Raw genomic sequence first — 55987 nt, 5'->3', positions numbered from 1 at the left:
TACGGAACAGCGCCCCGCCCCCCGGGGGCGGGCGCTTTCCGTTTCCGCTACTTGCGATGGGCCGGGGCGCCCGGGAGCAGTCGCAGCGTGTACAGCTTGACGAAGCCCTGCACGTCGCGCTGGTCGTACACCGAAATCTCCCTGAAGGCGTGGGTAAGCCTGTTCGGGCCCTTGCGGCCGGCCACGATGACGTTGCCCTTCCAAACCTTCAGCCGGACGGTGTTGTTGACCCGCTCTATCAAACGCCGGGACCAAACATATTTGGCGGGAGCACTGATCCTGACTCAGCGAGCGGATGCAGTCGATCGCCGTTCGGGAAGCAATATAGGGAGCTGGGTGCCAGATCCTCACGGAGACCTACGTGAGTAACCATTCCTTGAAGGATTCAGCTTTGAGACCTTTCCCTCTGACTTCCGCTATTTGGGGAATTCTGTTGATCAGCGGCGTGGTGAACGTGCTTGCGCTGATCTCGCCGCTGTTCATGCTTCAGGTCTACGACCGCGTTCTGGCAAGTGGCAGCGTATCGACGCTAGTGGGGCTCGTCGTGCTTGCTACAGGGCTTTATGCGTTCCAGTGCCTGCTCGACATTTTGCGCGCGCGCGTGCTGCTGCGGATTGGCGAGCGTTTCGATGAACAGTTTTCCGGACGCGTTCACGATGCGATCGTTCGCCTTCCGCTTTCAACGCGCATGCCGGGCGACGGCTTGCAGCCGCTACGCGATCTCGACAATGTTCGCGGATTCTTAGGTGGAAACGGCCCGACAGCGTTCTTCGATCTGCCATGGATGCTGCTTTATCTTGGCATTTGCTTCCTCTTTCATTTCTGGATCGGCATGACGGCACTTGTCGGGGCGATCGGTCTCACATCTCTGACACTTCTTGCCAACACTCTCTCGCAACGACCGATACGCGATGCCATTGCCCACAACATGGCACGCAATGGTCTACTGCAAGCAGCGCGTTGCAATGCCGAGGTCGTGCAAGCTCTCGGTCTCGGAAAGCGGATCGCTGCCCGATGGCACAAGGCCAATGCCAAGTATCTGGCCGCCAGCCGGAAAGCCGGGGACGTGGCAGGTGGGCTGGGTGCCATTTCAAAGTCGGTGCGCGTGCTGCTGCAATCGGCCATTCTTGCCGTCGGCGCGTACCTTGTCATCAGGCAGGAGACTACGGCCGGGGTCATGATTGCCAGTTCGATCACGATGGGGCGTGCGCTGGCTCCGGTCGATCTGGCCATTTCAAGCTGGAAACCCTTCCTCATGGCGCGCCAGGGTTGGGCGCGGCTGGAGGACCTCCTGCGAAAGGTTCCTGAAACCGCTCCTGTTATGCCAATGCCTGCACCTGAACGCGAACTCCGCCTCGAAGGCGTGACAATCGTTCCGCCCGGCGAAAGGAAGCCGACCGTGACCGGCCTTGCGTTTGCCGTTCAGGCGGGAAGCGCACTCGGGATCATCGGTGCATCGGGTTCGGGCAAGTCGACACTCTCGCGCGCCATCGTCGGCGCATGGGCGCCGGTCGCCGGAAAGGTTCGCATCGACAGCGCAAGCCTCGATCAATGGGACCGGGAAGCGCTAGGCCGTCATATCGGCTATTTGCCGCAAGGTGTTGAACTGTTTGACGGCACCATTGCCGAAAACATCGCTCGTTTTGAAGACGATCCTGACCCTGAGGCTATTGTCGCCGCGGCGAAGGCAGCGGGCACGCACGAACTGATCCTCCGATTTGAGCACGGCTACGAAACTCCGATTGGTGAGGCCGGATCGGCACTTTCCGCCGGGCAGCGCCAGCGTATCGGTCTTGCCCGTGCTCTTTATCGAGACCCTTTCCTTGTTGTGCTGGATGAACCCAATGCCAATCTCGATGCGGAAGGCGAGGCTGCGGTCGTTAAGGCGATCGCCTCCGTGCGCGAGCGCAAGGGGATTGCGGTTGTCGTTGCCCATCGGCCGAGCGCCATCCGCGCCGTGGATTTGGTGTTGGTGATGGAAGGTGGACGGCAGCGAGCATTCGGTGCGCGTGATGAAGCGCTTTCCAAAGTCCTTAAGGGGGCAGCGATGGCATCAGGCGCTGGGGTCAAGGCCATCGAGTCTACACAGGATAACGAGCGCGCTGACATGGAGGATCCCGGTGTCCGGCATTCATCAGAACAATGACGTTTCCAGGTCCATTCGCCGGCACCTGGTGGCGGGCCTGCTGGCGAGCGTGATCTTTGTGGGAGGAGCCGGAGCCTGGGCGGCCTTCACGAATCTCTCCGGCGCGGTTGTTGCGTCCGGACACTTTGTCGTCGATTCCTATGTGAAGACGGTGCAGCACCCGACCGGCGGGGTGGTGGGAGAAATCCTGGTGAGCGAAGGTGATAAAGTAAAAGCCGGCGACATCCTCATGCGGCTCGACGCCACCCAGACGCGCGCCACTCTCGCTGTAGTCACCAAGCGGCTCGATGAGCTGGCCGCCAACCTGGCACGACTCGAAGCTGAGCGTGACGATCTGGCGGAGATCGCCTTCCCGGACTGGCTGCTCGCCCGCAGAGATGTTCCGGACGTAGCTTCGGCAGTACATGGCGAGACGCGGCTGTTCGAATTCCGCAGACAATCCCGCGACGGAAGGCAGGCGCAGCTAGCGGAACGCATCACTCAATATGAGCACGAGATCGAGGGGCTCAAGGCGCAGGAAATCGCTTGTGAGAAAAGCACCGAGATTCTCCAAAAGGAAATTGCTGCCCTGAGTGGGCTGCGCGACCAAGGCATTGTCTCGGACCAACGCTTGAACAGCCTGAAGACGCAGGTTGCCACTTTCGGCGGCGAACGCGGTGAGAAGATTGCACATCAGGCACAGACGGCAGCCCGCATAGCCGAAACGCGCCTGCAGATCCTGCAGATCGATCCGGATTTCAAGACGGAAGTCGGCCAGGAGCTCAGAGAGGTTCAGGCGCAGGTTGGGGAGTATGTTGAGCGCAAGGTGGCGGCTGAACAGGAACTGCGACGGATCGATATTGTCGCGCCGCAGTCAGGCGCCATTCAACAACTCGCAGTTCATACGGTCGGAGGAGTGATCACGCCCGCCGATCCGATTATGCTAATCGTGCCGGAAGGCGACGATCTTGCGCTTGAAGCACGAATCACCCCGAAGGACATCGACCAAATCCAGCTTGGTCACAAGGCCGTGCTGCGGATGTCAGCCTTCAATCTGAGGACCACGCCGGTATTGAACGGATATGTCAGCCGGATCGCAGCCGATCTGGCGACGGACGAAAAAAACGGCGTTTCGTATTACCTGGTGCGTCTGTCGGTTCCGCATGCGGAACTGACGAAGCTCAAGGACCTGACGCTCGTGCCCGGCATGCCGGCCGAAGCGATGATCCAGACGGGCGAGCGTACGGCGCTTTCTTATTTTGTGAAGCCGCTGTCGGACCAAATCAGTCGCGCATTCCATGAGGAATGAAAGTAATCCACAGAAATATTTTGTTTGTATTCTTGTTGGTTGTTACGCATGCATGAGAGTCATAACCGTCTGAAAACACAGCCATACTTTCCTCAGTTGGATTCCGCCTCTGACTCAGATTCGTGGTTCCACGGTCATTTTGCCCTTCCAAGTCGCCGACCATTCAGTTCTTGGCCTCGAGCGCATTAAGATACCCATCATCGTACACAAAGGCTGGAAAAGAGTCCGGTGTCTTGAGCGATCCTGAGGTTTGGAGACCTAGGGTGAGCCTGCAAGCACAGGGCTAGGACATGATTGAGCGTCTGCAATATTCGGACAGGTACATAGGAAGACAGGCAGGCGTCAAAAACGCGCTTTCAACGCGCTAAACCGATGCTACGCACCCCGAGCGTCTTGCCGCCCTCGCTCCCGCCGGTAGGAATCAATCGCGAGCAGGCTGCGACGTTCATCGGCGTAAGCTCAACGACCTTTGATGAAATGGTCCAGGACGGCCGGATGCCGCAGCCACGAATGCCGAGCAAGGGGCGCATTGTTTGGGACGTCGAGGAACTTGTATTGGCGTTTCGAAAGCTCCCTCACCGCCAAATCGGAGGAGCACCAAAGCTTGACGAAGATTCGCCGCCACTAGACAATCCTTGGGATCGAAAACCACGAACATGACGGATGAGCCCGTGAAGGTCGATCTTAAGGGCGTAGTGAAGGACACTGATCGCCACGGCAATGATCGGTACTATTTTCGCGCACCGGGTCGGAAGAAGGTCCGGCTCCGTGAACCGACCGGCAGCGACGAGTTCCTCGAGGAACTGCGGTGCGCGCGCGCCGAGGTCACTTATGTTCGGCCCGGCACTCTTCCCGAGATTTGCCGGCGCCTCCCCAAGCCTTCCGAGCCAGCGAAGAAAGGCACGTTGCTGTGGCTTTGCCAGGAGTATTACCGTCGGGGCGGCACGGAAATCACCCAAGACACTATGGCGCGCCGACGAGCAATTCTGGAGCGCGTATGCGAATTACCTCATCCCCTCGAAGGTGACCCGGATCCTCAGTATCCCACCAAGGGATCTCTGCCATTCGCCGGTATGAAACGGTCTCATGTTAAGGAGATCAGGGACACCAGGCTCGACGCCCTTGGCGCGGCAAACAATATCGTAAAAGCCATCAGCGCGATGTTTGAGTGGGCAAAGGACACAGAGATTCCGGGCGTCGACTCCAATCCCGCCCGCGGCGTCAGACGGCTAAAGAGCGGCGACGGCTGGCACCCATGGGACGTGTCGGAGATCGTTCAATATGAGAAGCGGCATCCGCTGGGTACCGCAGCCAGACGTGCGCTCTCGATCTTCATGTTTACTGGCCTGCGGTTGTCCGACGTCGCGATCTTCGGTCGACAGCACATCACGCTCGTCTACAACGAGGAGACCGAGCAGTGGGAGAAGTGGATCAGAATTAAGCCTGGGAAGACCAGTCGTAACAAGGATGCGGTGTTGGTGGAGCTCCCGCTTCTGCCCGAACTAGAGGCGGAACTTGAGCACACGCCCTCCGACCAGATGACCTTCCTGGTCAATGAGTATGGTCGCCCGTTCTCGGAGAACGGTCTGGGCAACAAGATGCGCCAGTGGTGTGATCAAGCTGAGCTGCCGCACTGCAGTGCTCATCGAATTCGCAAGGCCGGCGCGACGATCGCCGCTGAGAACGGCGCGACGCACGAGCAGCTGAAGGCGATATATGGGTGGACTACGTACCAGCAGCCCGACCACTACATCAAGAAAGCGCGTCGCCGGAAGGTAGCGAGAGCGGCGAAATACCTGCTGGTTATCGATCGAAAAGAGAACAAAATTGTCCCACTTTCTGAGGGGGTTGAAAGAGGTGGGACAAAAATCGCCAAAAAATCCAATTAAGTCAACGGCCACAAAAGCCAATGGTGGGCCCGGAGGGACTCGAACCCCCAACCAAGCGGTTATGAGCCGCCGGCTCTAACCATTGAGCTACAGGCCCCACGGCGCTGGATTAGTGTTTTTCCCTGAACCGCACAAGGCTTTCCGAGGGCTTTCCGAGCAGGCGTTCCAAGGAGCTGGCAGAGATCGCCCAAATCAGCCCATATTGATAACCTATTGCACGTCGCCCATTGGACACCGCCTACTCGGCTGTCTTGGGATCGCAGATCGAGGAGATTTTATGACCAGACGTATTTTGCCCCTGGCGATTGCCGCCGCAGTCGCATTTCCGGCGATCGCGGCCGCCGCCGATTCACCACCGCCGCCGCGTATCGTCGTCACCGGTGAAGGCGAGGCGGCGATAGCACCCGATCTGGCTCTGCTGACGCTCAGCGTCATGCGCGAAGCCAAGACGGCACGTGCAGCGCTCGATGCCAATAACGACGCCATGGCCGCGGTGATCGCTGCAATGAAATCATCCGGCATCAAGGAGCGCGACCTGCAGACCGCGGGCATCCAGATCAACCCGCGCTATAACTACACCAACAAGCCCGACGGCAGCCAGGAGGCCGAGCTTGTCGCCTATCAGGTGACCAACACGCTGTCGGTGCGCATCCGCGACATCGACAAGACCGGCGACATTCTCGACAAGGCGGTGTCGCTCGGCGTCAACCAGGGCGGCGGCATCTCCTTCTCCAATGACGATCCGGCGGCAGCCGTCACCGAGGCGCGCAAGAAGGCCGTCGCCAATGCCATGGCCAAGGCCAAGACGCTGGCCGAAGCGGCCGGCGTCGGCATCGGCCGGGTCCTGGAAATCACCGACCAGAATTTCGCACCACCGCCGATGCCGATCAACGCCAAGGCATTCGATGCCGCTGGCGCGTCGGTCCCGGTGCAAGCCGGCGAGAATTCCTATACCGCACAGGTGACGGTGACTTTCGAATTGAAATGATCATCGCTTGCACATGCAAAACCCCGGAGGATCGATCCTCCGGGGTTTTTGAGCCGCGCTTTCCGTCCTGGCGGAAAGGGCTCCGCTACTCTACCGGCTGCAAGTCAACCGGCCGCAGGCCCGAAGACCTTAGCGATAGATGATCGGACAGCCGCGCTCGTTGGCAAATACGATCACGACACGGTCGCCATACTGGCGGCCGGCGACCTTGACCGTGCGGCGGTTGATGTCGATGATGCGGGCGCGGTGCAGGCCCATGCGTTCGGCCTTGTCGATGGCACGCTCCGGCGAACAGGACCGGCGCCAGCCGCCATGACGGCGATGTTCGCGATAGTAACCATCATCTTCGTCGCCGGTATAGACGCCGACGCGCGGATCTTGGTTGTTGCCGAAGCCGAGATAGATGCTGTCAGCATGAGCGGGGATGGCAGCAAGCGTGCCAAGGCCGACAAGAGCCGAAAGAGCCGCCGTCTTGATGGTGTTGAACATTGTCTTCTCTCCTTGTTGAGGGTTTCCACCCGTTTCGTCGAACCGATGGGAGGAGAATGCACCCGCCTGTCTGAATTTTTTGCGAACCGGCCATTCATCTCCAGTTCATGAGGCAGAACCGGGATAGTCTCTCGCTTCTGAAGGCGGTGCTATGGACGGCGGTGCTACATAGGGTGGATAGCATGGTGGATGGACAACGTCCGTTTTGCCGTCGATTCCGGATTCTCGATTTTGCGATAAAATCCTAAGGCTCGTCCGCGAGAATATGGTCGAAATAGTCGTCCGGCTCGGCAAGGTCGGTCTCGCTGGCGCTGACTCGGCCGCGCATCGAGATGCCTGCCTCGTGCACGGTCTCGTCGCTTCCAGACACCAGCCTGTGCCACCAATAGAGATCGCGGCCCTCGGCGACCAGCCGGTAAGCGCAAGTCTTGGGCAGCCAGCTGATGGTGCGCACATTCTGCGGCGTCAGCCCGACACAATCCGGAACACGCGCCAGCCGGTTGGCATAGTCGGAACAGCGGCAGCTTCCAGCGTCGAACAGCCGGCAGCCGACGCTGGTCCAGTAGATTTCTCCGGTGTCCTCGTCTTCGAGTTTGGACAGGCAGCATTTGCCGCAGCCGTCGCAGAGTGATTCCCACTCGGCCGGGGTCATCGCCTCGAGCGTCTTGGTCTTCCAGAACGGCTTGTCCATTGTCGGCATGTGGCCCTCGGACGCCTCAAGGTCAAGCACGGCAACACTTGCGCCTCGTCCGAACGATACGCCAGGAACATACGAATGACACGAAGTCGCCTTCAAAACGCCGGTCAATCGCCCTGTACCACCGCTAAGACCTACAAACAGGAACCAAACATGGTTGCTGAAAGTTTGGGCACGGATGGGACGCCACAAGGAGTGTTTATGATGAAACGCCAACCACGGATTCTGGCAGGCACGGCGCTTGGCCTGTTGATGGCGTCCGCGCCGTTAGGCGCGTTCCCGCTGCAAGGCAATGCTGCATTCGGCCCCGCCCGGAACAGCGCAATGTTTATCCCGGCGCAGTCGAATTGTGCCGAGGGCGAATCGGCCGAAGCTTGCGCTCAAGGCGGAAAGTCGGAGCCGGAACAGAAGCCCGGCAAGAGGCGCGACCGGCAAAAACAATCCGAAGCGGCGCCCGCCGAACAATCGGGCGAGCCCGAGCAGAAGCCGCGCAGGAACAAGCGCGAGCAGCAAAAACAGAGTGAATCCGCGCCTGCTGAACAGCTCGCGCCTTCCGGCGAAGAGCAGCAAGGAAATCAACGAAGGAAGAAGAGGCAGCAGCAGATCGAAGCCGCTCCGGCTGACCAGCAGACCGCGCCTGCTAACGACGATCAGCAGCAACTCAAACCGCGCAGGAAGAAGCGCGACCAGCAGCAGATCGAAGCCGCTCCGGCTGACCAGCAGGCCGCGCCTGCTAACGACGATCAGCAGCAACTCAAACCGCGCAGGAAGAAGCGCGACCAGCAGCAGCAGGAGGCCGCGCCTGCCGAACAGCCGGCCGAGCAAGCTGCACCCGCGAACGACGATCAGCAGCAGCTCAAGCCGAGGAGAAAGAAGCGCGACCAGCAACAGCAGGAGGCCGCGCCTGCCGAACAGCCGGCCGAGCAGGCTGCACCCGCGAACGACAACAACGAGCAAGTCAATCCGCGCAAGAGGAAGAACAAGCAAGACCAGCAGATCGAGGCGGCACCGGCCGAACAGGCGCCGCGCAAGAAGGAACGCCCCGCCGGTGAGCCTCTCCCACAGGCCGAGCCACTTCCAACCGAGAAGCAAGCGGCTCCTGCTCAAGGCGAACAGCCCGAGAACCAGGCGAAAAAGCGTGGCAAGAAGCCCGTTGTGGAAGAGCCGGTGACCGGCGAACAGCAGCCCGCAACCGGTGAGCAGCCCACGACGACGGGCGAACAGGCAGCACCCGCCGAGGGTGGGCTCCCTGCTCAGGGCGAAGCCGCCGCCAACCCGAACGAGGCGCCCATACTGGACAGCCAGAAGGATGTCTTGCGCAAGCGCAAGGGCGGCAAGGAGCGCGGCCAAAATGCCGGTAAGCAGCAGGGCAACCAGCCAGCCCAGCAGGGCGAGAACCAGGTGGAAGCCCCGAAGCCTGCTCCGATCGAGGAGGGACCGCCACCTACCGACGACAAGGCAGCCCAGCAGGAGATCAAGCCTGAAAAGATCGTTCCGGTGACCGAGGAAAAAGGCAAGCGCGTCGAGCGTGCGCCCGACATCGAGGATGTTCGCCGCCGTCCGCGCCCGCAGGGCGCCAACGTCGTCAGGGAATTCGGCGACCGCGTCATCCTGCAGTTCAACAACCAGACCTTCGTGGAAAGCAGCGATGCCCCGCGCATGCACCGCGGCGCCAGGAATGTCTATTATGAGGACCTGTCGGGCGATCGCACCCGGGAAATCGTCGAGCGTGACAATGGTGTCCGGATCGTCACTATCCGCAACCGCTACGGCGACGTCATCCAGCGTTCACGCATCGCGCCTGACGGGCGCGAATATGTGCTGAGCTATGTCGACGAGCGCTACTATGACGATGATGCAGACTGGCGCGACCCGGGCGACGACCTGCCGCCGATGCGCCTTACCATTCCGCAAGAGGAGTACATTTTGGATTCCGAAGAGGTCGAGGATCCGGACGACTATTACACCTTCCTCGAACGGCCGCCGGTGGAGAGGGTCCAGCGCCTCTATTCGGTCGACGAGGTCAAGCGCTCGGCCCGAGTGCGTGACATCGCCCGCCGGATCGACCTCGATACGCTCAACTTCGAGTTCGGTTCGGCTTCGATTTCCGACACCGAGGTCCAGAAGCTGGAGGGTGTTGCCAACGCCATGGAGAAGCTGCTGAAGAAAAACCCGGCCGAGACCTTCCTGATCGAAGGCCATACCGATGCAGTCGGCACGCCGGAGGCGAACCTCGCTCTGTCCGACCGCCGCGCCGAGGCGGTCGCCGAAGCTCTGACCAATGCCTTTGGCATCCCGCCGGAGAACCTGACGACGCAGGGTTATGGCGAGGAGTATCTCAAGGTCAACACGTCGGGACCCAATCGCGAGAACCGGCGCGTCGCCATCCGCCGGATTACCCCCCTGGTGGCGCCGGTGGCCAGCGCCCAATAAACCGCAATATGAACCGCGCGATTCGATCAACCATTGAGTCGCGCGGTCATCAATCTTGAAACGCGCGGCTACCAATCCCAAATTCTGGACATGGCTTCCCTGCCCTGTCCCGACTCCAGCGGGACACGCGAGCCCCGCCGGTCCCCTCCCGGCGGGGTTTCGTTTTTTTAGGACCTTGCAAACCGCCGCAGCCTGCCCGAAATACGGCGCTCCGCAAAGAAGCCCGGAACCGTCACATGAAGCGCATCGAACTTGCCATCGAATCGATCATTCTCGCCTCGCGCTGGCTGCTGGTCGCCTTCTATCTCGGACTGGGCGCGGCACTTGCCATCTATGCCGTGTCCTTCGGCAAGAAGCTGTTCGAGTTCGTTCCTGTCGCCTTCACGCTCGATGACACCGACACCATCCTGAAAATGCTCGGCCTCATCGATGCCGCGCTGGTCGCCTCACTGGTGGTGATGGTGATCATCTCGGGCTACGAAAACTTCGTCAGCCGCTTCGATGAAAATGACGGCAAGGTGCATTGGCTGGGCACGATCGATGTCGGCTCGCTGAAGGTCAAGGTCGCCTCGACAATCGTAGCGATCTCCTCGATCCACCTCTTGCAGGTGTTCCTGAACTCGGTCTCCTACACGACCGACCAGCTGATGTGGCTGACCATCATTCATCTGGCCTTCGTCGCCTCGGCATTCATGCTTGCTTATATCGACCGGCTGATGGGCCTGGGCAAAGCCAAGAAAGCCGGGGAGTGAGCATGCGTCTGTGCCGGTCTTTTGAGGATACTTCTGTAGGTAGATACTTCCGTCAGTAGATAGCTTTGATTTTGGTATCAGTCCGCCCGAACACCTCGTCCGGCACAAAAAAGTCGCCGGCGAGCGGGCCTGTCGCGCCCGGCGCATAGGTCGAGAAATCGCTGACGCCCTCGGCACGCAGCACTTCTTCGTCGATGTAGAAATTGCCGGTCGCCTCGCGCGACGGCCTGACCAGGATGGCGTATGCCGCATCGGCCATGATGTCGGGCGAACGGCTCATCGCTGCCACCGTCGCTCCGCCCAAGAGGTTGCGCACCGCCGCCGTGTCGATGGTAGAGATCGGCCATAGCGAATTGACCGCGATGCCATCCCTGGCGAACTCGGCGCTCATGCCCAGCGTGCACATCGACATGCCGAACTTCGCCATCGTGTAGGCGACATGGTTCTTGAACCATTTGGCCTTCATGTCGAGCGGCGGTGCCAGATTCAAAATGTGAGGATTTTCCGCCAACCTTAAGTATGGAATGCACATTTTGGAGACGAGAAAAGTGCCGCGCGTATTGATCTGGTGCATCAGGTCGTAGCGTTTCATGTCGGTCTCCAGCGTGCCGGTGAGTTGGATGGCGCTGGCATTGTTGATACAAATATCGATGCCGCCGAACCTCTCCACGGTCTTGGCGACGGCTTCGGCGACCTGCGCTTCATCACGGATGTCGCACGGCGCTGGCAGCCCCTTGCCGCCGGCCTGCTCGATCTCTTGCGCCGCCGTGTAGATCGTCCCCGGCAGCTTCGGATGCGGCTCGGCGGTCTTGGCCGCGATCGTCACGTTGGCGCCGTCGCGCGCCGCGCGCAACGCAATCGCCAGTCCGATGCCGCGCGACCCGCCGGAGATGAATAGCGTCTTTCCCTTGAGCGACATCGTTGCGTCTCCTTGTGCTACGCTCTTTTCCGCTATCTTTTCTCTTTGCGATCCTTGCCCGCACCAACGACGGATACAAGGGCCTGCGGCCGTAACGGTGTGACGCCACGGAGGGTTGTGGATTTCGTGAGACGCGTTGAATCGCCGAGCAAAATTGTTATATTCTACCTAAACAGGAAGAATATATAAGTGGCTTTGTCTATCAAGAATACCAAGGTCGAGCAATTGGCGCGTGAGCTCGCCCGCCGCCGCCGGGTATCGGTGACGGAGGCCATCCGTCAAAGCCTTGAGCGGGAAGTTGCGCGCGAACGGCTTGTGCCCCGCGAGGAGACCGGTGATCTCTTTCAACGTCTGATGGCCATTGCCGAACGGGCCGCACGAATACCGGAGCGCGAAGACGCGATGAGCGAAGATGAAATTCTCGGTTACGATGAGCTGGGCATCCCGACGCGATGATCATCGATTCCTCGGCGCTGGTCGCCATCTTGCGCGCGGAACCGGGCTACGATCGATTCGTTTTGGCAATCGCCCAGGCTGAAAGACGTTTGCTTGCGGCACCGACATTGCTCGAAACGACAATGGTGCTTGTCGGTCGCTGGCAGGATCAGATTATCGATCGTTTCGAAGCCTTTTTGCGCACTGCCTCGATCGAAACGATACCCTTCACGGCCGACCACGCCGCTGTCGCCCGTCAGGCTTTCCTGCGCTACGGCAAAGGCCGGCATCCTGCCGCTCTGAACTTCGGCGACTGCATTGCTTATGCTACGGCCCGTCTCGAAGCCATGCCATTGCTGTTCAAGGGTGACGACTTCCGGCTGACCGACATCGAACCGGCCCTTTGATCCACGTTAGACCAGCACCAAGCCTTGCCGCATGGCGATGGCGATCGCATCGGTGCGGTTGACGGCACCGAGCTTGGTCAAGATAGCCGCGACGTGGAACTTCGCCGTGTGCACGGAGATGTCCAGTCGTCGCGCGATAACCTTGTTGGGCGCGCCTTCGGCCAGCAGCGCCAGCACCTCGCTTTCGCGCGGCGAAAGCGTCGGCCGGACGATATGCTCGTCAGTTGGTTCTTCCTCGAACCGGCCGCTGTCGTGGAAGGTCAAATCGTGATGCAGATCGGATAGAGCATGGCTGTCGCGCGAAATCCGGTAGCCCGCCGCCGCCAGCCGCGCGGCGGCGGCGATCAGCAACTCGTCCGCTTGCACCGGCAGCACGGCAAACACTGTATCGGCCGGCCGTTCACGGGCCGCTCGCGATAATAGCAGCACGCGAGGCATAGCCGCGTCGAAGAGACCGCCTTGTACTCCATGGTCATCGACGATGGCGACATCCGCCGCCCCGTGCCCGTCGACATCGCCCGCCAGAACCGGCCGCAGATCATCGGTCGCGGCGAGAGCCGCGGACAGACTTCGTGCGCGCTCGGCGTCAGCGAGCGCGATCAGCACCGTCAGCCGTCTGCCAGCGACCTCACCGCTTACCATCTATCCCTCAGCTCAGTGGTTTTTCACCGATGGTCAGGGAAACCTCACGATTCTCGCCGCCGCGCACCACGCCGAGTGTCACCAGGGCACCGGCACTGTCTGGCCCGAGCTTGCGGATCAGCTCGCGCGGGCCATGCACCGCCTCTGCGTTCCACGACACGATGATGTCGCCGAGGCTGAGACCGGCTGCTTTCGCCGGGCCGTTATCGTCCAGGCTCATCACCATGGCGCCCTGTGTATCACCATTGCGGACCGGATGCAGGCCGGCGCCAAGATAGCCGCGCGCCACATGACCCTTCTCGCGCAGTGTCGTGACTGCCCGTTCGATCGTTTCGTAAGGCATGACCAGTGCCCGCCGGCGTGGCCCGAACAGCAGCATGCCGATCAGTCCGCCCTTGGCGTCGAGCACAGGGCCGCCCTCGAAACGGCCGCCGGCATTGACGGCAAGGTTGATGCGCCGGTCGATCGTGCCGCCCCGCATCGAGCGCCAGGCCGGACCGACCTCGCCGACCGTGCCGCAGGTGGCGAGTGACGTACCGTCACTATTGCCCGCGATGATTGCCAGATTGCCCGGCCGCACCGCCTCCGCCTTTACCAATGACGGGGCGCTCGGCGCGCCGGCCGGTTTCAAAACGGCCGTGCCGGTGGACGGGTCGCGGCCGACCAGTTCGGCCTTGACGGCTTGGCCCGAAGAAAACGTCAGCTCGATCTCCTCGCCGGCCTCGACCGCCTCCTCGGCAGTGACGAAATAGCCGTCCCGCCAGTGGAAAGCAGTTGACGTCCGCTGGTGCGTCGCGAAGCTGGCCGTCGCTGGTGCCGCAGCTGCCGCGATGTCGGCAATGGCGTCGGATAACATGCTCAGATTGAAATCGCTCATGATTTGTCTCCTGGGTTCTTCGTGACCCAGATATCGCCCGGCGGGGGTTGGCGGATACTCGCCTGACGGCTAGTTGAGCATTTGACTGGCCATCTGGTCAGGTCGCGGCCGGTCCGGCTGCTCCGCACATATAGGCATTGTTCATCTTGTTCCAAACGGAGTCCTCAGGTGGCCCTGCCCGCTCAGCAATTGCAATATGACGATGCCCTTCTCGATGCCTATTCGGCGACGGTCGCCGATGCCGTCGACCGCATCGGGCCCGCCGTCTGCCGCATCGAGCGCATCGGTGGCCCGGGCGGCCATGGTTCCGGCTTCGTCATCGCGCCGGACGGGCTGGTCGTCACCAACTTCCACGTCGTCGGCGATGCGCGCAGCGTGCGCGTATCAATGCCGGACGGCGCTTCCAGGGAAGGCCGCGTGCTCGGCCGCGACCCCGACACCGACATTGCGCTGGTGCGCGCCGACGGTGACTTTGCCGACGTTGCGCCGCTCGGCGATTCCAAGCGTTTGAGGCGCGGCCAGATTGCAATTGCCATCGGCAACCCGCTCGGCTTCGAATGGACCGTCACCACTGGCGTCGTCTCGGCACTCGGCCGCTCGATGCGTGCCTCCACCGGCCGGCTGATCGACGACGTCATCCAGACCGACGCCGCGCTCAACCCCGGCAATTCCGGCGGACCACTGGTGTCCTCGGCCGGCGAGGTGATAGGCGTTAACACCGCGATGATCCATGGTGCGCAAGGCATCGCCTTCGCGGTTGCCTCCAACACGGCCAATTTCGTCATCTCGGAAATCATCCGCTTCGGCCGCGTGCGCCGTGCCTTCATCGGCGTTTCAGCCGACACCACCAACCTGCCGCGCCGCGCAGCCCTTTTGTCGCAAGTATCGAGCCGCACGGCGGTGCGCCTGCGCACCGTCGAAAAGAACAGCCCGTCGGACAAGGCCGGCCTCAGGGAAGGCGACATCATTGCCGCCATCGACGGCCGCCCGGTCACCGGTGTCGACGATCTGGTGCGCATGCTCGACGCCGAGCGCATCGGCCACGAGACGCTGTGCACGGTGGTGCGCCGCTCCGGCATTACTCAGGTCACGGTGATGCCAGTGGCGCGAAGCTGAGTGCTCGACCTTGATCCCGAACCGAAGGTCAGCGCAGCAAAAAGTGGGAACCGGTTTTTCGGACAACATCATGGTCAAACAAGATAGAGCCCATCCCGAACCTATCGGAATGGGCAGGCTCTATCGCGGCGCATAGATCCGGCCAAACAGCGAAACCAGCAGCGCGGCCAGTTCGCCGGTCGGATCGAGATCCGGATCGAAAATGGTCATATCCATTCCGGTGCAGCGCGTATCCGCCACCAGCGCCGTGAGAATGTCGACGAGATCGTCAGGATCGATGCCGGGGCTGCCCGGTGAATCCACTGCCGGCATGACTGTCTGATCGAGCGCATCGACGTCAAAATGCACCCAGTGGGGCCAGCCGGTTCGCGCCAACGTGCTCCAGGTCTTGTCCAGGACCTTCGCCGCGCCAAGCTCGCGCACGGCAAAGACGTCGATCAACGTCATCGCGGTCGAATGGATGTCCGGCCAGCCGAAGTTGGCGTTGCGGTTCTCGCGTTCGCCGATCTGTATCACCTGTTCGTCCGCGACAAGCGGTCTTTCGATGCCGGGCCAGTCGGTCAGCAACGGCTCACCACGTCCGGTTGCGAGCGCAAGGTCCATGCCGGCGGCCGAGCCGAGTGAGGCGTTGACGTCGTAATTGCCCGGATGGCGGAAATCGCTGTGGCCATCGACATGGACCAGCGCAACCGGACCAGATCGCCGTGCTGCGGCCAGCGCGCCAAGCAGGACAGCGCAGTCGCCGCCCACGGCCAGCGGAAACTCGCCTCGTCCCAGCGCGCCGGCAACGATTTCGGCGAGTGCGAGATTGAAGCTGCGTATGGCGTTGCCGTTGCGCAGCCGGGTGCCCGGCTGTGGCTCGGTGCTATAGGCGGGCCGATCAAGATCAACCACTTTGGCGGGCGAAAGCATCTCGACCAAGCCGGCTTCGGTAAGCGCCTGCGGCGCGCGCCAGGTCCCCGGAATATGCCCCGGCCGGAGCGGGCGGAGGCCAAGGTTGGAGGGTGCGCGGACAAGGCAGATTTCACGCATGGAGAAGGCCCAGGGTTGATTAACCCCTAAGCATAAACCGCAAAGGCGTGACCGGCCACGCGGCTAAAGCCCTCACGTCGCGTCTGCCGACAGTTCCTGCCAGCGGCCGCTGTCTCGCTCAGCCCGCCGCGCCATCGGCGTATTGCGCTAGGAATTCCGGGCTCGGCGGGATCGGCCTGATGACGTCGATCAGCACGCCGTTGGGATCTTTGGTGATAAAGTGGCGCTGGCCGAAGGGTTCGTCGCACAGCGTTCGCAGGATCGGTAGCCCGGCGGCGGTGATCCGCTCATAGACGGCATCCGCATCCCTGACCTCGAAATTGATCAGCAGGCCGGAGGTGCGGCCCCGCCCCTCCTTCGGGATCGTCTCATGATCGCCCTGGACGATGCCGAGGTTGACGCGACGATCTTCGGCTGAGCGCAGATGGACGTACCAGTCGGCCTCGAACAGCGGCTTGAAGCCGAAATGCGCGATATAAAAGGCTGCAGTGCCGGCAACATCGCCCGTCATCAGCACCGGATAATAGCTCGTCGTCCTCATCTTTCCTTCTCCCGGCGAATAACATACAGTCTGCATCTAAATTGAACTAACATACAGGCTGCATGTATGCAAAAACGATCCGCTCGCCGCTCCAACCGCGATCGCACGGAGGCGACACGCGCCGAGCTCATCGCCGCGGCGCGAAAACTGTTCACCGAAAAATCCTATGCCGAGACCAGCACACCCGAGATCGTCGCCGCTGCTGGCGTAACGCGCGGCGCGCTCTATCATCACTTTGCCGACAAGCAGGCGCTGTTTGCCGCTGTGGTCGAAAAAGAGGCGCAAGCCATCGCGGAAGAGATCGAACGCGCGTCGCCGCCTTCGCTATTTGCCCACGATGCGCTGATTGCCGGCTCGGATGCCTATCTGGCTGCCATGCGTGCCCCCGGCCGAACTCGACTCTTGCTGCTTGATGGCCCGGCCGTGCTCGGCCGCGCCGCCATGGATGCGATCGACAATCGCCATGGCAACCGTTCGCTGCGCGACAGCCTTGTTGCCACGATGCGGTCGCACTCCATGAAGAGATTGCCTGTGGAAGCACTGACCGCTTTGCTCGCCGCTGCCTTCGACCGCGCAGCGCTCGCCATTGAAGCTGGAGCCTCGATCGAGGATTACCGCGCCGTTCTCATGGCGCTGATCGACGGCCTGTCTCCGGCTCCTTCGCACGCATCTCACCCGGCTCGAACTCGTTGAAACAGCCGAGCTGGCGCTTGAACTGGTCGATCAGCCAGGCGGCCGCCGGTTTCGGGCTGCGATCGGCGCGATGCATGGCATAGAGCGGCGAACGGACTTCGCTGTAAGGCTCGAGATCGAGTTCGACGAGCCGGCCGTTCGCCAGATCATCGGCAATCAGCCATCGCGGCAGCCCGCCCCAGCCCAGCCCCTCGCGCATCAGCACGTGCTTGGTGCGCACATCCGTCAGCCGCCAGGTGCGGTAGGCGAAGACACCATAGTCACGCCCGCGCGTACGCTCGGATTGGTCCGAGACGACCAGCTGGATGTGTTCGCGGACATCCTCTAGCGCCACTGGTCTCGGCAGCAGCGCCAGCGGGTGTTCAGGCGCTGCAGCTGGCACCAGGGAGATGAAGCCGATGCGAAGCAGATTCACGTCCGTCTCACCCAGAAGCCCCCCGATGCCGAGATCGGCCTGTCCGCCGACAACATGATCGAGGATCAGGCCAAGCGAGCCGATATGCAGACGCAGCGTCACTGCCGGGAACTGCGCCTCGAATGCCTTTAGCACCCGAACCAGCACCGGCGACGGCAGTGTCACGTCGACCGACAGCGTAACTTCCGCCTCCAATCCCTGCCGGTATCCGTCGACACGCGAGCGGATGCGTTGCAGCACGCCGACCATGCGTCGCGCATCTTCCAGCGTCGCCTTGCCGACATCGGTCAGTTGCGGTTCACGCGCGCCCTCGCGCTCGAACAGTTTCAGCCCGAGCTGCGCTTCGAGGTTGGCGATAGCGTAGCTGATCACCGATTGCGCGCGATTCAATTTGCGCCCGGCGGCCGAGAAGCTGCCGGTCTCGGCCACCGCAACTAGGATCTGCAGTTGGTCAAGCGTCGGGTTCGGTTGCATCGTTCAATCCACAATTTAGATGGATCATATACAAAATATACCAGTTTTTCAAATGGGTCTGCGCACACATATTTGCCGGGAGATTTTAAGTCACCCTGGAGACCCATCATGTCGATCCTTCTTGTCACATCCAGCCCACGCGGCGCCGCCTCGCACTCGACCCGCATCGCCACCGAACTCGCCGAGAAGCTGCTTGCCGCCAATCCCTCGGCCAGGCTTGTCGCCCGCGACCTCGTAGCCAACCCGCTGCCGCATATCGACCCCGACTATTCGACCGGCATATATATGCCGGTCGAAGCGCGCAGCCAGCGCCAGGCTGAGGCCGTCGGCGTTTCCGACACGGTACTGGACGAGCTGTTTGCGGCCGACACCGTCATTCTCGCCACCGGCTTCATCAACTTCAACATCTCCTCGACGCTGAAGTCCTGGGTCGATCACATTGCCCGTTCCGGCAAGAGCTTTGCCTATGGCGAGAACGGCCCCAAGGGCCTCGTCACCGGCAAGAAGGTCTATATCGTGCTGGCTTCGGGCGGCATCTATTCCGAAGGTGCGGCCGTGCAGTTCGATCACGCCATTCCCTACCTGCGCAGCGTACTCGGCTTTCTCGGCATGAACGATGTCGAGGTCATCCGCATCGAAGGAGTCGGGATGGGCGCCGATGCGGTGGCAGCAGCGCTGGCCAAGGCCTCGACGAAGGTCGACGCCATTGTGGCTGCGACCGGAAATGCCGAGCGCGTCGCCACCGCGGCGTAAAGCGTCAGCATAGTCTGAATTGTACAAGGGCAGGCGCCCGGCGCCTGCCCTTGTTGTCGTTGGCGACAACCTATTGTGGTGGGCCACACAACTGCCATTGGTTATTCGTCAGCCGTGGCAAGAAGGGGCTCATCCAGCCGGCGCTGAAGGTCCGCGGCCCGGAATATTTTGCGCATCATCTATGGTCCCGAATATGACGCGCCCAACAATCTCGTGCGCCTCCGAGAACGCGGCCTGGCCGGCAAGCGCAGCCTTGGCGCTCAGAGAGTTCGCGCTTGGCCACGAAGCGCTAACGCGATTTGTCGCCAAGCAGCCGCTACGCCGGGTTCACGAGTGTGTCTTCGCCGTGCTGGCGTTGGAAAGCGGGCCAATCGACCCAAGGCTGTCGTAGCCGATCTACCCGAAGATCTTTTCGCCTTGCTCGTCGACCAGTTGGATGCCCTTTTTGATCGAGATGTCGACAGCGTCGTCAAGCCCGGCAAAGCGGTCGGCGCGGATGAATTTGTGCTCCTTCATCACGCCGTCGATCTCCTTCGAAACCACGCCGCAGGTCTGGTACTGGCCCTCCGCCTTGTAGGGCGTGGCGCTGATTAAAAATCCCTTGTGCTCGATCTGCTTTGCCGGCGCCGCTGTCTTTGGCTCGGCGGCTTCGTTGCCTCCGCCGAAAAGACGCTTCAGAAAAGACATGGGGGTATCCTCCAACGGCAATCATCCTGCACCACATAGCGCGGTGCAGGATGATTTTCAGTACCGGTCCTTGGCCGAGCGGGCAAGGGCCGCAACTGGCTTGGCACTCAGAGGTCAGTCGCGCGACAACGCTTCCAAGGCCTCTGCGGCAGCTTCCAATATGCTGATTGCCTCGGCCTGCTTTGCTTCAGGCGCATCGACGATTTCGCCGAGCGCGGCGCGCAGCCGGTGGCGCACGGCGCGAAACTCGTCGCGCTTTTCCGAGCGGCCGCGGCCGCGCCGGCCACCGTCGCCGTCATCGTTCCAGCCGAACCAGTCGCGCGCCTTTGCCATCTTGCGGCCGAAGCGCTCGAGATGTTCGAGCACGTGGTCGATCATCTCGCGATTTTCGTTGAGGTGCGCCTGCCCAGCCTCGGTGATTGAAAACACCTTCTTGTTGCCGTCCGCCGCAGAAACGGCGTAGCCGGCCTCTTCCAGGAAGGTCAGCGTCGGGTAGACCACGCCGGGGCTCGGGCTGTAGAAGCCGCTGGTGCGCTCCTCCAGCGCCTTGATGATGTCGTAGCCGTGCCGCGGCGCCTCGGCCAGAAGCGACAGCGTGATCAGCTTGAGGTCGCCGTCGGCCAGCATGCGCCCGGCGCGGAACATGTCGCCCGGCCCGCCGCGTCCGCCTCTCATGCCATGCCCAAACGGGCCGAAGCCGCCGCCGCGTCCGCCGAACTTGCCGGCCATATGCATGAAAACGCGCTCGGCGTGTTCGCCAAAACGATGACGCCCGAAATGATTGTCTTTGTGCATTGTTTGCTCCTTAAGTTATGTCTTAAGATATATCTCAACTACGTATTCACAGCGGCGGAGTCAAGATATATCTTACGATGTATCTGAAGATAGCGCCAGCAGGATTGGTTTTCGCCGGCAAGGGCGGTCAGGAAGCGCGCGAGGGGCCGAAGGCCACTCCCCAGGCGTCTAACGTGAAGCAACGCATCCACCCCCGTTCCAGTTACGCCGAAGACCGGCGAATGGATGCAAGGCGACGAACCGGATGCTTCGGCGAAATCCCAGACGAATGTGAAAACCTCGCGCAGAAAGCTGCCTCCGACGCTGCTGCTGGTGCTGCCTGCGGTGCGCCGCATCGTTGGCTGGCTTCGCGACCCCGCGGCTTGATAGCGGGGCATGCGAAACGCTCGGTGCGGGAGGAATGGATACCTGTTACCAGCGGCCTTTGCGCCGGTTCCAGGCATAGAGCAGATCGGCGAAACGATCATAGGCATAGCGCGTCAACGGCAGTGCGGCGGGATTGCCGAACAGCGTCGCCAACCAGCCCTCGCCCGGCGTTATCAGCCACACCGCAACTGCAACATCGGCGCCGACCAGCAATTTGCCACCGGCGTCGGTCGCATGCAGCCGACGCCGGATATCCTCCAGCCTGATGCCGTAGCGGGCCAACGCCGTCGGTTCGGCATTGATGTCGCGAAATTCGATCCGCCCGGCCTTGACCGCCTCGACCAGCCGCCGCTTCTGCCGGCTGATGCCGGCATCACAGACCGGACAGCGCGTATTATACCAGACGGTCAGCAGAGGCTTGCTCATGTTTCGAGACGGCACCAGAGGGACGCGCACCGACTATCCGGCAAACGCCATTGCGCCGCAACGCAACACGACAGCCGCGGAATGGCCGGCTAGGCCTGGAGCGCAACTTACCCGAGCGAGGTGATGATCTCGCGATAGGCATCCTCCGGGAAAGCCTTGAGTATCCGCGTCCTGACGTTTCCGGCCGTCGCCAGCATCAGCGAGAAACGAGCCAGGACGGCATCGTCGGGCGCTTCGAGCACGGCCACCATGTCGCAATCCCCCATGGTAAGATAAAATGCCTTGAAGGACCCGCCCATGTCTCCCAGCAGCTTCTTGGCGGCATCGAGCCGCTTCGGCGATTCGCGCACGTTTTTGGCGCCTTGCTCCGTCCAGTTGATCAGCACGATGTAAGTTGTCATGGCACACCTCCCTCCGGTGCCACGGAGCACGGCGTCCAACCGCCGGGGCGGGCATCCGGGTTTGTCGCCCAGAGAATGCGTCCGTCGCGGAATTATCCTCTCGTAGGGCACGACCCGCAAGAGCGGCGCGTTCAAACGTGATCGCATGTGCCCAAACGGAAAAGGGCGCCACCGGCGCCCTTGAAACTGCTTATCCGTCACCCGGCCTCAGCTGTCGAGGAAGCTCCGCAGCTTGCGCGACCGGCTCGGGTGTTTGAGCTTGCGCAGCGCCTTGGCTTCGATCTGGCGGATGCGCTCGCGGGTGACCGAGAATTGCTGGCCGACCTCTTCAAGCGTGTGGTCGGTGTTCATGCCGATGCCGAAGCGCATTCTGAGCACGCGCTCTTCGCGCGGCGTCAGCGAGGCCAATACACGCGTCGTCGTCTCGCGCAAATTGGCCTGGATCGCCGCGTCAATCGGCAGGATCGCCATCTTGTCCTCGATGAAGTCGCCCAGATGCGAATCCTCCTCGTCGCCGACCGGCGTTTCGAGCGAGATCGGCTCCTTGGCGATCTTCAGCACCTTGCGCACTTTTTCCAGCGGCATGGCGAGCTTTTCCGCCAGCTCTTCCGGCGTCGGCTCACGGCCGATCTCATGCAGCATCTGGCGCGAGGTGCGCACGATTTTGTTGATCGTTTCGATCATGTGCACCGGAATGCGGATGGTGCGCGCCTGGTCGGCGATAGAACGGGTGATCGCCTGCCGGATCCACCACGTCGCGTAGGTCGAGAACTTGTAGCCGCGGCGGTATTCGAATTTGTCGACCGCCTTCATCAGGCCGATATTGCCCTCCTGGATCAGATCGAGGAACTGCAGGCCGCGATTGGTGTATTTCTTGGCGATGGAAATGACGAGGCGCAGATTGGCCTCGACCATTTCCTTCTTGGCGATCGCGGCTTCGCGCTCGCCCTTCTGCACCTGGTTGACGATCTTGCGGAATTCCTGGATCGAAATCGCCGTCTCGGTGGCGAGGTTCTGGATCTCGGCGCGCAGGTCGCGGATGGCGTCCTTCTCGTTCTTGGTGAATTCCTTCCAGCCGCGTGAAGTCAAATTGCCGATCGAGCGAGTCCAGTTGGGATCGAGCTCCGAGCCCTGATATTCTTTGAGGAATTCCTCGCGGCGCACACCATAGCTTTCGGCCAGCCTGAGCAGCTTGCCTTCGTTCTGCACTAGGCGCTTGTTGATGTCGTAGAGCTGCTCGACCAGCGCCTCGATGCGCGCCGTGTTCAAGGACAGCGACTTCACCGCCTTGATCAGTTGGTCCTTCAATTCCTTCAGCCGGCGGTCCTGACTGGGCGACAGCGTGCCGGCGGCAGCCAGCCGGTTCTCGACCTGCTGGTCCTGCAGCTTGCGCAGTTTCTTGTAGGTGTCGGCAATGACGTCGAGCGTCTCCATCACCTGCGGGCGCAGTTCGGCTTCCATCGCCGCAAGCGACAGGCTCGCCTCGTCATCGTCTTCCTCGTCATCGTCCACCAGGCCACGGGTGTCGCCGCCGACGTTGGTGATGTCGTCCTCGTCCTCGCGCGAACGGCGCGACTTTTCCTCGGTCTTGGCTTCCTCGATACGCTCGACAACCGGCGCCTGCTTGGCCTCCGGCCCGGCATAGGTCGCCTCGAGGTCGATGATCTCGCGCAGCAGGATCTTCGATTCGTTGAGCTCGTCACGCCAGATGATGATGGCCTGGAAGGTCAGCGGGCTTTCGCACAGGCCCGCGATCATCGTCTCGCGGCCGGCCTCGATGCGCTTGGCGATCGCGATTTCGCCCTCGCGCGACAGAAGCTCGACTGAGCCCATCTCGCGCAGATACATGCGGACCGGATCGTCGGTGCGGTCGGTCGGCTCTTTCTTGGTCGTGGTGGCGGCGACGGCGGTGCCGGTCTGCTCGGCGAGTTCGTTCGCGTCTTCCTCGGCGTCAGCGGCAGTATCGGCGGCTTCGGGCTCCTCGCCCTGCTCGTCGTCCTCGACCACGTTGATGCCCATGTCGGAAAGCATGGCCATCGTGTCCTCGATCTGCTCGGAGGTCACTTCCTCCGAGGGCAGCACCGAATTCAGCTCGTCCATGGTGACATAGCCGCGCTTCTTGGCGGCCTTGATCATCTTCTTGACAGCATCGTCGGAAAGGTCGAGCAGAGGGCCATCGGTCGCGGCCTCGCGTTCGGTCTCGACTTCTTCCTTTTCCTTTGTCGCCATAGTCTTTATTTTCTCCAAGCGGCTGAGTATCAAAGCCGCGTAAGCTGCCGGTCCGGTCAAATTGGATGCGCTCCTTCCAGAACGCGCTTTACCGGGCCAGTAACTGCATCTCTCGTTAAGTCCAGATTAACCCTGATATCTGTGGCAAGCAGACTGCCTGTCCAGTGATCAGTACCTTACATCGCTGCATTCCCGTCGATGCCGGGGCGGGTTAACGTTTCGAATCGACCTGATTCCGCCATTCTGCCGGAAGGTCAAGCGCCTCTCGCATGATTCGCATGAAAAAAGCGAATCAATTACCCGACTTAGAGCACCGCACGCTTGATTCAACGCGCAAGCACGTCCTTACATTTCAGTCTTCTGGAGGCTTCGATCTAAACGCGCCCAGCTCTGCCCGACGATACGCCAAACCCTTCGATCAGCGCTTCCGTTGCCTGCACATCACGAAATTGCGCCTGGATTTCGACCAGGTGCCGGTAATTTTCGTCCGTGGGATCGCTGGCGAGCGCTGCTTCCGCCTGCTTCAGCTCCTTATGTAAGGTGCGCGCGCTGCGCTGCAAGTGGAGAGCTTGGCTGAACGCATCACGAGCATCGTCGAGTGCTGCCGTTTCCAGCGCCGGCCATTGCCGCGCACGTTTGATCAGCGCCACCGCGCGCCGCCAGATCTCACCGCAGCCGGCCCGCTCGATCGTCGCGATTACAGCCTCGCGGTTGTTGGCCATATCGTGCGCCATGGCGTCGAGGATGGCCGCATGCAGCCGCTTCAGATCGGAATTGGCGAGATCGAGGAACTCGACATGGGCGAAATTCTCGTCGATCAGCACGGGATGGTTGACGAGGGCCGCAATGATCGTCGCCTCGCGCACCGACATGCCCTCGCCGCCGCGTTTGACCAGCGCCGAGCGGCCGAGGCTTTCGGTGATCGCGGTGCGCCCACCGGCACCGCCGCCACGTGCAAACTGTCCGCCGGGTGCTGAGACCCTGCCCGGGAAGCGCTCACCGGGCCGTCCGTCCTGACGTCCCTGGCGTCCGCGCTGGGCACCGAAGAAGCTCTGCACGCGCTCGCGCATTTCCTGTTGGTAGTGATAGCGAAGGCTCTCGTCGCGGATGCGGCTGGTCAGTTCGCGGAGCGTCTTTTCGAGCTCCGCCCGCCGTTCCGGCGTATCGAAGATGCCGCCGGCGGTCTCGCGCATCCACAAGAGGTCGGCCAGCGGCCGCGCCTCGGAAAGCACGGCGCGGAACGCATCCGGTCCGTCACCCTTGACCAGATCGTCGGGATCCTTGCCCTCCGGCAGCAGGGCGAACCGCACGGAGCGGCCCGCCTGGACCGCCGGCAGCGCCATGTCGGCGGCGCGCCATGCTGCCTTCAGCCCGGCCTGGTCGCCGTCGAAGCACAGCACCGGCTCGCCGGCCATGCGCCACAGAAGTTCGAGCTGGTTTTCAGTCAATGCGGTGCCGAGCGGCGCCACCACGTTCTCGAAGCCGGCCTGCGCCAGCGCGATCACATCCATGTAGCCCTCTACGGCAATGACCGTGCCGCCCTTGGCCAGCGCTCCCTTTCCGAGCGCTTGGCGCGCACGGGCGAAATTGTAGAGCACGTTGCCCTTGTGGAAGAGCTCCGTGTCGGGCGAGTTCATGTATTTGGCCAGCGCATCCGGCGCCAGTGCCCGCCCGCCGAAGGCGATGATCTTGCCCCTGGAATCCGGGATCGGGAACATGATGCGGTCGCGAAACCAATCATAGGAGACCGGCACGTCGTCGCCATGTCGCACCAGCCCGCACGCCTCTATGTCGGCCTTGGGGACGCCCTTGGCGGCAAGGTGCTCCTTCAGCGCGTTGCGGCTGTCAGGGGCATAGCCGAGGCGGAAAGACTGCTGCGTCGCCGGTGTCAGCCCCCGGTCGCGCAGGTAGGCGCGGGCCTTTGCCCCTTCCGGTCCCTGCAGCCGTTCCTGGAAGAACACCGTCGCCATCTCCATGACATCGGTCAGGCTGGCGCGTTCCTTTTCGCGCCGTTCCTCATCGGCATCGCGAACCGGCATCGGCACGCCGGCCATGTCGGCGATCTTCTCGACGGCCTCGGGAAAGCTCATCCCATCGAGTTCGGTCAAAAACTTGAAATGGTCGCCCGAAACCGAGCAGCCGAAACAGTGATAACGGCCCTTCTTGTCCTCGCAATGGAAGGACGGGCTCTTCTCGCCATGGAACGGACAGCACGCCCAATAATCGCCACGCGGCGCGTTGGTCTTCTTCCTGTCCCACGCGACGCGCTGGCCGATCACCGAAGAAATCGGTACGCGGTCGCGTATCTCGTCGAGGAAAGCAGGCGGAAAGCGCATGGGGACAGCTCGTTTGGCCTTCATATAATCACACGGGCGAAGCCCGACGACTCCTAATGGCGACCATACCCGGTTTTCACAGGTCAAAAAGAGAAGGCGGCCCGCGGACCGCCTTCGTGGTCTAAACCGGCGCAGCGCCGATCAGCCGTTCCGCGCTCACTGCGCGGCGATGGCACCGAAGATCAGGCCGGAGAGAACGCTGACAGCAGATAGTCGTTACCGACCCGGATCCACTCCTGGCCGGGACCCGGACGGCGCAGGCCATAGTGGCGATAATCGCGAATCGGCTGATGACGCTTCCAGCTCGAATATCTCTGGCCGTTGCGCCAATGGCTGCGTCTCACGACGATCTTCTTCTTCACTATGACGCGCTTGTTCACGTCGACATGCTTGTTCACATGCCTGCCGGGCTTCTGCCAGTCGACCTGGCTGTAGTTCGACTGCGGCGCGTTTGGTGTGTTCAGTGGTGCAGCCTGGCCCTGCAAGGCGGTTGCAGCCAGCATCGAGAAGGCAATGGCGGAAAGAACGATACGTTTCATGGCGGGTACTCCTTGGTTGTCGATGCCTCCGGAATAGAGCCGGAAGGATGAACCGAAACTGAATGCATAGATTACGTTTTCGTAATGATTTCCTATATTTAGCACGACTAATTCAGCGATACCTTTAAAGCGACCGTCCGAGAATGGACGCATGACCCTCCGCAACCTCGCAGGCTATGCAACCATTTTGTCAGCCATCCATTTCCGACACGCCCCGTCGCGTGCCAACAGGCGTCCGAACCGGGCAAAATTTATTATTCGGCTAAAATAAATCGGAGTAATATCGACCTCTGCAATGTCCACGATTCGCGCCCGCTTTTGCCCCTTCGACTTCACCGCGCCCGCGTCGCCGGCGCCTGTGGCGTTGCGGGGCCTGGCATGAGTGGCTCGGTCGTTTTGCTGCACCTTGCCGGTGCGGTGGCACTGATGCTGTTTGCCACCCGTCTGGTGAAGACCGGCGTCGAGCGCGCCTACGGCGATGTGCTGCGCCACAAACTGCGCGCCACCATGCGCAATCCCTTCATGGCGGTTCTGGCCGGCTGCGGCCTGGCTGTCGCACTGCAAAGCTCGACCGCCGTCACCTTGCTGGTCGGCTCATTCGCCGGCTCCGGTATTGTCAGCGGCATGTCGGGCCAGCTTGCGGTGCGCGGTGCCGAGATCGGCTCGGCGCTGGTGGTCAAGCTGCTTACCTTCGATCTGTCGCTGCTGGTGCCGGTCTGCCTGGTCGCCGGCACGGTCATGTTCATGGCCACAGAGCGGCGCGACTGGCGCCAGTTCGGCCGCATCCTGGTCGGCATCGGCCTGCTGCTTCTGTCGCTGGAGATGATCGGCCAGGCGTCGGAGCCGCTGCGCCAGAGCACGCTGATGCCGCTCATCGTCGATTACTTCTCCGGCGATCCGGTCACCGCCTATCTTCTGGCGGCGTTGGTCACCTGGCTGTTCCATTCCTCGATCGCCGCGGTGCTGCTGATGGTGACGCTCGCCGGTCGCGGTTTCATCCCGCCCGAACTCGGCATCGTGCTGGTGCTCGGCGTCAATCTCGGCTCTTCGATCATCGCGCCGCTTCTAACCCGCAACGCAGAGCCCGGCGTTCGCATCGTGCCGATCGGGAATCTCCTGATGCGCGGTATGGGTTCGCTGATCATGCTGATCCTGTTCCTGACGTTCAAGCCGCGGGTCGCCTTCTTGGGCAGCACCGTGCCCGAGCAGATCGTCAATGCCCACATCGCCTTCAACATCTTGATCCTGATCGCCGGCGTGCCGCTGGCGCGCCTGGTCTATCGCGCCTCGGAAAAGATCGTGGCGCTGGGCACCAAGCCGCAGCCCGCCGACGCGCTCGACGTCGTTGAGCTTTCCGCGCTCAACGAAAGTGCGCTCGACGTGCCGAGCCAGGCATTAGCCAACGCCACCCGCGAGGTGGTGCGGGTCTGCGAAACGGTCGAGATCATGCTGAAACGGATCATCGAGCTCTATGAGAGCGCCGATGCCGACAAGATTGGCGCGCTGGCCGCACTCGACGACCGTGTCGACAGAAAGCACGCGGCGATCAAGCTCTATCTGGCCAGGGTCACCAAGAACCCGCTGAGCGAGGACGAGGCCCTGCGTTGCCAGGAGCTGATCGGCGCCTGCGTCAAGCTGGAGCAGGTCGGCGACATCATCGTGCGCAACATGCTGGTCCACGTGAAGAAGAAATTCGAGCGCGGGCTGGAGTTCACGCCGGAAGGATGGCGTGAGCTTTGCGCCTTCCATGCCTTGGTGCTTGCCAATGCCAGGCTTGCCTTCAACGTGCTGGTGTCTCGCGATCCGGAGACCGCTCGCCAGTTGGTGCTGGAAAAGGACCGGCTGCGCGACCGCGAGAAGGAAACCAGCCAGAGCCATTTCGTGCGGCTGCGCGACGGCACCGCCAAGAGTGTCGAGACCAGTTCCATCCATCTCGACACCATTCGGGACCTCAAGCAGATCAACTCGCTGCTCGCCTCGATGGCCTATCCCGTGCTTGAGGAGCGCGGTCTGCTCACCGGTTCACGGCTGAAGGCTGGATAGATTGCGTCCACAGGCCAGGTAGCTTCAGAACATCGCCTATGAAAATTGCTGTGGGCCAATGCGCAAAAATTATCTTTGCGCGTTTTCCCGTCTGTCGGCTAAAGGATCGTCCCATATCTACCGGGAGGAAAGTCGATGGACACCCATTCTCGCAGTTTCGCCAAGGCGCTTTCCTGGCGCGTCACCGGCACCATCGACACAATGATCATCTCGCTCGTCGTGACCGGAAGCATCAAGCTCGCCGCGGCCATCGGCCTGACCGAGGTCGTCACCAAGTCGCTGCTCTATTATCTTCACGAACGGGCGTGGCTGAAAATTCCTTACGGGAGGAAGGCAGCCGCCTAGCTCTTGCCTCCGCGGCGGGCGCCAGACCGGCGATCAAGAAAAGCTAAAGCGGCGTCGCCAATTTCTGGATTGCCCGCCGCCCTCATCCGTGGTTTGAGGCCAGCTTGTCCGAGGATCTCCTTCGCGCCATGCTGCCCCTCATTGCCCTGTTCATAGCTGCCTTCGCCTTCGGCACCACCGAATTCGTCATCGCCGGCGTGCTGCCGCAGGTGGCGGATGGCCTTGGCGTCGCGATTCCGACCGCCGGCTATCTCGTTTCCGGCTATGCCGGCGGCATTGCAGTCGGCGGCCCGCTGCTGGCGCTCGCCACCAAAAGGTTCTCCCGCAAGGCCCTGCTGCTTGGACTGACTGCAGCCTTCACCATCGGCCAGGCCGCCTGCGCGCTGGCGCCCGACTTCGCCTCGATGCTGCTGTTGCGGATAGCGGTGGCCGTGGCGCATGGCGCCTATTTCGGCGTTGCCATGGTGGTGGCCGTCGGCCTCGTGCGCGAAGACCAGCGCGGCATGGCGGTGGCGCTGATCCTGTCCGGCCTCACCGTATCGAACGTCATCGGCGTTCCGGCCGGCACGGCAATCGGCAACATCTGGGGATGGCGTGCAACATTCTGGGTGATGTGCGCGCTCGGTGTGGTGGCCTTCGCGGCAATCGGCGCCCTGCTGCCGCGCAAGACGGGATCGTCGAGCCCGTCAGTGAGCCTTGGAAGCGAGGTCCGCGTGCTCGCACGTCAGCAGGTCTGGACCTCGCTCATTATCATGCTGATGCTGATGATCGGCCAGTTCGGCCTGTTCACCTATATCACGCCGACGCTGCTTGAGGTCACAGGCCTCGACGAGAAATGGATACCTTGGGTGCTCTTGCTGAACGGGGTCGGCGCAACGATCGGCGTCTTCGTCGGCGGGCGGCTCGCCGACTGGAAGCTGATGCCGTCGCTCATCGCCATGCTTTTCCTGCAGGCGGTGATGCTCGCCTTGATCTATGCCGTCAGTTCTTACCCACTGCCGATGGTGATAGCGATCTTCGTCTGGGGCGGCCTCAACTTCGCCATCGGCACGCCGATCCAGACCCGGATACTGACCTGGACCGCGGATGCCTCCAATCTTGCCTCGTCGCTCATTCCGTCGGGCTTCAATGTCGGCATCGCGCTCGCCGCATCGCTCGGCGCGGCCATGCTCAATGCCGGCTATGGCTATCGCAGCCTGCCGGTGGTTGGCGCGGTCGCCATGCTGGTCGCGGTCGCGGTTGCGCTTGCCTCGCATGTCTGGGAATGGCGAAGCCGGGCTGCGCCGCCGCTGCCGGCTGCCGCCGAATAGGGCTACAGATCGATCCGGTAGCGCAGGCTTTCCGCGCCGCCATAGGCGGCGTCCTCGAAGAAACGTCCGACGAGCCGGCCGCCATTGGCCAGAACGACCTTCTGCGAGGGCACATTGTGAGGCTTGCAGGTGATTTCGACGAAGGGCAGGCCAACAGCCCTCGCCTCCACCAGCATCAGCCGCAGGGCCTCGGTCGCATAGCCGCGTCCCCGTTTCCACGGCACCACCGCATAGCCGATGTGGCCGAGCACATGCGACGGCAGCGCCGCGGTGCCGTGTTGCCAGCGCAAACCGATTGGGCCTGCGACTTCCCCGTCCCAGATCCAGCGCCGGAATCCGGGCAGCCGCGGCACCGTCGAACCGTCGGGCAAGGTGATCGGCGGTCCCTTGCCATCGGAATCGTCGAGATCGCCAAGGAAAGTCGCTGGATCCTTTTCGATAGCCGCAAGCTGCTCGCGCGTCGCCTCGAGCAGCCGCACATTGTCCGGCGACCAGCCGCGCTCGAGAGCCGCCTTGTAGGACGGCAGGTGTTCAAGCGCCGGTTTGACGAGTTCGATCACGGGCGCGAGCTTTTGGCTGCCGGATTGCGGGCGCGACGGCAAGGGCCTTCGGCAGCTTACTGAAGCAGGCTCTTGACGATGCCGCTCGCCTTGGAGAAATCCATCTGACCGGCGTATCTCTCCTTGAGCGCCGCCATCACCTTGCCCATGTCCTTGACGCCGCTGGCGCCGGTCTCGGCAATCGCGGAACGGACGGCGCTTTCCGTCTCAACCTCGCCCAGTTGCGTCGGCAGGAAGTCGCGGATGATGGCCATCTCGTCGCGCTCCTGCGCCGCAAGCTCCGGCCGCTTGCCGTCATCGAACGCCTTGGCCGATTCCTCGCGCTGCTTCACCATCTTGGCCAGGATCTGCAGGATCTCGTCGTCGCTGGCCGGCTCCTTGCCGGCGCCGCGATTGGCGATGTCGCGGTCGTGAATGGCCGCCTGGATCAGCCGCAATGTCGGCAGCCGGCGCTTGTCCTGCGCCTTCATCGCGCTCTTCAGGGATTCGGCGATTTTGCCTCGCATAGTGCTTTCTCCTTCGAATGCGGCGGACAATAGCCGTGCCGAAAGCCCAACGCAAATGCGACACTACCGGCAAATCCCTGATATTGTTCGACGAAATAAATCCGGGCTCGCACTTCCTGGCATCATTGACCGCCTTGGCGCCTTCCCCTATGTACTGGGCCTTGCATGAACTGAATTCTAGTGCACGTCGCCCAAAAGTGCGTAGCTGTTTTGGGGCAACGACATGCACAAGTGAAAACTTAGCGCGCCGAGGCTGTGAGATCGCCGCTTCGCGCTTTTTGTTGCGCCGACTGAGGGCGCACCTTTAGGAGTGCCGCCGTGGCAACGATGACCGCCGCATCGCCCCCCCCTTGGGCCACCGACAAGCCGACTGCCCTGCTGGTGCTGGCCGACGGCACCGTCATCGAGGGCCGCGGTCTGGGCGCCGCCGGCTCCGCCGTCGCCGAGGTCTGCTTCAACACTGCGCTGACCGGCTATCAGGAGATCCTCACCGACCCATCCTATGCCGGCCAGATCGTCACTTTCACCTTTCCGCATATCGGCAATATCGGCACAAACGACGAAGATATCGAGGACCTCAACCCGCTGGCCCGCGCCGGCGCCGTCGGCGCCGTGTTCAAGGCCGACGTCACCAACCCGTCGAATTATCGCGCCGGAACCGGTCTCGACCAGTGGCTGAAGAAGCGCGGCATCGTCGCACTTTCAGGCATCGACACGCGGGCGCTGACCGCGTTGATCCGCGAAAAGGGCATGCCAAATGCCGTCATCGCGCACGCGCCCGACGGTATCTTCGACGTCGATGATCTCAAGCGCCGCGCCGCCGCATGGTCGGGGCTTATCGGGCTTGATCTGGCCAAGGAAGTCACCTCCGGTCAATCCTCGGTCTGGCGCGAGACGCCCTGGGTCTGGAACGAGGGCTTTGGCGAACAGGCTGATCCGTCGATGCACGTCGTTGCCATCGACTACGGGGTCAAGCGCAACATATTGCGCCTGCTGGCCGGCCTCGGCGCCAAGGTAACTGTGGTGCCGGCAAAAACCGGCGCCGAGGAGATCCTGGCGATGCGGCCCGACGGCATTTTTCTATCCAACGGCCCTGGCGATCCGGAAGCAACCGGCGACTACGCCGTGCCGGTCATTCAGGATCTTTTGAAGACCGATATCCCACTGTTCGGCATCTGCCTCGGCCACCAGATGCTGGCGCTGGCGCTGGGCGGCAAGACTGCAAAAATGCATCAGGGCCACCACGGCGCCAATCATCCGGTCAAGGACCACACCACCGGCAAGGTCGAGATCGTCTCGATGAACCATGGCTTTGCCGTCGACGCCGACTCGTTGCCGAGCGGCGTCGAGGAAACCCATGTCTCGCTGTTCGACGGTTCGAATTGCGGCATTGCGCTCACCGGCAGACCGGTCTTCTCGGTCCAGCATCATCCCGAAGCCTCGCCCGGGCCGCAGGATTCGCACTATCTGTTTCGCCGCTTCGTCAATCTGATCCGCGAAAAGCGCGGCGAGCCGGCACTGGCCGAGCGTGTTTAGCGCATTGCGTAAAAACGGATTTGACTGACGGCGCCGGCCGGGCTCCCGGCGCCGATCAAGCCCCGTCCGTCACCGCTTCCTGCGCGTGCATGCGTTTGACTTCCTTCGGCGTCGGCTTGGCCACCTTGGTGACGAAGACGACGAGCGCCAGCGTGAGGAAAATCGCGCCGAGCAGATACGGGGCACCGCCGAAAGCTACGGGCGCGTTCGGCCCCGTGAACCAGGAAAAGATCGCCGTATAAAGCAGCGGTGTGATGATCGAGGTGATCGAGAAGATCGAGGTCATTGCGCCCTGGAGTTCGCCCTGGGCGGAAGGTGGCACCTTGGCGGCCGCAAGGCTTCTGAGCGGCGGGTCGGCCAACGCCTCGAGACACCCGACGACGATCACTGCATAGATCATCCAGCCTTGTGACGCGAAGGCGTAGCCTAAGGCGCTGAGTGCGGTAAATGCCAGACCGATTACCGCCGTCTTCCACTCGCCAAGCTTAGGGATCACGCGCGGCAGGACAGTCGCCATGACGATCGCCCCGCACAGGCCGAAAGCGCCGAGCGAGAAGCCGATCTGTTGTTCGCTCCAGCCATAGCGATAACTGGAGACGAACGACCAGACCGCAGGATACATCATGTGCCCCAGCGTCATCAGAAAGAAGACAAGTCCGATCCAGCCGATACCTTCGTAGTTGCGCATCTGGACGAGCGTGCCGACCGGGTTGGCGCGTTTCCACTCGAAGCGGCGACGGTGCTTGTTATCAAGTGTTTCCGGCAACAGAAACAGCGCGATCAGAAAGTTTGCGAAGGCAAGCCCGGCAGCGAAATAGAACGGCACACGCGGCCCGAACGTGCCGAGCAACCCGCCCAGAACCGGCCCGATGACGAAGCCGACGCCGAAAGCAATGCCGAGCAGCCCGAAATTCTTCGCACGATTTTCGTCGGTCGAGATATCGGCGATGAATGCCGATGTCGTGGAATAACTGGCGCCGGAAATGCCGGCCAGCACGCGGCCGATGAACAGCATCGGATAGGACCAGGCGATAGCGCAGATCAGATTGTCGATAGCGAACGTCAGCACCGAGGCGAGCAGGATAGGCCGCCGTCCGAACCGGTCGCTCAACCCACCCATCACTGGTGCGAAAACGAACTGCATCGCCGCATAGACGAAGAAGAGCCAGCCGCCCTCGATAGCCGCCTCGCTGATGCCGACGCCGGTCAATTCCCTGAGATAGGCCGGCAGCACCGGCATAATGATGCCGAAGCCGATGACGTCGAGCAGCAGGGTGGTAAAAACAAGCGCAAGGCCCCGCCTGGCGGTTTTGGGGTCTATCATGATGGTATCTCCTCGGGCCGCCCGAGCGAACGGGGACACACCTTATAGGCGAGCACATCGCCGGGAACAATGAGGGAACGGGCAGAGTGTTTTCATCCTGACATCCCCTGACTGCGATGCAGTCTCTCAGATAATTACGAGAAAACTGTCGGCTCAGATCGGGTTGTTGAACGTGTCGCAGTCCGAAAGCTTGCCGTTCTGGAAACCTCGCGCCAGCCAGGTCTGCCGCTGCTGCGACGTGCCGTGGTTGAAGCTTTCCGGCACGACGTAGCCCTGCATCTTCTTCTGCAGCGTGTCGTCGCCGATCTGTTTGGCGGCGTTCAGTGCCTCCGCCATGTCGCCCTGTTCCAAGATGCCCTTCTGACCGGTGAAATGTGCCCAGATGCCGGCAAAGCAGTCGGCCTGCAACTCGACCTGCACCGACATGTGGTTGGCGTCGGCTTCGCTCATATTCTGCCGCATCTGGTTGAATTTGGGCAGGATGCCGACGAGGTTCTGCACGTGGTGGCCGACCTCATGCGCGATCACATAGGCCTGTGCGAAATCGCCGGAGGCACCGAACTGCTGATCGAGCTGCTGGAAGAAGGTGGTGTCGAGATAGACCTTGCGATCATTGGGACAGTAGAATGGTCCGGCCGCCGATGAGGCAGAACCGCAAGCAGAGCCGATCCGGCCGCTGAACAGGACCAGCTTTGGATCCTGATAGGTCAGGCCCTCGGACTGGAAAATACCGGTCCAGGTATCCTCGGTCTCGGCCAGCACGGTCGACACGAACTGCTTCATTTCGTCGGACGCGGGCGCACCGGTGCCGCCGCCCTGGCCGCCGCTATTGTCGGTGATCTGGCCGCCGCCACCGGGCTGCAAGCCGCTGTCATCGAGGATCTGGCTCGGGTCGAAGCCGAAATACCACCCTGCCAGGAAAATCAACCCTACGATAATGATGCCCGACATGCCGCCGCCGCCGGCGCGACCGCCGATCGGGATGCGAAACTGCCCCGGCCCACCGCCAAACCCGCCGCTCTGGCCGCGCTCGTCCTCGACATTGTCACTCTGACGACGGCCCTTCCAGAGCATGGCAACCCCCATGACGCAATTTCTTCCGGCCGATCGGGCCGTGTCCCGGTTCGATCGGACACGACCACAATTATCTCAACGGTTACGCCGAGTCACAGTATTTTTCGTGCGAACAAGCAATGCTTGCTGACGCTTGTTTGCTCTGGCCGAAACATCGCAAGGTCTGTGGCGTTCGCCCTGCTCGTGGGAAGCGAGTCGCGCCACGTGCTTTTCAGCGGGCGGCGATTATTGCCTTGCGAAAGGCTTCGAGCGTCTCGGCGCTGACATGATGCTCGATGCCTTCGGCGTCGATGCGCGCCGTCTCGGCACTGACGCCGAGCGAGCGCAGGAAGGCCTCGACCGTCTGGTGGCGAATGCGGCTCTCTTCCGCAACCTTGCGGCCGGCCTCGGTCAGGAACACGCCGCGATAAGGCTTCCGGGAGACCAGCCCGTCGGCGCACAGCCGCGTCAGCATTTTCGCCACCGTCGGCTGAGCGACGCCGAGCCGTGCCGCGATATCGACCTGGCGCGCCTCGTTGCCATCCTCGATCAGGTCGGCGATGAGCTCGACATAATCCTCGACCAGCGCGCTGCGGCGCGCTTCACGCGTCTGCCTGAAGCCTTCCGAGTGGATTTCTGCATCAGGCAGCGGCTTTTCGCGAGGAACCGGTCTTTTCTTCAGCGCCAATACGCGCTCCTCCCGGCAGTTTGAATCGACATTGCAGTCATAACACGGAACCCTATTTGTTCTGGCCGTTTATTTCCATTCGGTGGCCGGCGCAACCGGCGGTCACTGCGGTCCGGCCGCACGGCCAAGCGGCTACACGAAAAAGCTCCGACAATGAAATATAGCATATTGCATAATGTTCAGCCGTGGCATAGATAAGGAGAGAACATCGATCGTTCCAGTGGAAAGCCATTTCATGTCGGAAGCCGAAGCCACCTCAGCCCCCCGGTCCATGTGGCGATTTGCCCGCCCGGAGGACGACGAGCAGCTCAGCCTGCGCGAAGTCAACGCAACGATCGCGGTGCCGCACTCGGGGATCTGGCTTCGCCGGCTGTTCGCCTTCATGGGGCCGGGCTACATGGTTTCGGTCGGCTATATGGATCCGGGCAATTGGGCGACCGACCTCGCCGGCGGAGCCCAGTTCGGCTACACGCTGCTTTTCATCATCATGTTGTCGAACCTGATGGCGATCCTGCTGCAGGCGCTCGCCGCCCGGCTCGGCATCGCCACCGGCCGCGACCTTGCGCAGGCGTGCCGCGCCTATTATCCGCGACCGGTCAATTTCATGCTCTGGGTCGCTTGCGAATTGGCCATCATCGCCTGCGACCTGGCCGAGGTCATTGGCACGGCAATCGCCTTGCAACTGCTGTTCGGCATTCCGCTGATCGGCGGCGCCATTATCACCGCGCTCGATGCCTTCCTGCTGCTGCTGCTGATGAACAAGGGCTTCCGTTTCCTCGAGGCCTTCATCATAGCACTTTTGATTGTCATCTTCGGCTGCTTCGCCATTCAGATCTTTGCCGCCGCGCCGCCGGTCGGCTCCATCCTGCACGCCATGTTCGTGCCGTCGTCCGAGATCGTCACCAATCCAGCGATGCTTTACATCGCCATCGGCATCATCGGCGCCACGGTGATGCCGCACAATCTCTATCTGCACTCCTCGATCGTGCAGACCCGCGCCTACGAGCGCACCGATCGCGGCAAGCGCGACGCCATCAAATGGGCGACGACCGACTCGACCATCGCGCTGATACTGGCGTTGTTCGTCAATGCTTCCATCCTGATCGTGTCGGCGGTGGCGTTCCACGGCACCGGTCATCATGACGTTGCCGAGATCGGCCAGGCCTTCGAGCTTCTGTCGCCGCTCCTCGGCCTCGGCATCGCTTCGATCCTGTTTGCCGTGGCCCTGCTTGCCTCCGGCCTGAACTCGACGGTCACCGCGACACTGGCCGGCCAGATCGTGATGGAAGGCTTCTTGCGGCTGCGCATCCCGCAATGGGCGCGCCGCCTGCTGACGCGCGGCATCGCCATTATCCCGGTGGTGGTCGTCACCGCCCTCTATGGCGAGAAGGGCACCGGCCAGTTGCTGGTCTTCAGCCAGGTGATCCTGTCGATGCAGCTTCCCTTCGCGGTCGTCCCGCTGGTGCAGTTCGTCTCGGACAAGCGCAAAATGGGCAATTTCGCCATTTCCCGCGCCGTTGCCGTGCTGGCCTGGGTGGTTGCCGCCCTCATCCTGGTGCTCAACTTCAAGCTGCTCTACGACACGGTCGTCGGTTTAGGCTGAGCGTCTGCTCCAAACTGACCCAACAACGTCGGCAATCATCCGTCCTTCCAGCCCTGGAAATTTGCCGGCCGCTGTCGGACAAATGTCTGTCTGCCCGTCCTTGGCTCGAAGTCCGGCCATGACGGCACGGATCAGCGAAAGGGAGCTCCAATGAGGAAGATCATCGCCGCAACATTCGTCAGCCTCGACGGCGTCATGCAGGCGCCCGGCGGCCCGCAAGAGGACCCTGTCGGCGGCTTCAAATTTGGCGGCTGGACATTCCACTACTGGGACGACTTGATGGGTGCCGCCATGGGCGAGACGTTTTCAAAACCGTTCGCGCTGCTTCTCGGCCGCAAGACCTACGACATCTTCGCCGCCCATTGGCCCTACCAGAAGAATGACCCGATCGCCGACAGCTTCAACGCCGTCACCAAATATGTGGCTACGCACAGGCCAGATACGCTGTCCTGGCAAAACAGCCAGCCGCTCGGCAGCGATGTCGTGGCGACGTTGCGCCGGATGAAGCAGGAGGACGGCCCCGACCTGCTCATTCAGGGATCGAGCGAGCTGATCCAGACCTTGCTCGCCAATGACCTGATCGACGAGATCAGCCTGCTGATTTTCCCGCTGGTGCTGGGCAAGGGCAAAAAACTGTTCGGCAGCGGCGCGATGCCTGCCGCCTTCAAGCTGACCCGTTCGCAGGCATCGACCACCGGCGTCCTCATGGCGAGCTATGAGCGCTCCGGCGAGATCAAGACCGGGTCCTTTGCCCCGGAACAGCCTTCCGAAGCCGAGATCGAGCGGCGCAAGAACTGGAAGTAGATGCCGCAGGGCGATCAAGGACGGCTGAACACTGGCCGTCCTTTTTGCTGTTTTAAGCCGCCTCTCGTCGCCGTGCCAATCCATCGCGGAGGTGGCCCGCGAATGCCAGTACGGCAGGCGCAACGCTGTGCTTCGGCAAATGCAGATTGATTGCAAAATTCGGCAATGACGGCAAATCCGGATCGTTGGCCAAAATATCGAGGTCCGCAGGTACGGTCGACGCCAACCAGGTGGTGACGGCCAAGTCCGAACGCACTGTCGCCGTCGTCGCGTCGATGCTGCCGTTTTCGAATACGGTGCGCCATGCCAGCCCGTGCTCGTTAAGCGCCTCCAGTACAACCGGACGGAACGCGCAGGTCTCGGCGACCATCGAAACCGGCAAGGGGCGTTTGCTGCGGGCGCCGCCGCCTTTGGCGCCGACCCAGACCAGCCGGTCGACAACAAGGCATTCGCCGGCCGACCGACCGACCGGCTCCTCGATCACCGCGAGCTCTATCGTGCCGGCCGCCAAGGCCGCAGCCAGCTCCGGCGACGAGGCGCAGACAAGCGAGATCTCGACCTGCGGATACGCCTCGGCATAGGCCTTGAGCACCGGTGCAAGCAAGGTGCCGACAAGGTCGTACGGCACGCCAAGCCGCACCTGACCGGCAACTGCATCGCCCGCCATCTCCGCCAGGATCTCGTCATTGAGCGAAAGCAGGCGCTTGCCCTTGCCGAACAGCCGCTCGCCGGAGCGGGTCAGCCGCAATCCGCTCCGATCGCGGTCGAACAGCCTACAGCCGAGAACCTCTTCCAAAGGCTTGACCTGCTGGCTGACGGCACCTTGCGTCAAATGCAGCGCGTTGGCCGCCGCCGTCATGCTGGCCCTGTCGGCAACGGTGACAAAGGTTCGGATCAGGGCAGCGTCGAGGTTGCGGAACATCAAGCCATTATATTTGCTAATGCATGTCATAGCAAACATTGCATTTACTGATGAGCCAAACAGCCTACCGTGCAGGCTTCAAAGGAAGCAGCATGTTTGAAACCGTCCTTCCCCTCGTCCTGTTCGCGCTGGTCTCTACCTCAACGCCCGGCATGGCCACGACGTTGTCGACGGCGTCCGGCGCGCAGTTCGGCTTTCGCCGCTCTATCCCGCTGATGGCCGGGAGTGCGGCCGGCCTGGCCACAGTGGCTGCGGCAGGTGCCGCCGGGCTCGCTGGTCTGCTGGCCGCCGCTCCTTCGCTGCAGCTGGCAATGAAAATGGCCGGTACCCTCTATCTGGTATGGCTTGCCCTCAAGATCGGCCGCAGTGGTCCGCCCAATCTGGACGTGGCCATGGCAAAGCCGAACAGCTTTTTGGGCGGCGCCGGCCTGCAATGGGTGAACCCAAAGGGCTGGGCTATGGGGCTGGGAGCGGCGGCATCTTTTGCCGCGCTCGCCAAAGGGCCGCTGCAGCTCGCCTTGCTGCTCGGCGCCGTCTTCGGCCTTGCAGCGGCTCTATCCTTGGCAGCATGGTGCGTGGCGGGCACGCTGCTCGCCCGGTTGCTGCGAACCGAGCGGCAGTGGCGCATGCTCAACGCCGTGCTTGGCCTGCTGCTGGCCGCCTCGATCATTCCGATGTGGCGGACAGCGTAAGGTTAGTCTTTAGCTATGTCAGGCAGTGTAACGCGCCGCCGGCTTGCCGGCCAGAAGACTGCCGAAAAAACCTTGCCGAACGCCAAGAAAGGCATCCACCCCGGCAACGTCGGCAAGACCCGGTGCCGTGAACGCTTCACCCTTTGCCAGGCCAACCAGCGCTGCATCGACCAGATCGTCGGCCGTCATCACGATCTCTTGCGGCACATTGGCAATATCGCTTCCCGCAACTTCCCAGAATTCTGTCCGCGTGGCCCCCGGCAAGACCACCTGCACGGCGACCTTCGTGCCCGCGACTTCCCGCTGCAAGGCCTCGGTGAAGTTGACGACGTAGGCTTTGGTGCCGCTGTAGATGCCGCCGAACGAGGTATCGAAGGCAAGGACCGAGGCGATGTTGACGATGGCGCCGCGGTTGCGCGACAGCAGCCCCGGCAGCACCGCGCGCGTCAGCCGAGTCAGCGCCACGACATTGACCTTGATCATGCGCTCGGCGACATCGGCTTCAGCCGTTGCCACCACCTGCGCGCCGCCAAGGCCGGCATTGTTGACCAGCAGCGTCACGCTGTCGTCGGTTGATATCGCCTGCTCGACCCGTCGCAGATCGCCGTCGTCGGCCAAGTCGGCGCCGATGACGCTGACCTTTATGCCATAAGCATAGCGGAGCCTCTCGGCCAATTCCTCCAACCGATCGGCGCGCCGCGCCACCAGCACCAGATCATAACCTTGGCCGGCGAGCCGGTCGGCATAGATCGCACCGATGCCGGACGAGGCGCCGGTGACGACCGCAGTACCTTTGTCCTGATTGCTCATTGTCTTGTTCCTTCTGGTTCGATTCCAAATGCCGGTGCCGCAGGGCAACATCCCTGCTTCGACTGGCACACGAATTATTGGCATATGCCACTATTGGAACGTAGGCATATGCCACCATCTTGTCAATCCGGGGAGCAAGGACTATTTCTGGTTTGCATCGAGGGCCCTTCCGGTCCCTCATTGGAAATCCGCCAATGTCCCAAACCACCCTGCCCGGCCTGGCGCTTTGCAACAACGCCATGCTGCGCCGCGCGACGCGGAAACTGGGCCAGTTCTATGACGATGTGCTGGCCCCATCGGGTCTGAAGGCCACGCAGCAGGGCCTGCTCTACCAGATCCACATCGGCAACGAACCGACGATGGGTGCCATTGCCGCGGCTCTCGTCATGGACCTGTCGGCCCTCGGTCATACGCTGAAGCCGCTGATCAGGGATGGTTACATCGAGACCTTCGCCGACCCTGCCGACCGCCGCATCAGGCGCGTCAGGCTGACATCGCAGGGCCGGATCAAGCTCGAAGAAGCTCTGAAGCTGTGGCAAGTCGCTCAGCAGCGCTTCGAGGAGATGTTTGGAAAAGAACAGGCGGCAAGCCTGCGAGCGGCGCTGGACGAAATCGCCGCGCTTGATTTCGACGTACCGCCGGCCGCGAGTTGAATTATCGGCGGCCGGCAGCCAAGCTCCGCTAACAGCCCTATTCGGCCGGCATCGCCACCGGCCGCGCCGCCAGGTGGCCCGCCAGCACTACGCCCAGACCGATGATCGGGAATGCCGCCGCGACCACGCCGAGGTCGGCCGGTGCGCCATAGCGCAGCACCGCGGCGCCGACCACGGCACCCAGTGCGACGCCGAGATAAAGTGCCGAAGCGTTCAGCGACAGCACGATGGGCGCGGCATCGGGCGCCAGCTTGATGATGCGGCTCGCCTGCGCCGGCGGGAATGCCCAGCCGACGATGCCCCACGGCACCATCATGGCCATCAATGCCGGCCCGGCGATCTCGCGCGGCAGGAACATCGGGATCAGCGAAAACGTGACCAGCATGGCGGCACTCAGCGCCAACGACCAGCAGACGGTGCGTGTCGCGCCGAAACGGTCGGCGGCCTGACCGCCGCCGATATTGCCGATGACCGCGCCAACGCCGAAAGCGAGCAGCATTCCGGGAAGCGCGATCGGGTTCAGTCCGCCGCCTTCGATCGCGAGCGGCGCGACAAAGGCAAAGACGGTGAAGGCGCCGATCAGGGCCAGGATGGTCGTCACCAGGATAGGCATGACGCCGGGGCGAAGTGCCGCTGCCAGCCGCATGCGGAGCGGCAGCCTTGTGCCGACGATGCCGCGCGGCAGCCGGTACCACAGGATCGCGCCGGCGAGCGCACCAAGGCCGGCAATGGCAAAGAAGGTGCCGCGCCAGCCGGCAACCGTCGCAACGAGCGCGCCGAGCGGTGCTCCGACCGCGACCGCAACCGTAGTGCCGCCGACGACCACGGCAATGGCCCGGGCGCGGTGATGATCGTCGACAAGCGCAACGGCCGTTCCCTGTGCGGTCGCCGCAAACAGGCCTGACGACAGCGCCATGACGATGCGCGCGATCAACAGCAATTCGAAGGAGGAGCTTAGCGCCGCGGCGACGTTGCCCAACACGAAGAACACCAGCGTCCACAGGATGACGCGGCGACGGTCCCATTCGCCGGTCAGCGTTGCCAGGATCGGCGTGCCGATCGCATAGGCGAGCGCAAACGCGGTGATCAGCGTGCCGGCGAGCGGGACGGAGATGGCGGCATCCTTTGCAATATCGGGCAAAAGGCTGGAGATGACGAAACCTTCGGTCGAAATCGTGAACGATCCGAGCGCAAGCCAGATGAGACGCTTATCCATGGCAATTTCCTTAGTTCAAAGGTTATTGAACAATTGGACATAACAGGGCATGATGTCAATAAAGCCGCTGCAAAATAGCCGAACCATCCTGACAGCCCGGTGTCAGGACGGGGCGACGGGACGAAACTATGTGTCCATTGGCCACGTTGAAATCGGCTCCAAATGTGCTTAATTCCTGGGCATGACCTTGCCCCATCCCACCGCCGACCAGATCAGCCTGCCGAACGTGCTTGCTGTGCTCGGCGACCCGACGCGACTGGCCATCGTGCGCTATCTCGCCAGCAAAGAGGGCGTGCCGCTGAATTGCAGCCGGTTCCTCGACTTCGCCTCGAAAACCAATCTGAGTTACCATTTGGCCAAGCTGCGTGAGGCCGGCGTCACCCGCACCGAGGCGGTTGGCACCAGCCGATTGATCACGCTGCGCCGTGACGATCTCGACCGCCGCTTCCCGGGCTTGCTCGACAGCGTTATTGCCGCGGCCGGCGACGACGCATCGTTGCCGGCGGTCGGCGGCCACGAGATCGAAGTCCGCGCCTGACCGGCGCGAAGCTGGGTTCCGCTCTCGCCCGCTTCGCGAGACGAGCAAAGTAGCTTCACCTGCCCTCCAGCCATTCCAATTAACGGAGCCTGCCATGCGCATTGCCGTCCTCGCCGACATCCACGGCAATGTCCTGGCGCTCGACGCCGTGCTCGACGATCTGCGGCAGCGTGGCGGCGCCGACCTCATCGTCAATCTCGGCGATTGCGTTTCCGGCCCGCTGTGGCCGCGCGAGACCATGGAGCGGCTCGAGGCGCTCGACCTGCCGACGGTACGCGGCAATCACGACCGCCGCGTTGCCCGCGACACTGCCGACGAGACCATGTGGCCGTCCGACCACTACGCGCAGGAACGGCTGACCGCAGGCCAGCGCGAGGCGCTGTTCGCGCTGCCCGTCACGCTGGAGGTGGCGCCCGGCGTGATCGCCTTCCATGCCCGGCCCGACCACGACGAAAAATACCTGACTGACGCGATCGTCGAGGGCCGGCTGGTGCGCGCGCCGCTGGCCGCCATCGAGCGGCGCCTCGGCGCGGTCGATCCCGCCTGCCGCATCATGCTTTGCGGCCACAGCCACCGCAGCGAGCTGATCCGCATTCCCGGCGGTCCGGTCATTTTCAATCCGGGCAGCATCGGCTGCCCGGCCTATGACGATTCGACCCCACCGGCGCATGTCTCCGAGCAAGGCTCGCCACACGCCCGCTATGGTATCGTCGACTTGCACCGCGATCGCTTCGAATCCATCGCCGTCGACTATGACCATGAGGCGGCGGCGCGTCAGGCCGAGCAGGCGGGGCGGCCCGAATGGGCTCACGCGCTGCGCACCGGCTTCATGCCGGACTGAGCTTGGTCATGCCGGGCTGAACCGATGACCGCCTTCGAGCGGCAGAAGCCGCAATCTTCAGTTGTCGGACGCGGATCGCTTCGATCGGTTGGCAGGACGTCGGGCGCCGGCCGCCGAAGTCTTGGGCGTCGAAGTCTTGGTCTCCGAAGCCTTGGGCGGTGAAGCCTTTGGCCGTGACGTACTGGGCGTTAGATGCCTTGGGTTGAAAGTCTGTGCTGGAGCCGATTCGGAACCGGCCCGAATGTCGGCGTCGCGCACCTGCTGGCCAAAGTTCAGACCGGTCAGCTGTTCGATCTCGGCCACCGTCGAAAGAAATTCCGATACCCTGGCAATTTCAAGCGGGTCGTCGAATGCTTCGGCACGCTCGCCGAACGCTTCGGGCATCACTTCCAAAACCGGCTTCTGGTCGGCCAGCAGCGCGATGGCGCGCAGGCCAGCTTGATCGGACCACAGCGCGATCTTCCAGAACTTCAGCGGAACATGGCTGTCGAAGCGGTAGGGAGGATCGTCCTCGCGGAACACTGGCCCGGCAAACACCGAGACCCGGCCTCGCGTCGTATAGGCGTTGCGCAGCACATAGGTTTCCACCGCGCGCCATCTCAGCTTCCCCTTGGAGCCGGGATGGTCAAGCGAGCTTCCCTGATTGAAGAAGCCGACTTGCGGCGCAGCATTGGTATAAAAGAACGTGTCGCGTTCTGCCGCGACCGCCTCCTGATCGACGCCCCAGGCGGGGTCGCCGCGAAGCGTAATATGGCCCTTCTGGAACATTCGAGCTATTCGTTCCTTGGATTTTGCAACGGGAAATCCGGGCACATTCTGGCTCGAATAGAATTCCTGGGTCATCTGCTCGCCAAGGTCGATGCGGCGATCGGGCCGGAAAGCATCGCTGGCTTCCGAACCGGAAATCGACTCCACCCCCAAGTCGACAAGCGACGGGTTGTCGATGACCGTCTTGTCCTCACGATTGACCGCCTTGGTGCGGGATCCATCGATATTGCAGGCGGTGACGAAGGCAAGCCTGCGATCGGCGTTCATCAAGATCGAAAAATGATGGTAGCGCAATTCGTGTGGGTCCTCGCCGGGTTTGGCAAGAAGGTTTTTGGCCAACCGGTAGGGTGAATTGGCAACCGTCGGCATTGGCAGGACAAAGCCCGGTATGAAGCCGGGCTCATACCCTCCGCGATCGTCGAAATCCTCTGTTTTCCAACCCGCGGCCTCGGCGATGGCCATGACCTTGGCGGGTTCGCTTGCTGGACCTTTGCCGTCGTTTCGTCTTGCATCGCCTCCGTCGCGGTCGATCAACGGCGCCCGGACATTTATCTCGACGGGAAAAGTCCACGTGACCGAGCCATCGGCATTATGTCTCGTCGCCGGCGGGCCGCGATCCGGTTCAGGCCGCTGCACCGGCTTGTCCGGCACGTCTCCGCGAATGTCGGCGTTCAGCCGAACTGTCTCATCCATCATGCGCGGCGTGCCGGACCAAATCGCCAGAGCTTCCGAAACCGCCGATGCCGATGAGCCCGGCAGCCTGGACTTTCTAGCGCCCAGATCGTCAACGATGGCGCTGATCCGTATGCCTTCGTTGATCTCGCGCGCAAGCGCATAGCCAGCTATGCCCGTCACCTCGTGGAACGGGCCGGCCCAATGGTGCAGGGCAATGGGCTCCCATTCGTTGTTGAAGACCGGTGAACCGGACGAACCCTGTTCGGTATCGGCAACATAGTGCAGCACTTGAACCGTTTCGTCGCGGGCCACCAGCCGGTTTTCACGCAGCACCAGTTCCTTGAAGCGGCCATCGGGATGCTGGACGATGTTGGCGATTTCGCCGAGCATATGCTTGTCGCGCGCGTCCGACAGCGAGATAAAACCAAACTCCCCCAGTTCCTTTGGGCCGGAACGCCGCTCGCCGACCCCGATCAGCGTATAGTCCAGGCCTTCTATGCTATCGGTCACGAAACAGGATTCAGGATCGAACAGGAACGTCGTCGGCGTGCGCACGGTATTTGCACCGTCCTGCTCATAATCGAACTGGACCTGGAAGCGCCGGGAATCCGCCAGCGACGAAATCACATGGTTGTTTGTGAGGAACAGCCTTGGCCCGACCAGAAAACCCGATCCTTGCGGATTGCCGTTGAGAAAGGCAACGCGGCCGACCGCGTCGGCAGCACGGCGCCCACGCTCCAGAAATGCGACCCCGATGAAATCGAGCGTTGGGCCGAGAATTGCCTCTGGTCCCGGCTGTTTGGCGGCCGCCTTTCTTTCCCCGGCAGATCTCATGTCGATTGCTGCCGATATCATCTCCGCTTCGGTGCGGCTGAGCGACGCCTTTACCTGCAACCTGTCGAGGCGCCTGGAGAGGGTCTGTTCGGCGGCCAGCGGATTGCCGTTGGCGATGTGACCAAGTGAAGCCTCAATTTCGGCGCGCGTTTTCTTGATACGCTGGCGAACTATGTTTTCCACTTGCGCGAATATTTCAAGGTCGACCATATTGCCCTCCTCAACCTTACTTGAGAGAGTGCATATTTACCTGAAATGTGCAATATTTTGCCGGCTGTTAGTTCACGGAAGTGGCCTGGTCGCGATTCAACACGCGGCACCTTTTCGGGCTTACACAGCGCCGCCTCGTCGCCTATAAAAACCGGCTGGCGTGCGGCGGCGCTTTTGTTGCCTGGCCGCGCCTTCGGCAATTGAACCTACCGCCCATGGCAGATGATTAGGCGCACAGTAACACTCCCGACGACGCTGCTTGCGGTGGTTGCCGCTCCGCTGATGCTGACGGAGTTGCCGGCCAACGGCCAGGAGCCGGAGCCCATCATCTCGATTGTGACGGGTCTCGCTCCCGATGACCTCCTGAACGTGCGCGCCACGGCGTCGGCCATGGGCAAGATCGAGGCGCGGTTGCCGAGTGGATCGAGCGTGAAAAATCTCGGCTGCGGCGACGTCAGCGGCTACAAATGGTGCAAGGTCGAAGACATTGACGACCCGAAGCTGAGCGGATGGGCACCCGCACGCTACCTCGACCCTATCAATCCCCGGCAAGTGACACCCCAGGCAGCGGCCAATGCGGAGAGCCCTGCCTCTCAACCGCTGCCCGATCTGACAACGCGCCTCGGCGCAACTGCTCCCGAAACGTCGCTGAACACCGCTGACGCCATCGGCACGGTGGCTATCGAGGACGCTTACCGCCTGGCCCTGACCGCTGGCAATCCCTCGACTGGACAGGTTGATGGATCGGCGCCCGCGGCAGTGGATCCCGTCCAGAATTTCGGCGCGACCAATGCGGCGCCTCCGCCCGACGCACAGACCGTTGCACGACTGCAGCCGCCGGGGACACCATTCCCAGGTGCCGGCAACGTCATTCCTTGCGCGCGCTATCTCGGCCAGCCGATGACCAACTGCAAGGCAGGCGTCGCGCGCACCGGCGACAAAACCGACGTGACCGTGACATGGCCCGACGGCGGCACGCGCATCATCAGCTTCCAGGCCGGCAAGCCGGCCGGTTCGAATGGGCCGGGCGAATTCCGCTTCACGCGCGAAGGCAGCCTCAACATGATCCGCGTCGGCGTTGCCGAACGCTTCGAGATCACGGATCAACTGGCGCTGGGGGATAGTGGTAAGGGGAATAAGGCAGTAGGGCAGTAGGGCAGTATGTTTAAAGAGCGCTCGAACCTCTGCCCTACTGCCCTACTGCCCTACTGCCCTACTGCCCTACTGCCCTACTGCCCTACTGCCTCATTTTCGGGGTTACATCCGGCAAAACTCTTCCCTATAAGGCCCTCCTAGCCTGATACCAGAATCGCGAGCACAACCGGCCGGGTCTTCCCGTCCGGTTTTTCGTGCAAGCCGCCTGCCGAACGGACCTTCGATATGCCAAGACGCACCGACATCAAGTCGATCCTGATCATCGGGGCCGGCCCCATCGTCATCGGCCAGGCCTGCGAGTTCGACTATTCCGGCACCCAGGCCTGCAAGGCGCTGAAGGAAGAGGGTTTTCGCGTCATCCTGGTCAACTCCAATCCGGCCACCATCATGACCGATCCGGAGCTGGCCGATGCCACCTATATCGAGCCGATCACGCCGGAAGTGGTGGCCAAGATCATCGCCAAGGAGCGGCCCGACGCGCTGCTGCCGACCATGGGCGGCCAGACCGCCCTCAACACCGCTTTGTCGCTGCGCCGCATGGGCGTGCTCGACCGCTATCAGGTCGAAATGATCGGCGCCGACGCCACCGCAATCGACAAGGCCGAGGACCGTGCACTGTTTCGCGAGGCGATGAGCAAAATCGGCCTGGAAACGCCGAAGTCGATGCTGGCCAACGCCACCGACGTCAAGAATGCCGACCGCAAGACGCACGAGGCCGAGCGCGCCGCGCTGAAGGCCGAGAAGCCGGAAAACCTCGACGCCGCGCTCGACGCGTTGGAAACCCGCTGGAACCTAGGCGAGGGCGACCGCAAGCAGCGCTATATCAGCCATGCCATGGCGATTGCAGCACAAGCGCTCGACCATGTCGGCCTGCCCGCAATTATCCGCCCCTCCTTCACCATGGGCGGCACCGGCGGCGGCATTGCCTACAACCGGGCCGAATTCTTCGAGATCGTCCAGTCCGGCCTCGACGCCTCGCCGACCACCGAAGTGCTGATCGAGGAGAGCGTGCTCGGCTGGAAGGAATATGAGATGGAGGTCGTCCGCGACAGGGCGGACAATTGCATCATCGTCTGCTCGATCGAGAACATCGATCCGATGGGCGTGCATACCGGCGATTCGATCACCGTCGCCCCTGCCCTGACCTTGACCGACAAAGAATACCAGATGATGCGCAACGCCTCGATCGCGGTGCTGCGCGAGATCGGCGTCGAGACAGGCGGCTCCAACGTACAGTTCGCCGTCAATCCGGCGGACGGCCGTCTGGTGGTCATCGAAATGAACCCGCGCGTTTCGCGCTCGTCCGCGCTTGCCTCCAAGGCGACCGGTTTTCCGATCGCCAAGATCGCCGCCAAGCTCGCCGTCGGCTACACGCTGGACGAGCTCGAGAACGACATCACCGGCGGCGCGACGCCGGCCTCGTTCGAGCCGAGCATCGACTATGTCGTCACCAAGATCCCGCGCTTTGCCTTCGAGAAGTTTCCCGGCGCCGAGCCGGTGCTGACCACCTCGATGAAATCGGTCGGCGAGGTCATGGCCATCGGCCGCACCTTCCAGGAATCGCTGCAGAAGGCGCTGCGCGGGCTCGAGACCGGCCTGACCGGCCTGGACGAGATCGAGATCCCCGGTATCGGCCACGGCAGCGCGCCCGCCAGCCACGTCGACGACCGCAACGCCATTCGCGCCGCCTTGGGCACGCCGACACCCGACCGGCTGCGCATGGTGGCGCAGGCGATCCGCATGGGTACTTCGCTGGAAGACGTGCACGCCATGTGCAAGATCGACCCGTGGTTCCTTGAGCAGATCGCCGGCATCCTCGCCATGGAAGATCGCATCCGCGAGCATGGCATTCCTGAGGACGCCGCCAATCTGCGCATGCTGAAGGCGATGGGTTTCTCCGACGCCCGCCTCGCCTCCCTGGTCAGGAAAGACGTCGAAGAAATCCAGAAGATCCGCGACAAGCTCGACGTTCATCCGGTCTACAAGCGCATCGACACCTGCGCCGCCGAGTTCGCCTCGCCCACCGCCTACATGTATTCGACCTATGAGGTGCCGTTCGCCGGCGTGCTCGCCAACGAGGCGCAGGTCTCGTCGCGCAAAAAGGTCGTCATCCTCGGCGGCGGCCCCAACCGCATCGGCCAGGGCATCGAGTTCGACTATTGCTGCTGCCATGCGGCGTTTGCGCTGCGCGACGCCGGCTTCGAGGCGATCATGATCAACTGCAACCCGGAGACCGTCTCGACCGACTACGACACCTCCGACCGGCTCTATTTCGAGCCGCTGACGCCGGAGGATGTGCTGGAGATCCTGCGCACCGAACAGGCCTCGGGCGAGCTGGTCGGCGTCATCGTCCAGTTCGGCGGCCAGACGCCGCTGAAGCTCGCCGACGCGCTTGAGAAGGCCGGCATCCCGATCCTCGGCACTTCGCCCGACATGATCGATCTCGCCGAGGATCGCGACCGCTTCCAGAAGCTCTTGCACAAGCTCGGCCTCAGCCAGCCGAAGAACGGCATCGCCTATTCCGTCGAGCAGGCCCGCCTCGTCGCCGGCGAGCTCGGCTTCCCGCTGGTCGTGCGCCCGTCCTATGTGCTGGGTGGCCGCGCCATGCAGATCATCCACGATGAGAGCATGCTGCAATCCTACCTGCTCGACACCGTGCCCGGCCTGGTGCCGGAGGACATCAAGCAGAAATACCCCAACGACAAGACCGGCCAGATCAACACGCTTCTCGGCAAGAACCCGCTGCTGTTCGACACCTATCTCTCAGGCGCCATCGAGGTCGACGTCGATTGCCTCTGCGACGGCAAGTCGACCTACGTCTCCGGCATATTGGAACACATAGAGGAAGCCGGCATCCATTCGGGCGACAGTGCCTGCTCGCTGCCGGTGCACTCGCTGCCCTCGGAGCTCGTCGACGAGCTGGAGCGCCAGACAGCGGCCCTTGCCCGCGCGCTGAATGTCGGCGGGCTGATGAACGTGCAATATGCGATCAAGGACGGCACGGTCTATGTGCTGGAGGTCAACCCACGCGCCTCGCGCACCGTGCCCTTCGTCGCCAAGACCATCGGACGGCCGATCGCAAAAGTTGCCGCCCGCATCATGGCCGGCGAAAGCCTGGAAAACGCCTTCGCCCATTACGGCGCCATGCCCGACCCGCGCAATCCCGGCCACATCGCGGTCAAGGAAGCGGTGTTCCCGTTCGCCCGTTTCCCTGGCGTCGACATATTGCTTGGCCCGGAAATGCGCTCGACCGGCGAGGTCATGGGCCTCGACCGCGACTTCGCGCTGGCCTTCGCCAAGAGCCAGCTCGGCGCGGGTGTTGATCTCCCCCGCGCGGGCACGCTGTTCGTCTCGGTGCGCGACGAGGACAAGAAGGGCATACTGCCGGCGGTCAAGCGTCTCGCCGGCCAAGGCTTTAAAGTGCTGGCCACCTCCGGCACCGCCCGCTTCCTCGCCGAGAACGGCGTCGCAGCGGAGAAGATAAACAAAGTGCTGGAAGGCCGCCCGCACATCGAGGACGCCATCCGCAACCGCCAGGTGCAGATCGTCTTCAACACCACGGACGGCCAGAAGGCGGTGTCGGATTCGAAATCGCTGCGCAGGGCGACGCTGATGCAGAAAGTGCCGTATTACACGACGCTGTCGGGCGCGGCGGCCGTGGCGGAGGCGATTGCCGCGCTGAGGGCGGGGAGCCTCGAGGTCAGGCCGTTGCAGGAGTATTTTTGATGACGGCATCCTCTCTCAAAGGCCTAAGCTGTGTTAGATGCAGCTCCAAAAATATCACCGATTCGACCGTAAATCGCTTTCATAAGCGGGCCTTCGGCCGACGCAACAATTTCAATGATTGACTTATGATTGTGTCGAACCGGTCTGCCCGCGTAAGACAGGTGACGCATCAAAAGTGCAAACAAGGACTTTCCTCTTACCATCTGAACGTAATTATCAGAAATTTTTCCAAAAAGCTCATCGGGGTAAATCTCATTTTGTAACAACTCACACCCTTGTTGCATTCTAGCATCGTTATCCAATATCTCATTTGGATGAATCCCAAGCCCTTGATCTAGGCCCGCCAAGAATCTGCTTATCGCAAGAGCATACCACTTCAGATATTTCTGCAATTCGATCTTATAATTATGGCGCTCATCGTTGGACAGTATCCTTTCAACATCGCCGTCGCTGTAAAGATCGTTCTCAATTGAATACCCCCAAGTAAAAATAAGATTATCTATCTCATACTCAGCAGGAACCGCACCAAACACCCACGAATCCTTGTCGGCAATAAACGCCACGCCCGTTTCATTCTCGTACTCATTTCTTCTTGAAAAGAGCTGGAGCAGCTTATCGCGCCCTCCAACCGCCAATACAGACAAACCTATGTTGGTGAACGACTTCTCCATCCATCGAAAAACAATTATATCATCGCCTCCCTCGGTAAGAACAGTTGGCAAAGAACTGCGCTTCAAGGTAGCGATAAGCTCATCTACAGTCATATCATTGCCGGCAGCATTGGAGGTCATCACTAAGCTCCAAGATCGCCACGGTCAGGATTGACGTTTATTTCTCTATCTGGGTACTTACTGTATATAAATGGAGAATGTGTAGCAATAATAAACTGGTTAGAAGACTGTTGATTCTCAAGTATAGAAAATAATTGTCTTTGCCAATCGACATGAAGGCTTAGCTCAGGTTCATCGATGAATATTATACTATTCTTGTAGAAGGCATTATAACATATAAAGCTGAGAAGTTGCTTCTCGCCGGCGGATAAGGCATCCGAGTTCACAGCCCTGGCCGCATCGCCAAAACTCAATCTAGCTCCTATTTTGATTCCAGTATGTCGAAAAAGACGCTCTACGAGAGTGCGAACCGCTGCAATGGGTGTCATTATACTCTCACGATCTATCTCCATTTCTTCTATTTTTAATCTTATCTGATCAATCACATTATTCGCGCTGTCAATCTGTCGAGCGTCAGCCTTATCAGATTTAAAATCCTTGATAGTTTCGATAATCCCCTGCGACATTTCTTGCTGCAGCTTGTTCGAAATCTCAGACAAATCGGCGTATTGCCGGAGCAATATCCCTACAATATCTACTGTCGAAATCGCCGAAACAAAAACGTGTGGCTCGTTTGTCAACTTCCTCGATAGGGCAACTAGAGCATCTTCTACGTCGCTTCTCGAACGGACTAGGCGATTATTCGAGGCTCCGCCTCTTGGAGAATCTAACGTGAATCCTCCTTCGATTCGTCGGAAGGTTGGGAAGAATACAGAGCTTCCTCTTGGGATAAGAAGTGGGTTTACGTTGTCCTCTGCGTTACTATACGTCATATCGTCTTCATCGGTTCCATCTTCATAAAATGACTTGACTCCATCTATTGTCAACTCAATCTTACAAATATTTTTGCCAAGTCGATAGACAGTACACTCATATTCATTGGTTACAACCGTAACCTTTTGGAACGGGATATCATTAAGAGCAAAAAGAATATTTCCGCTAACAATGTACCAAACCAACTTCAATATAGTCGTCTTTCCGGCGCCATTCCTACCAGTTAAAATATTTATGTCGTCGTTAAAGTTACATAATATTTTATTTTCTCTGTCAAATAGGCCAACGATCTCGCAGCTCTCTATTTTCATTTGTTCAACCCCAAAACAGTTTTCGTTTCATCGCGCAGGCAACGTCCCACATCCAACAAATTTTGTTCAAAAACACATTTCATTCGACAGCGCTGGTCGGCCCAGTGAATGCCTTGTATGCGACCTTCATCTGATGTTCCGACGTAAGCTCATCGTATTTGTCGTAGCCAGACACCCAGACCACGATGTCCTTGACCAAGGTAACCGTGTAATCCTCGACCACCTCAGATTTTTGGTGAGCCAGCGCAATCCGTTGATATTTACTGAGATTTGGCGCAATTCGTCCGACGAATTTCTTCGGAAGTTTATTCAAGGACTCGCCCTCCCTATCCCCTGCGGGATTTGAGGCCGAGTTTATTTGAAAGATCAAGCGGAAATTATCATCTCGTTCGCTACCTCCCGCGATCCCGTCGACGCTCGGTCTAGTCAGAGAAACCCAATAAACCGTCCGGCAAACAGCACGGACGTCCACAGCATCAGCGAAAGCACAGCCAGCACGGTCGTGGCCCCACCAGCCGGCTCGTCACCGCCTTTTGCGCGGCGCATGAAGACGAGGAAGTTTGCGCCGGCGAGGAGGATGAGTGTCATCTTGGCGAGGAAAATCGGCATAACCGCATACGCGCTCGCCCTGACCGAAAACAGGAGCGAGCCCGTGACAAGCGCACCGCCGAACGCGGCCAATGCGGTGCGGCGCAGCAGCGCGACGAACGGCGCCTGCGGCAGCGAGCGGAAGGCGCCCAGGATCCTGAGGTCAATGAGCCAGACGCTGGTCAGCAGTGCGCCGATCGACATGATGTGCAGCGCGTTGACGATGGGGTAGGCGAAAAAGGAGGCCTTCAGTCCCCCGCACCAAAGCGAGTTGCTCGATGCCGGTGAAAAACCCGTCCATTCAGGCCGGCGGAACGCGGTCGGGATAGACGTCATAGGTCTTGCCGCCGACGATGACGCGGACTGCCTTCATGCGTTTTTCGCTGGCGTCTCGCGAGCGGTGGCCGATCGCGGTCACATCGTCGCCGACCTTGGCAACCTCCTCGGTGAAGCCGGCGGCGATCGTGCGCGACGGCGGCGCCATCTCCACGCGCCAGCCCTCTCCCTTCGCGTCGACATCCAGCGTGGCATGCGGGTTGCCGATATAGATGGCCGTAATCCTGCCCTTGAGTTCAAAAAACCCGTCCTGCGTCCACGACCAGCCGTGATGGGCATAGGCTGCGGTGCCGGCGGCAAGCATCACCGCCGCCGCTAGCGTGACGCTCCGGTTGAAAGGTGACAGCATCGCTCGTCTCCTCGGTTCCGGCATTAGAGGGTAGGTCAGCGCGCCGCAGCGTCAAATCACATAAGGGTCTGCGCCGCCCCTCATTGCCCTGCCGGGCATTTCTCCTCGAATAGTGACGGGGAGAAAGGTTGCCTTCGCCAAGGATTTCGCCAATCTCCAGAGTTGAAGAAAGGGAGCTGAGTTTGCCGCCAGCCCCCTTCTCCCGTCCCGCTACGAGGAGAAGATGCCGGCAGGCAGATGAGGGCGGCGCCGAGCTACGCTAGTGGCAGCAAGCCTCTCTGTACTGCAGCTGCTCCTGCCAGCTCTGCGTCCTGCCCTCCGGGGTAAAATCCATGAGGTTCCACAGGATCTCGCAGGTGCCTATGGCGCGCGGATCCTGGCCGGGTTCGGGCGGCGCGAAGCCGAGTTCAGAGCTCCAGAAGTGGCGGATGCCGTCGCCGTCGCGGTGGAACACCGACAGCACGGGGAGCTGCGCGCCATCCTCGGCCTCGGCGTGATAGTCGCGCTTGAAGCTGTTGCCGGCCGACGAGACCAGCCGCATATTTTTCCAGCCGCGGTCGCGGCCGAGCGTCAGCAGGTTTTCCAGCGCGGTCTTGGCCACGACAGCGAAATTGTAGCCGGCGGCCTCGAGGTGGCCGATGGCGCCGTCGAACTGGTCGAGCAGCGCCGTGCAGGACGGGCAAGGCTGGTCCGGTCTGGGCAGCTTCGCCGTGCCGCCGCTCGTCGCCACGTCGCGCGTCTCCTGCGGATGGCGCGGAAACATCATCGAATAGACGATCAGCGTGTCCTTGCCCGGCGCAAACAGTTCCGAAAGCTTGATCCTGGCGGGCTTGCCGTCCGGCCCCAGCCCGTCGAAGACATAGTCCTGCGGCACCAGCCCGCCCGGCGGCAGCGCACGGCGGGCGACCGCCACATCCTCCATGGCGCGGCGCAGCTCGATTTCCTTCCGCAGCAGCTTTTCGCGGGCGGTGCGGTATTCCTGGGACTCGTTGGGAAAGGTGATCATCGTCATCTCCATCTGCCGTGCTTTTTGGCGGCGCGCCGTTCGTGGCAACGCGCCTGCCTCCCAAGGACGCATCGCCCGAAACGGTTCCGACATTTTTGCGCAGGCGCCGTGGCGACAAGAACCCGGGCTGCCGCCTTCAAAAGGACGAACGGCGCTCCTCACCCTGCCCAATCCACCTCGATCATCCCCAGCCGCTGATAGAGCCTGACGGCGGCC

At 61.7% G+C, this 55987-nt stretch carries 55 protein-coding genes, 1 tRNA gene and 2 pseudogenes (1 of these 58 running past the window's edge); 25 read left to right on the top strand and 33 right to left on the bottom strand.

The features are described from left to right. Positions 1–47: 47 nt before the first annotated feature. Complete coding sequence (locus tag NKJ84_RS13110) at positions 48–242, bottom strand: hypothetical protein (protein WP_352506784.1); 195 nt, start codon at positions 240–242, stop codon at positions 48–50. 134 nt (positions 243–376) lie between these two features. On the opposite strand from NKJ84_RS13110, the gene NKJ84_RS13105 reads away from it, so the two are divergent. The 3 genes from NKJ84_RS13105 to NKJ84_RS13095 all read left to right on the top strand — a co-directional run bounded on the left by NKJ84_RS13105 (position 377) and on the right by NKJ84_RS13095 (position 5323). Beyond that, complete coding sequence (locus NKJ84_RS13105) at positions 377–2146, top strand: type I secretion system permease/ATPase (protein WP_352506810.1); 1770 nt, start codon at positions 377–379, stop codon at positions 2144–2146. Further along, positions 2121–3434 carry an HlyD family type I secretion periplasmic adaptor subunit gene (locus NKJ84_RS13100; RefSeq protein ID WP_352506783.1) on the top strand — a complete coding sequence of 438 codons (1314 nt, stop codon included), beginning with the start codon at positions 2121–2123 and terminating at the stop codon, positions 3432–3434. The genes NKJ84_RS13105 and NKJ84_RS13100 overlap by 26 nt, the downstream gene beginning before the upstream one ends. Positions 3435–4105: 671 nt before the next feature. Continuing rightward, positions 4106–5323, top strand: coding sequence for a tyrosine-type recombinase/integrase (locus tag NKJ84_RS13095; protein ID WP_352506782.1), 1218 nt, complete (start codon positions 4106–4108; stop codon positions 5321–5323). A 21-nt stretch (positions 5324–5344) separates the two neighbouring features. On the opposite strand, the gene NKJ84_RS13090 is transcribed toward NKJ84_RS13095, so the two are convergent. Next, positions 5345–5420, bottom strand: a tRNA-Ile gene (locus NKJ84_RS13090). 180 nt (positions 5421–5600) lie between these two features. Between NKJ84_RS13090 and NKJ84_RS13085 the strand changes: the two genes are divergently transcribed. Beyond that, entirely contained in the window at positions 5601–6311 is a 711-nt protein-coding gene (locus tag NKJ84_RS13085; protein WP_352506781.1) for an SIMPL domain-containing protein, read from the top strand. 129 nt (positions 6312–6440) lie between these two features. On the opposite strand, the gene NKJ84_RS13080 is transcribed toward NKJ84_RS13085, so the two are convergent. Together NKJ84_RS13080 and NKJ84_RS13075 are read right to left on the bottom strand one after the other, a co-directional pair. Beyond that, positions 6441–6800, bottom strand: a complete 360-nt coding sequence (locus tag NKJ84_RS13080; protein WP_023678277.1) for a hypothetical protein — start codon at positions 6798–6800, stop codon at positions 6441–6443. Positions 6801–7044: 244 nt separating this feature from the next. Next, entirely contained in the window at positions 7045–7491 is a 447-nt protein-coding gene (locus tag NKJ84_RS13075; RefSeq protein ID WP_254820372.1) for a YcgN family cysteine cluster protein, read from the bottom strand. 210 nt (positions 7492–7701) lie between these two features. On the opposite strand from NKJ84_RS13075, the gene NKJ84_RS33235 reads away from it, so the two are divergent. Both NKJ84_RS33235 and NKJ84_RS13060 read left to right on the top strand, forming a co-directional pair. Further along, positions 7702–9930: an OmpA family protein gene (locus tag NKJ84_RS33235; protein ID WP_352704279.1), complete on the top strand. Its 2229-nt coding sequence runs from the start codon at positions 7702–7704 to the stop codon at positions 9928–9930. Between the two features lie 236 nt (positions 9931–10166). Continuing rightward, the gene (locus tag NKJ84_RS13060) at positions 10167–10682 is read left to right on the top strand and encodes a TIGR00645 family protein (RefSeq protein WP_254820365.1); all 516 of its coding nucleotides are present in this window, start codon (positions 10167–10169) and stop codon (positions 10680–10682) included. A 52-nt stretch (positions 10683–10734) separates the two neighbouring features. Here the strand turns inward: NKJ84_RS13060 and NKJ84_RS13055 are convergent, their stop codons facing one another. Then, positions 10735–11601, bottom strand: a complete 867-nt coding sequence (locus NKJ84_RS13055; protein WP_352506778.1) for an SDR family oxidoreductase — start codon at positions 11599–11601, stop codon at positions 10735–10737. A gap of 189 nt (positions 11602–11790) precedes the next feature. Between NKJ84_RS13055 and NKJ84_RS13050 the strand changes: the two genes are divergently transcribed. Then, positions 11791–12057 carry a type II toxin-antitoxin system VapB family antitoxin gene (locus NKJ84_RS13050; protein ID WP_352506777.1) on the top strand — a complete coding sequence of 89 codons (267 nt, stop codon included), beginning with the start codon at positions 11791–11793 and terminating at the stop codon, positions 12055–12057. Then, positions 12054–12443, top strand: a complete 390-nt coding sequence (locus NKJ84_RS13045; protein WP_352506776.1) for a type II toxin-antitoxin system VapC family toxin — start codon at positions 12054–12056, stop codon at positions 12441–12443. The genes NKJ84_RS13050 and NKJ84_RS13045 overlap by 4 nt, the downstream gene beginning before the upstream one ends. Positions 12444–12449: 6 nt before the next feature. Here the strand turns inward: NKJ84_RS13045 and NKJ84_RS13040 are convergent, their stop codons facing one another. Then, complete coding sequence (locus NKJ84_RS13040) at positions 12450–13085, bottom strand: helix-turn-helix transcriptional regulator (protein WP_352506775.1); 636 nt, start codon at positions 13083–13085, stop codon at positions 12450–12452. A gap of 7 nt (positions 13086–13092) precedes the next feature. Further along, positions 13093–13962 (bottom strand): S1C family serine protease, encoded by an 870-nt coding sequence (locus NKJ84_RS13035; RefSeq protein ID WP_352506774.1) that lies wholly within the window; start codon positions 13960–13962, stop codon positions 13093–13095. Between the two features lie 168 nt (positions 13963–14130). On the opposite strand from NKJ84_RS13035, the gene NKJ84_RS13030 reads away from it, so the two are divergent. Further along, complete coding sequence (locus tag NKJ84_RS13030; protein ID WP_352506773.1) at positions 14131–15078, top strand: S1C family serine protease; 948 nt, start codon at positions 14131–14133, stop codon at positions 15076–15078. A 120-nt stretch (positions 15079–15198) separates the two neighbouring features. On the opposite strand, the gene NKJ84_RS13025 is transcribed toward NKJ84_RS13030, so the two are convergent. Both NKJ84_RS13025 and NKJ84_RS13020 read right to left on the bottom strand, forming a co-directional pair. Beyond that, the gene (locus NKJ84_RS13025; protein WP_352506772.1) at positions 15199–16110 is read right to left on the bottom strand and encodes an arginase family protein; all 912 of its coding nucleotides are present in this window, start codon (positions 16108–16110) and stop codon (positions 15199–15201) included. Between the two features lie 118 nt (positions 16111–16228). After that, the gene (locus NKJ84_RS13020) at positions 16229–16651 is read right to left on the bottom strand and encodes a VOC family protein (protein WP_352506771.1); all 423 of its coding nucleotides are present in this window, start codon (positions 16649–16651) and stop codon (positions 16229–16231) included. A gap of 66 nt (positions 16652–16717) precedes the next feature. On the opposite strand from NKJ84_RS13020, the gene NKJ84_RS13015 reads away from it, so the two are divergent. Further along, entirely contained in the window at positions 16718–17344 is a 627-nt protein-coding gene (locus tag NKJ84_RS13015) for a TetR/AcrR family transcriptional regulator (protein ID WP_352506770.1), read from the top strand. Here NKJ84_RS13015 and NKJ84_RS13010 read toward each other — a convergent pair. Continuing rightward, the gene (locus tag NKJ84_RS13010; RefSeq protein WP_352506769.1) at positions 17277–18233 is read right to left on the bottom strand and encodes a LysR family transcriptional regulator; all 957 of its coding nucleotides are present in this window, start codon (positions 18231–18233) and stop codon (positions 17277–17279) included. The genes NKJ84_RS13015 and NKJ84_RS13010 overlap by 68 nt on opposite strands. A gap of 108 nt (positions 18234–18341) precedes the next feature. Between NKJ84_RS13010 and NKJ84_RS13005 the strand changes: the two genes are divergently transcribed. Both NKJ84_RS13005 and NKJ84_RS13000 read left to right on the top strand, forming a co-directional pair. Beyond that, entirely contained in the window at positions 18342–18986 is a 645-nt protein-coding gene (locus NKJ84_RS13005; protein WP_352506768.1) for an FMN-dependent NADH-azoreductase, read from the top strand. 213 nt (positions 18987–19199) lie between these two features. Continuing rightward, a pseudogene (locus tag NKJ84_RS13000) lies at positions 19200–19293 on the top strand (hypothetical protein); the annotation flags it as partial. An 89-nt stretch (positions 19294–19382) separates the two neighbouring features. Here NKJ84_RS13000 and NKJ84_RS12995 read toward each other — a convergent pair. Together NKJ84_RS12995 and NKJ84_RS12990 are read right to left on the bottom strand one after the other, a co-directional pair. Further along, entirely contained in the window at positions 19383–19673 is a 291-nt protein-coding gene (locus NKJ84_RS12995; RefSeq protein ID WP_023678291.1) for an HlyU family transcriptional regulator, read from the bottom strand. Positions 19674–19787: 114 nt separating this feature from the next. After that, a complete protein-coding gene (locus tag NKJ84_RS12990; protein ID WP_352506767.1) occupies positions 19788–20468 on the bottom strand; it encodes a PadR family transcriptional regulator in 681 nt (226 codons plus the stop codon). A 225-nt stretch (positions 20469–20693) separates the two neighbouring features. Between NKJ84_RS12990 and NKJ84_RS12985 the strand changes: the two genes are divergently transcribed. After that, a complete protein-coding gene (locus NKJ84_RS12985; protein WP_352506766.1) occupies positions 20694–20834 on the top strand; it encodes a hypothetical protein in 141 nt (46 codons plus the stop codon). A 45-nt stretch (positions 20835–20879) separates the two neighbouring features. On the opposite strand, the gene NKJ84_RS12980 is transcribed toward NKJ84_RS12985, so the two are convergent. The 5 genes and pseudogenes from NKJ84_RS12980 to NKJ84_RS12960 all read right to left on the bottom strand — a co-directional run bounded on the left by NKJ84_RS12980 (position 20880) and on the right by NKJ84_RS12960 (position 26765). Continuing rightward, positions 20880–21260 carry a thiol-disulfide oxidoreductase DCC family protein gene (locus tag NKJ84_RS12980; RefSeq protein ID WP_352506765.1) on the bottom strand — a complete coding sequence of 127 codons (381 nt, stop codon included), beginning with the start codon at positions 21258–21260 and terminating at the stop codon, positions 20880–20882. A 107-nt stretch (positions 21261–21367) separates the two neighbouring features. Continuing rightward, positions 21368–21661: a GYD domain-containing protein gene (locus NKJ84_RS12975; protein ID WP_352506764.1), complete on the bottom strand. Its 294-nt coding sequence runs from the start codon at positions 21659–21661 to the stop codon at positions 21368–21370. 207 nt (positions 21662–21868) lie between these two features. Beyond that, positions 21869–23890, bottom strand: a complete 2022-nt coding sequence (gene rpoD / locus NKJ84_RS12970) for an RNA polymerase sigma factor RpoD (protein ID WP_023678297.1) — start codon at positions 23888–23890, stop codon at positions 21869–21871. 374 nt (positions 23891–24264) lie between these two features. After that, positions 24265–26226: a DNA primase gene (gene dnaG, locus NKJ84_RS12965; RefSeq protein ID WP_352506763.1), complete on the bottom strand. Its 1962-nt coding sequence runs from the start codon at positions 26224–26226 to the stop codon at positions 24265–24267. A gap of 156 nt (positions 26227–26382) precedes the next feature. Next, positions 26383–26765, bottom strand: a pseudogene (locus NKJ84_RS12960) (RcnB family protein). Between the two features lie 378 nt (positions 26766–27143). Between NKJ84_RS12960 and NKJ84_RS12955 the strand changes: the two are divergent. The 3 genes from NKJ84_RS12955 (at position 27144) to NKJ84_RS12945 (ending at position 30463) form a co-directional block, all read left to right on the top strand. Next, a complete protein-coding gene (locus NKJ84_RS12955) occupies positions 27144–28808 on the top strand; it encodes a Na/Pi cotransporter family protein (protein WP_352506762.1) in 1665 nt (554 codons plus the stop codon). Between the two features lie 135 nt (positions 28809–28943). After that, positions 28944–29153, top strand: a complete 210-nt coding sequence (locus NKJ84_RS12950; protein ID WP_023678301.1) for a DUF2061 domain-containing protein — start codon at positions 28944–28946, stop codon at positions 29151–29153. Between the two features lie 128 nt (positions 29154–29281). Beyond that, positions 29282–30463: an MFS transporter gene (locus NKJ84_RS12945; protein ID WP_254820371.1), complete on the top strand. Its 1182-nt coding sequence runs from the start codon at positions 29282–29284 to the stop codon at positions 30461–30463. Positions 30464–30465: 2 nt separating this feature from the next. On the opposite strand, the gene NKJ84_RS12940 is transcribed toward NKJ84_RS12945, so the two are convergent. After that, complete coding sequence (locus tag NKJ84_RS12940; protein ID WP_352506761.1) at positions 30466–31023, bottom strand: GNAT family N-acetyltransferase; 558 nt, start codon at positions 31021–31023, stop codon at positions 30466–30468. 56 nt (positions 31024–31079) lie between these two features. Then, positions 31080–31529 carry a GatB/YqeY domain-containing protein gene (locus NKJ84_RS12935; protein ID WP_352506760.1) on the bottom strand — a complete coding sequence of 150 codons (450 nt, stop codon included), beginning with the start codon at positions 31527–31529 and terminating at the stop codon, positions 31080–31082. A gap of 327 nt (positions 31530–31856) precedes the next feature. Here NKJ84_RS12935 and carA point away from each other — a divergent pair, with 327 nt between their 5' ends. Continuing rightward, positions 31857–33065 carry a glutamine-hydrolyzing carbamoyl-phosphate synthase small subunit gene (gene carA / locus NKJ84_RS12930; RefSeq protein WP_352506809.1) on the top strand — a complete coding sequence of 403 codons (1209 nt, stop codon included), beginning with the start codon at positions 31857–31859 and terminating at the stop codon, positions 33063–33065. 55 nt (positions 33066–33120) lie between these two features. On the opposite strand, the gene NKJ84_RS12925 is transcribed toward carA, so the two are convergent. From NKJ84_RS12925 to mntR, 3 genes are all read right to left on the bottom strand, one after another. Further along, the gene (locus NKJ84_RS12925; RefSeq protein ID WP_352506759.1) at positions 33121–34389 is read right to left on the bottom strand and encodes a TCR/Tet family MFS transporter; all 1269 of its coding nucleotides are present in this window, start codon (positions 34387–34389) and stop codon (positions 33121–33123) included. 153 nt (positions 34390–34542) lie between these two features. After that, complete coding sequence (gene ypfJ / locus NKJ84_RS12920; protein ID WP_352478094.1) at positions 34543–35463, bottom strand: KPN_02809 family neutral zinc metallopeptidase; 921 nt, start codon at positions 35461–35463, stop codon at positions 34543–34545. 211 nt (positions 35464–35674) lie between these two features. Then, the gene (mntR, locus tag NKJ84_RS12915) at positions 35675–36130 is read right to left on the bottom strand and encodes a manganese-binding transcriptional regulator MntR (protein ID WP_254820344.1); all 456 of its coding nucleotides are present in this window, start codon (positions 36128–36130) and stop codon (positions 35675–35677) included. A gap of 235 nt (positions 36131–36365) precedes the next feature. On the opposite strand from mntR, the gene NKJ84_RS12910 reads away from it, so the two are divergent. Together NKJ84_RS12910 and NKJ84_RS12905 are read left to right on the top strand one after the other, a co-directional pair. Continuing rightward, positions 36366–37733 (top strand): Nramp family divalent metal transporter, encoded by a 1368-nt coding sequence (locus tag NKJ84_RS12910; RefSeq protein ID WP_352477808.1) that lies wholly within the window; start codon positions 36366–36368, stop codon positions 37731–37733. 150 nt (positions 37734–37883) lie between these two features. After that, complete coding sequence (locus NKJ84_RS12905) at positions 37884–38537, top strand: dihydrofolate reductase family protein (RefSeq protein WP_352506758.1); 654 nt, start codon at positions 37884–37886, stop codon at positions 38535–38537. 52 nt (positions 38538–38589) lie between these two features. On the opposite strand, the gene NKJ84_RS12900 is transcribed toward NKJ84_RS12905, so the two are convergent. After that, the gene (locus tag NKJ84_RS12900; protein ID WP_352506757.1) at positions 38590–39498 is read right to left on the bottom strand and encodes a LysR family transcriptional regulator; all 909 of its coding nucleotides are present in this window, start codon (positions 39496–39498) and stop codon (positions 38590–38592) included. 53 nt (positions 39499–39551) lie between these two features. On the opposite strand from NKJ84_RS12900, the gene NKJ84_RS12895 reads away from it, so the two are divergent. After that, positions 39552–40151, top strand: coding sequence for a LysE family translocator (locus tag NKJ84_RS12895; protein ID WP_352506756.1), 600 nt, complete (start codon positions 39552–39554; stop codon positions 40149–40151). An 18-nt stretch (positions 40152–40169) separates the two neighbouring features. Here the strand turns inward: NKJ84_RS12895 and NKJ84_RS12890 are convergent, their stop codons facing one another. Further along, on the bottom strand, positions 40170–40961 hold the full coding sequence (locus tag NKJ84_RS12890; protein ID WP_254820341.1) for an SDR family NAD(P)-dependent oxidoreductase: 792 nt from the start codon (positions 40959–40961) through the stop codon (positions 40170–40172). A 194-nt stretch (positions 40962–41155) separates the two neighbouring features. On the opposite strand from NKJ84_RS12890, the gene NKJ84_RS12885 reads away from it, so the two are divergent. Next, positions 41156–41614, top strand: a complete 459-nt coding sequence (locus tag NKJ84_RS12885; protein WP_352506755.1) for a MarR family winged helix-turn-helix transcriptional regulator — start codon at positions 41156–41158, stop codon at positions 41612–41614. 37 nt (positions 41615–41651) lie between these two features. Here NKJ84_RS12885 and NKJ84_RS12880 read toward each other — a convergent pair whose 3' ends face one another. Next, positions 41652–42830, bottom strand: a complete 1179-nt coding sequence (locus NKJ84_RS12880) for an MFS transporter (RefSeq protein ID WP_254820339.1) — start codon at positions 42828–42830, stop codon at positions 41652–41654. 181 nt (positions 42831–43011) lie between these two features. Here NKJ84_RS12880 and NKJ84_RS12875 point away from each other — a divergent pair, with 181 nt between their 5' ends. Beyond that, positions 43012–43368, top strand: coding sequence for an ArsR/SmtB family transcription factor (locus NKJ84_RS12875; RefSeq protein WP_352506754.1), 357 nt, complete (start codon positions 43012–43014; stop codon positions 43366–43368). A gap of 94 nt (positions 43369–43462) precedes the next feature. After that, on the top strand, positions 43463–44209 hold the full coding sequence (locus tag NKJ84_RS12870; protein WP_352506753.1) for a metallophosphoesterase family protein: 747 nt from the start codon (positions 43463–43465) through the stop codon (positions 44207–44209). A 57-nt stretch (positions 44210–44266) separates the two neighbouring features. Here NKJ84_RS12870 and NKJ84_RS12865 read toward each other — a convergent pair whose 3' ends face one another. Next, on the bottom strand, positions 44267–46696 hold the full coding sequence (locus tag NKJ84_RS12865) for a DNA/RNA non-specific endonuclease (RefSeq protein ID WP_352506752.1): 2430 nt from the start codon (positions 46694–46696) through the stop codon (positions 44267–44269). A gap of 222 nt (positions 46697–46918) precedes the next feature. Between NKJ84_RS12865 and NKJ84_RS12860 the strand changes: the two genes are divergently transcribed. Continuing rightward, positions 46919–47851, top strand: a complete 933-nt coding sequence (locus NKJ84_RS12860; RefSeq protein WP_352506751.1) for an SH3 domain-containing protein — start codon at positions 46919–46921, stop codon at positions 47849–47851. Positions 47852–48076: 225 nt separating this feature from the next. After that, positions 48077–51577: a carbamoyl-phosphate synthase large subunit gene (gene carB, locus NKJ84_RS12855; protein WP_352506750.1), complete on the top strand. Its 3501-nt coding sequence runs from the start codon at positions 48077–48079 to the stop codon at positions 51575–51577. Positions 51578–51600: 23 nt separating this feature from the next. Here the strand turns inward: carB and NKJ84_RS12850 are convergent, their stop codons facing one another. The 7 genes from NKJ84_RS12850 to NKJ84_RS12820 all read right to left on the bottom strand — a co-directional run. Then, a complete protein-coding gene (locus NKJ84_RS12850) occupies positions 51601–52368 on the bottom strand; it encodes a hypothetical protein (RefSeq protein WP_352506749.1) in 768 nt (255 codons plus the stop codon). A 2-nt stretch (positions 52369–52370) separates the two neighbouring features. Beyond that, the gene (locus NKJ84_RS12845; protein WP_352506748.1) at positions 52371–53492 is read right to left on the bottom strand and encodes an AAA family ATPase; all 1122 of its coding nucleotides are present in this window, start codon (positions 53490–53492) and stop codon (positions 52371–52373) included. Positions 53493–53571: 79 nt separating this feature from the next. After that, positions 53572–53805 (bottom strand): hypothetical protein, encoded by a 234-nt coding sequence (locus NKJ84_RS12840; protein WP_352506747.1) that lies wholly within the window; start codon positions 53803–53805, stop codon positions 53572–53574. A gap of 113 nt (positions 53806–53918) precedes the next feature. Beyond that, entirely contained in the window at positions 53919–54416 is a 498-nt protein-coding gene (locus NKJ84_RS12835) for a DUF6644 family protein (protein ID WP_352506746.1), read from the bottom strand. Further along, the gene (locus tag NKJ84_RS12830; protein WP_352506745.1) at positions 54382–54765 is read right to left on the bottom strand and encodes a DUF6152 family protein; all 384 of its coding nucleotides are present in this window, start codon (positions 54763–54765) and stop codon (positions 54382–54384) included. Before NKJ84_RS12830 ends, NKJ84_RS12835 begins: the two co-directional genes overlap by 35 nt. 259 nt (positions 54766–55024) lie before the next feature. Then, positions 55025–55771, bottom strand: a complete 747-nt coding sequence (locus NKJ84_RS12825) for a DUF899 family protein (RefSeq protein ID WP_352506744.1) — start codon at positions 55769–55771, stop codon at positions 55025–55027. 158 nt (positions 55772–55929) lie between these two features. After that, positions 55930–55987: the end of a GNAT family N-acetyltransferase gene (locus tag NKJ84_RS12820; RefSeq protein ID WP_352506743.1), read on the bottom strand. Its footprint extends 431 nt past the window's final position; 58 of the gene's 489 nt are visible here — the last part of the coding sequence; its start codon lies beyond the right edge, outside the window — the gene reads right to left on this strand; it ends in the stop codon at positions 55930–55932.

The sequence above is a fragment of the Mesorhizobium sp. M0048 genome, assembly GCF_040323405.1.
Lineage (GTDB): Bacteria > Pseudomonadota > Alphaproteobacteria > Rhizobiales > Rhizobiaceae > Mesorhizobium.
Note: the sequence above shows the minus strand (reverse complement) of the source record. Positions and strands in the feature narration are given on the sequence as shown.

Coding starts and splice junctions, on each gene's coding strand:
- NKJ84_RS13085 (WP_352506781.1), top strand. CDS start 5,601: ATGACCAGACGTATTTTGCCCCTGGCGATTGCCGCCGCAGTCGCATTT.
- NKJ84_RS13080 (WP_023678277.1), bottom strand. CDS start 6,800: ATGTTCAACACCATCAAGACGGCGGCTCTTTCGGCTCTTGTCGGCCTT.
- NKJ84_RS13075 (WP_254820372.1), bottom strand. CDS start 7,491: ATGGACAAGCCGTTCTGGAAGACCAAGACGCTCGAGGCGATGACCCCG.
- NKJ84_RS33235 (WP_352704279.1), top strand. CDS start 7,702: ATGAAACGCCAACCACGGATTCTGGCAGGCACGGCGCTTGGCCTGTTG.
- NKJ84_RS13060 (WP_254820365.1), top strand. CDS start 10,167: ATGAAGCGCATCGAACTTGCCATCGAATCGATCATTCTCGCCTCGCGC.
- NKJ84_RS13055 (WP_352506778.1), bottom strand. CDS start 11,601: ATGTCGCTCAAGGGAAAGACGCTATTCATCTCCGGCGGGTCGCGCGGC.
- NKJ84_RS13045 (WP_352506776.1), top strand. CDS start 12,054: ATGATCATCGATTCCTCGGCGCTGGTCGCCATCTTGCGCGCGGAACCG.
- NKJ84_RS13040 (WP_352506775.1), bottom strand. CDS start 13,085: ATGGTAAGCGGTGAGGTCGCTGGCAGACGGCTGACGGTGCTGATCGCG.
- NKJ84_RS13035 (WP_352506774.1), bottom strand. CDS start 13,962: ATGAGCGATTTCAATCTGAGCATGTTATCCGACGCCATTGCCGACATC.
- NKJ84_RS13025 (WP_352506772.1), bottom strand. CDS start 16,110: ATGCGTGAAATCTGCCTTGTCCGCGCACCCTCCAACCTTGGCCTCCGC.
- NKJ84_RS13020 (WP_352506771.1), bottom strand. CDS start 16,651: ATGAGGACGACGAGCTATTATCCGGTGCTGATGACGGGCGATGTTGCC.
- NKJ84_RS13015 (WP_352506770.1), top strand. CDS start 16,718: ATGCAAAAACGATCCGCTCGCCGCTCCAACCGCGATCGCACGGAGGCG.
- NKJ84_RS13010 (WP_352506769.1), bottom strand. CDS start 18,233: ATGCAACCGAACCCGACGCTTGACCAACTGCAGATCCTAGTTGCGGTG.
- NKJ84_RS13005 (WP_352506768.1), top strand. CDS start 18,342: ATGTCGATCCTTCTTGTCACATCCAGCCCACGCGGCGCCGCCTCGCAC.
- NKJ84_RS12995 (WP_023678291.1), bottom strand. CDS start 19,673: ATGTCTTTTCTGAAGCGTCTTTTCGGCGGAGGCAACGAAGCCGCCGAG.
- NKJ84_RS12990 (WP_352506767.1), bottom strand. CDS start 20,468: ATGCACAAAGACAATCATTTCGGGCGTCATCGTTTTGGCGAACACGCC.
- NKJ84_RS12985 (WP_352506766.1), top strand. CDS start 20,694: ATGCAAGGCGACGAACCGGATGCTTCGGCGAAATCCCAGACGAATGTG.
- NKJ84_RS12980 (WP_352506765.1), bottom strand. CDS start 21,260: ATGAGCAAGCCTCTGCTGACCGTCTGGTATAATACGCGCTGTCCGGTC.
- NKJ84_RS12975 (WP_352506764.1), bottom strand. CDS start 21,661: ATGACAACTTACATCGTGCTGATCAACTGGACGGAGCAAGGCGCCAAA.
- rpoD (WP_023678297.1), bottom strand. CDS start 23,890: ATGGCGACAAAGGAAAAGGAAGAAGTCGAGACCGAACGCGAGGCCGCG.
- dnaG (WP_352506763.1), bottom strand. CDS start 26,226: ATGCGCTTTCCGCCTGCTTTCCTCGACGAGATACGCGACCGCGTACCG.
- NKJ84_RS12955 (WP_352506762.1), top strand. CDS start 27,144: ATGAGTGGCTCGGTCGTTTTGCTGCACCTTGCCGGTGCGGTGGCACTG.
- NKJ84_RS12950 (WP_023678301.1), top strand. CDS start 28,944: ATGGACACCCATTCTCGCAGTTTCGCCAAGGCGCTTTCCTGGCGCGTC.
- NKJ84_RS12945 (WP_254820371.1), top strand. CDS start 29,282: ATGCTGCCCCTCATTGCCCTGTTCATAGCTGCCTTCGCCTTCGGCACC.
- NKJ84_RS12935 (WP_352506760.1), bottom strand. CDS start 31,529: ATGCGAGGCAAAATCGCCGAATCCCTGAAGAGCGCGATGAAGGCGCAG.
- carA (WP_352506809.1), top strand. CDS start 31,857: ATGACCGCCGCATCGCCCCCCCCTTGGGCCACCGACAAGCCGACTGCC.
- NKJ84_RS12925 (WP_352506759.1), bottom strand. CDS start 34,389: ATGATAGACCCCAAAACCGCCAGGCGGGGCCTTGCGCTTGTTTTTACC.
- ypfJ (WP_352478094.1), bottom strand. CDS start 35,463: ATGCTCTGGAAGGGCCGTCGTCAGAGTGACAATGTCGAGGACGAGCGC.
- NKJ84_RS12910 (WP_352477808.1), top strand. CDS start 36,366: ATGTCGGAAGCCGAAGCCACCTCAGCCCCCCGGTCCATGTGGCGATTT.
- NKJ84_RS12905 (WP_352506758.1), top strand. CDS start 37,884: ATGAGGAAGATCATCGCCGCAACATTCGTCAGCCTCGACGGCGTCATG.
- NKJ84_RS12900 (WP_352506757.1), bottom strand. CDS start 39,498: ATGTTTGCTATGACATGCATTAGCAAATATAATGGCTTGATGTTCCGC.
- NKJ84_RS12895 (WP_352506756.1), top strand. CDS start 39,552: ATGTTTGAAACCGTCCTTCCCCTCGTCCTGTTCGCGCTGGTCTCTACC.
- NKJ84_RS12890 (WP_254820341.1), bottom strand. CDS start 40,961: ATGAGCAATCAGGACAAAGGTACTGCGGTCGTCACCGGCGCCTCGTCC.
- NKJ84_RS12885 (WP_352506755.1), top strand. CDS start 41,156: ATGTCCCAAACCACCCTGCCCGGCCTGGCGCTTTGCAACAACGCCATG.
- NKJ84_RS12880 (WP_254820339.1), bottom strand. CDS start 42,830: ATGGATAAGCGTCTCATCTGGCTTGCGCTCGGATCGTTCACGATTTCG.
- NKJ84_RS12875 (WP_352506754.1), top strand. CDS start 43,012: ATGACCTTGCCCCATCCCACCGCCGACCAGATCAGCCTGCCGAACGTG.
- NKJ84_RS12870 (WP_352506753.1), top strand. CDS start 43,463: ATGCGCATTGCCGTCCTCGCCGACATCCACGGCAATGTCCTGGCGCTC.
- NKJ84_RS12865 (WP_352506752.1), bottom strand. CDS start 46,696: ATGGTCGACCTTGAAATATTCGCGCAAGTGGAAAACATAGTTCGCCAG.
- NKJ84_RS12860 (WP_352506751.1), top strand. CDS start 46,919: ATGATTAGGCGCACAGTAACACTCCCGACGACGCTGCTTGCGGTGGTT.
- carB (WP_352506750.1), top strand. CDS start 48,077: ATGCCAAGACGCACCGACATCAAGTCGATCCTGATCATCGGGGCCGGC.
- NKJ84_RS12850 (WP_352506749.1), bottom strand. CDS start 52,368: ATGACCTCCAATGCTGCCGGCAATGATATGACTGTAGATGAGCTTATC.
- NKJ84_RS12845 (WP_352506748.1), bottom strand. CDS start 53,492: ATGAAAATAGAGAGCTGCGAGATCGTTGGCCTATTTGACAGAGAAAAT.
- NKJ84_RS12835 (WP_352506746.1), bottom strand. CDS start 54,416: ATGACGTCTATCCCGACCGCGTTCCGCCGGCCTGAATGGACGGGTTTT.
- NKJ84_RS12830 (WP_352506745.1), bottom strand. CDS start 54,765: ATGCTGTCACCTTTCAACCGGAGCGTCACGCTAGCGGCGGCGGTGATG.
- NKJ84_RS12825 (WP_352506744.1), bottom strand. CDS start 55,771: ATGATCACCTTTCCCAACGAGTCCCAGGAATACCGCACCGCCCGCGAA.